48 protein-coding genes and 8 pseudogenes are annotated in these 57,671 nt (G+C 57.9%); 19 read left to right on the top strand and 37 right to left on the bottom strand.

The features are described from left to right. Positions 1 to 102: 102 nt before the first annotated feature. The 4 genes from J7U39_RS31975 to J7U39_RS27265 form a co-directional block, all read right to left on the bottom strand. Positions 103 to 357 carry a CrpP-related protein gene (locus tag J7U39_RS31975; protein ID WP_131702558.1) on the bottom strand — a complete coding sequence of 85 codons (255 nt, stop codon included), beginning with the start codon at positions 355 to 357 and terminating at the stop codon, positions 103 to 105. A gap of 329 nt (positions 358 to 686) precedes the next feature. Continuing rightward, complete coding sequence (locus J7U39_RS27275; protein ID WP_259669244.1) at positions 687 to 1,094, bottom strand: hypothetical protein; 408 nt, start codon at positions 1,092 to 1,094, stop codon at positions 687 to 689. A 425-nt stretch (positions 1,095 to 1,519) separates the two neighbouring features. Continuing rightward, entirely contained in the window at positions 1,520 to 2,722 is a 1,203-nt protein-coding gene (locus J7U39_RS27270) for a cytochrome P450 (RefSeq protein ID WP_210633169.1), read from the bottom strand. A gap of 464 nt (positions 2,723 to 3,186) precedes the next feature. After that, positions 3,187 to 4,293: a redoxin family protein gene (locus tag J7U39_RS27265; protein ID WP_210633168.1), complete on the bottom strand. Its 1,107-nt coding sequence runs from the start codon at positions 4,291 to 4,293 to the stop codon at positions 3,187 to 3,189. 2,055 nt (positions 4,294 to 6,348) lie between these two features. On the opposite strand from J7U39_RS27265, the pseudogene J7U39_RS31970 reads away from it, so the two are divergent. Together J7U39_RS31970 and J7U39_RS27255 are read left to right on the top strand one after the other, a co-directional pair. After that, a pseudogene (locus J7U39_RS31970) lies at positions 6,349 to 6,493 on the top strand (transposase); the annotation flags it as partial. A 79-nt stretch (positions 6,494 to 6,572) separates the two neighbouring features. Further along, positions 6,573 to 6,692, top strand: a pseudogene (locus tag J7U39_RS27255) (transposase); the annotation flags it as partial. A 14-nt stretch (positions 6,693 to 6,706) separates the two neighbouring features. Here J7U39_RS27255 and J7U39_RS27250 read toward each other — a convergent pair. The 3 genes from J7U39_RS27250 to J7U39_RS27240 all read right to left on the bottom strand — a co-directional run bounded on the left by J7U39_RS27250 (position 6,707) and on the right by J7U39_RS27240 (position 8,633). After that, on the bottom strand, positions 6,707 to 6,949 hold the full coding sequence (locus tag J7U39_RS27250) for a hypothetical protein (RefSeq protein WP_210633166.1): 243 nt from the start codon (positions 6,947 to 6,949) through the stop codon (positions 6,707 to 6,709). 240 nt (positions 6,950 to 7,189) lie between these two features. Next, positions 7,190 to 7,885 carry a response regulator transcription factor gene (locus J7U39_RS27245; RefSeq protein WP_210633165.1) on the bottom strand — a complete coding sequence of 232 codons (696 nt, stop codon included), beginning with the start codon at positions 7,883 to 7,885 and terminating at the stop codon, positions 7,190 to 7,192. A gap of 277 nt (positions 7,886 to 8,162) precedes the next feature. Continuing rightward, a complete protein-coding gene (locus tag J7U39_RS27240) occupies positions 8,163 to 8,633 on the bottom strand; it encodes a TlpA disulfide reductase family protein (RefSeq protein ID WP_210633164.1) in 471 nt (156 codons plus the stop codon). Positions 8,634 to 9,724: 1,091 nt separating this feature from the next. Between J7U39_RS27240 and vapB the strand changes: the two genes are divergently transcribed. After that, entirely contained in the window at positions 9,725 to 9,961 is a 237-nt protein-coding gene (gene vapB / locus J7U39_RS27235) for a type II toxin-antitoxin system VapB family antitoxin (RefSeq protein WP_127431704.1), read from the top strand. Continuing rightward, positions 9,961 to 10,380, top strand: a complete 420-nt coding sequence (locus J7U39_RS27230) for a type II toxin-antitoxin system VapC family toxin (RefSeq protein WP_018496488.1) — start codon at positions 9,961 to 9,963, stop codon at positions 10,378 to 10,380. The genes vapB and J7U39_RS27230 overlap by 1 nt, the downstream gene beginning before the upstream one ends. A 148-nt stretch (positions 10,381 to 10,528) precedes the next feature. On the opposite strand, the pseudogene J7U39_RS27225 reads toward J7U39_RS27230, so the two are convergent. Next, positions 10,529 to 10,854, bottom strand: a pseudogene (locus J7U39_RS27225) (DDE-type integrase/transposase/recombinase); the annotation flags it as partial. A gap of 24 nt (positions 10,855 to 10,878) precedes the next feature. On the opposite strand from J7U39_RS27225, the pseudogene J7U39_RS31965 reads away from it, so the two are divergent. Together J7U39_RS31965 and J7U39_RS32290 are read left to right on the top strand one after the other, a co-directional pair. Further along, positions 10,879 to 11,347: pseudogene (locus tag J7U39_RS31965) on the top strand (ABC transporter permease subunit); the annotation flags it as partial. Positions 11,348 to 11,625: 278 nt separating this feature from the next. Next, positions 11,626 to 11,727, top strand: a pseudogene (locus tag J7U39_RS32290) (hypothetical protein); the annotation flags it as partial. Between the two features lie 32 nt (positions 11,728 to 11,759). Here J7U39_RS32290 and J7U39_RS27215 read toward each other — a convergent pair. Continuing rightward, positions 11,760 to 12,037: pseudogene (locus tag J7U39_RS27215) on the bottom strand (substrate-binding domain-containing protein); the annotation flags it as partial. A gap of 272 nt (positions 12,038 to 12,309) precedes the next feature. Between J7U39_RS27215 and repA the strand changes: the two are divergent. The 7 genes and pseudogenes from repA to J7U39_RS27180 all read left to right on the top strand — a co-directional run. Further along, positions 12,310 to 13,575: a plasmid partitioning protein RepA gene (gene repA, locus J7U39_RS27210; protein WP_210633163.1), complete on the top strand. Its 1,266-nt coding sequence runs from the start codon at positions 12,310 to 12,312 to the stop codon at positions 13,573 to 13,575. A 250-nt stretch (positions 13,576 to 13,825) separates the two neighbouring features. Beyond that, complete coding sequence (locus J7U39_RS31955) at positions 13,826 to 14,122, top strand: iron-containing alcohol dehydrogenase (protein ID WP_247241811.1); 297 nt, start codon at positions 13,826 to 13,828, stop codon at positions 14,120 to 14,122. A gap of 740 nt (positions 14,123 to 14,862) precedes the next feature. Then, positions 14,863 to 16,083 (top strand): hypothetical protein, encoded by a 1,221-nt coding sequence (locus J7U39_RS27200; protein WP_210633162.1) that lies wholly within the window; start codon positions 14,863 to 14,865, stop codon positions 16,081 to 16,083. Positions 16,084 to 16,116: 33 nt separating this feature from the next. Further along, on the top strand, positions 16,117 to 19,530 hold the full coding sequence (locus tag J7U39_RS27195; protein WP_210633161.1) for a TIM-barrel domain-containing protein: 3,414 nt from the start codon (positions 16,117 to 16,119) through the stop codon (positions 19,528 to 19,530). A 243-nt stretch (positions 19,531 to 19,773) separates the two neighbouring features. After that, entirely contained in the window at positions 19,774 to 20,040 is a 267-nt protein-coding gene (locus J7U39_RS27190) for a hypothetical protein (protein WP_131702546.1), read from the top strand. Positions 20,041 to 20,082: 42 nt separating this feature from the next. Continuing rightward, positions 20,083 to 20,868 carry a hypothetical protein gene (locus J7U39_RS27185; RefSeq protein WP_210633160.1) on the top strand — a complete coding sequence of 262 codons (786 nt, stop codon included), beginning with the start codon at positions 20,083 to 20,085 and terminating at the stop codon, positions 20,866 to 20,868. Positions 20,869 to 21,359: 491 nt separating this feature from the next. Continuing rightward, positions 21,360 to 21,881: pseudogene (locus J7U39_RS27180) on the top strand (ATP-binding protein); the annotation flags it as partial. A 218-nt stretch (positions 21,882 to 22,099) separates the two neighbouring features. On the opposite strand, the gene J7U39_RS27175 reads toward J7U39_RS27180, so the two are convergent. Next, positions 22,100 to 22,909 carry a hypothetical protein gene (locus J7U39_RS27175; RefSeq protein ID WP_210633159.1) on the bottom strand — a complete coding sequence of 270 codons (810 nt, stop codon included), beginning with the start codon at positions 22,907 to 22,909 and terminating at the stop codon, positions 22,100 to 22,102. 236 nt (positions 22,910 to 23,145) lie between these two features. Between J7U39_RS27175 and J7U39_RS27170 the strand changes: the two genes are divergently transcribed. Continuing rightward, the gene (locus J7U39_RS27170) at positions 23,146 to 23,364 is read left to right on the top strand and encodes a hypothetical protein (RefSeq protein ID WP_210633158.1); all 219 of its coding nucleotides are present in this window, start codon (positions 23,146 to 23,148) and stop codon (positions 23,362 to 23,364) included. A gap of 65 nt (positions 23,365 to 23,429) precedes the next feature. Here the strand turns inward: J7U39_RS27170 and J7U39_RS27165 are convergent, their stop codons facing one another. The 15 genes from J7U39_RS27165 to J7U39_RS27095 all read right to left on the bottom strand — a co-directional run bounded on the left by J7U39_RS27165 (position 23,430) and on the right by J7U39_RS27095 (position 39,309). After that, positions 23,430 to 24,062: a TetR family transcriptional regulator gene (locus J7U39_RS27165; RefSeq protein WP_247241810.1), complete on the bottom strand. Its 633-nt coding sequence runs from the start codon at positions 24,060 to 24,062 to the stop codon at positions 23,430 to 23,432. Positions 24,063 to 24,082: 20 nt separating this feature from the next. Further along, positions 24,083 to 25,747, bottom strand: a complete 1,665-nt coding sequence (locus tag J7U39_RS27160; RefSeq protein ID WP_210633157.1) for an electron transfer flavoprotein-ubiquinone oxidoreductase — start codon at positions 25,745 to 25,747, stop codon at positions 24,083 to 24,085. Beyond that, entirely contained in the window at positions 25,747 to 26,676 is a 930-nt protein-coding gene (locus J7U39_RS27155) for an electron transfer flavoprotein subunit alpha/FixB family protein (RefSeq protein WP_210633156.1), read from the bottom strand. Before J7U39_RS27155 ends, J7U39_RS27160 begins: the two co-directional genes overlap by 1 nt. Before the next feature lie 25 nt (positions 26,677 to 26,701). After that, entirely contained in the window at positions 26,702 to 27,451 is a 750-nt protein-coding gene (locus tag J7U39_RS27150) for an electron transfer flavoprotein subunit beta/FixA family protein (RefSeq protein WP_210633155.1), read from the bottom strand. 15 nt (positions 27,452 to 27,466) lie between these two features. After that, positions 27,467 to 28,327 (bottom strand): sugar phosphate isomerase/epimerase family protein, encoded by an 861-nt coding sequence (locus tag J7U39_RS27145; RefSeq protein WP_210633154.1) that lies wholly within the window; start codon positions 28,325 to 28,327, stop codon positions 27,467 to 27,469. Beyond that, complete coding sequence (locus J7U39_RS27140; protein WP_210633153.1) at positions 28,320 to 29,480, bottom strand: dihydrodipicolinate synthase family protein; 1,161 nt, start codon at positions 29,478 to 29,480, stop codon at positions 28,320 to 28,322. The genes J7U39_RS27145 and J7U39_RS27140 overlap by 8 nt, the downstream gene beginning before the upstream one ends. Positions 29,481 to 29,491: 11 nt before the next feature. Further along, positions 29,492 to 30,268, bottom strand: a complete 777-nt coding sequence (locus J7U39_RS27135) for a 3-ketoacyl-ACP reductase (protein ID WP_210633152.1) — start codon at positions 30,266 to 30,268, stop codon at positions 29,492 to 29,494. Further along, complete coding sequence (locus J7U39_RS27130; protein ID WP_210633151.1) at positions 30,268 to 31,410, bottom strand: acyl-CoA dehydrogenase family protein; 1,143 nt, start codon at positions 31,408 to 31,410, stop codon at positions 30,268 to 30,270. Before J7U39_RS27130 ends, J7U39_RS27135 begins: the two co-directional genes overlap by 1 nt. Before the next feature lie 97 nt (positions 31,411 to 31,507). Next, positions 31,508 to 32,497 (bottom strand): zinc-binding alcohol dehydrogenase, encoded by a 990-nt coding sequence (locus J7U39_RS27125; RefSeq protein WP_210633150.1) that lies wholly within the window; start codon positions 32,495 to 32,497, stop codon positions 31,508 to 31,510. Further along, positions 32,490 to 33,596, bottom strand: coding sequence for a sn-glycerol-3-phosphate ABC transporter ATP-binding protein UgpC (ugpC, locus tag J7U39_RS27120; RefSeq protein ID WP_210633149.1), 1,107 nt, complete (start codon positions 33,594 to 33,596; stop codon positions 32,490 to 32,492). The genes J7U39_RS27125 and ugpC overlap by 8 nt, the downstream gene beginning before the upstream one ends. A gap of 20 nt (positions 33,597 to 33,616) precedes the next feature. After that, positions 33,617 to 34,441, bottom strand: a complete 825-nt coding sequence (locus J7U39_RS27115; protein WP_210633148.1) for a carbohydrate ABC transporter permease — start codon at positions 34,439 to 34,441, stop codon at positions 33,617 to 33,619. 17 nt (positions 34,442 to 34,458) lie between these two features. Then, a complete protein-coding gene (locus tag J7U39_RS27110; protein WP_210633147.1) occupies positions 34,459 to 35,346 on the bottom strand; it encodes a sugar ABC transporter permease in 888 nt (295 codons plus the stop codon). A 60-nt stretch (positions 35,347 to 35,406) separates the two neighbouring features. Continuing rightward, positions 35,407 to 36,789 (bottom strand): extracellular solute-binding protein, encoded by a 1,383-nt coding sequence (locus J7U39_RS27105; protein WP_131702664.1) that lies wholly within the window; start codon positions 36,787 to 36,789, stop codon positions 35,407 to 35,409. Between the two features lie 120 nt (positions 36,790 to 36,909). After that, positions 36,910 to 37,419, bottom strand: coding sequence for a VOC family protein (locus J7U39_RS27100; RefSeq protein ID WP_210633146.1), 510 nt, complete (start codon positions 37,417 to 37,419; stop codon positions 36,910 to 36,912). Between the two features lie 237 nt (positions 37,420 to 37,656). Continuing rightward, positions 37,657 to 39,309 carry a GMC family oxidoreductase N-terminal domain-containing protein gene (locus J7U39_RS27095; protein ID WP_131702530.1) on the bottom strand — a complete coding sequence of 551 codons (1,653 nt, stop codon included), beginning with the start codon at positions 39,307 to 39,309 and terminating at the stop codon, positions 37,657 to 37,659. Positions 39,310 to 39,394: 85 nt separating this feature from the next. Between J7U39_RS27095 and J7U39_RS27090 the strand changes: the two genes are divergently transcribed. Together J7U39_RS27090 and J7U39_RS27085 are read left to right on the top strand one after the other, a co-directional pair. Next, on the top strand, positions 39,395 to 40,414 hold the full coding sequence (locus tag J7U39_RS27090) for an aldo/keto reductase (protein WP_131702529.1): 1,020 nt from the start codon (positions 39,395 to 39,397) through the stop codon (positions 40,412 to 40,414). 98 nt (positions 40,415 to 40,512) lie between these two features. Continuing rightward, complete coding sequence (locus J7U39_RS27085) at positions 40,513 to 41,883, top strand: IS1182 family transposase (protein ID WP_183906619.1); 1,371 nt, start codon at positions 40,513 to 40,515, stop codon at positions 41,881 to 41,883. Between the two features lie 136 nt (positions 41,884 to 42,019). Here J7U39_RS27085 and J7U39_RS27080 read toward each other — a convergent pair whose 3' ends face one another. From J7U39_RS27080 to J7U39_RS27070, 3 genes are read right to left on the bottom strand one after another with little or no spacing between them, the layout of a single operon-like run. Continuing rightward, on the bottom strand, positions 42,020 to 43,282 hold the full coding sequence (locus J7U39_RS27080; protein WP_210633145.1) for a glycerate kinase: 1,263 nt from the start codon (positions 43,280 to 43,282) through the stop codon (positions 42,020 to 42,022). 1 nt (position 43,283) lies between these two features. Further along, positions 43,284 to 44,069: an enoyl-CoA hydratase/isomerase family protein gene (locus J7U39_RS27075; protein WP_210633144.1), complete on the bottom strand. Its 786-nt coding sequence runs from the start codon at positions 44,067 to 44,069 to the stop codon at positions 43,284 to 43,286. Further along, the gene (locus J7U39_RS27070) at positions 44,066 to 45,655 is read right to left on the bottom strand and encodes an acyl CoA:acetate/3-ketoacid CoA transferase (protein ID WP_210633143.1); all 1,590 of its coding nucleotides are present in this window, start codon (positions 45,653 to 45,655) and stop codon (positions 44,066 to 44,068) included. Before J7U39_RS27070 ends, J7U39_RS27075 begins: the two co-directional genes overlap by 4 nt. A 152-nt stretch (positions 45,656 to 45,807) precedes the next feature. Between J7U39_RS27070 and J7U39_RS27065 the strand changes: the two genes are divergently transcribed. Continuing rightward, positions 45,808 to 46,641 carry an aldo/keto reductase gene (locus J7U39_RS27065; RefSeq protein WP_131702525.1) on the top strand — a complete coding sequence of 278 codons (834 nt, stop codon included), beginning with the start codon at positions 45,808 to 45,810 and terminating at the stop codon, positions 46,639 to 46,641. Between the two features lie 356 nt (positions 46,642 to 46,997). On the opposite strand, the gene J7U39_RS27060 is transcribed toward J7U39_RS27065, so the two are convergent. The 7 genes from J7U39_RS27060 to J7U39_RS27030 all read right to left on the bottom strand — a co-directional run bounded on the left by J7U39_RS27060 (position 46,998) and on the right by J7U39_RS27030 (position 55,799). After that, entirely contained in the window at positions 46,998 to 48,593 is a 1,596-nt protein-coding gene (locus tag J7U39_RS27060) for a GMC family oxidoreductase N-terminal domain-containing protein (RefSeq protein ID WP_210633142.1), read from the bottom strand. Continuing rightward, entirely contained in the window at positions 48,593 to 50,089 is a 1,497-nt protein-coding gene (locus J7U39_RS27055) for an aldehyde dehydrogenase family protein (RefSeq protein ID WP_210633141.1), read from the bottom strand. Before J7U39_RS27055 ends, J7U39_RS27060 begins: the two co-directional genes overlap by 1 nt. Positions 50,090 to 50,146: 57 nt before the next feature. Then, positions 50,147 to 51,187, bottom strand: coding sequence for an alcohol dehydrogenase catalytic domain-containing protein (locus J7U39_RS27050; protein WP_247241809.1), 1,041 nt, complete (start codon positions 51,185 to 51,187; stop codon positions 50,147 to 50,149). A 1-nt stretch (position 51,188) separates the two neighbouring features. Further along, entirely contained in the window at positions 51,189 to 52,130 is a 942-nt protein-coding gene (locus tag J7U39_RS27045; RefSeq protein WP_210633140.1) for an ABC transporter permease, read from the bottom strand. Between the two features lie 7 nt (positions 52,131 to 52,137). After that, on the bottom strand, positions 52,138 to 53,643 hold the full coding sequence (locus J7U39_RS27040; protein ID WP_210633139.1) for a sugar ABC transporter ATP-binding protein: 1,506 nt from the start codon (positions 53,641 to 53,643) through the stop codon (positions 52,138 to 52,140). A gap of 8 nt (positions 53,644 to 53,651) precedes the next feature. Further along, complete coding sequence (locus J7U39_RS27035; RefSeq protein WP_210633138.1) at positions 53,652 to 54,614, bottom strand: ABC transporter permease; 963 nt, start codon at positions 54,612 to 54,614, stop codon at positions 53,652 to 53,654. A gap of 75 nt (positions 54,615 to 54,689) precedes the next feature. Continuing rightward, positions 54,690 to 55,799 (bottom strand): sugar ABC transporter substrate-binding protein, encoded by a 1,110-nt coding sequence (locus tag J7U39_RS27030; RefSeq protein ID WP_210633137.1) that lies wholly within the window; start codon positions 55,797 to 55,799, stop codon positions 54,690 to 54,692. A 224-nt stretch (positions 55,800 to 56,023) separates the two neighbouring features. Here J7U39_RS27030 and J7U39_RS27025 point away from each other — a divergent pair, with 224 nt between their 5' ends. Continuing rightward, complete coding sequence (locus tag J7U39_RS27025) at positions 56,024 to 56,674, top strand: TetR/AcrR family transcriptional regulator (RefSeq protein ID WP_210633136.1); 651 nt, start codon at positions 56,024 to 56,026, stop codon at positions 56,672 to 56,674. 128 nt (positions 56,675 to 56,802) lie between these two features. Next, positions 56,803 to 56,980: pseudogene (locus tag J7U39_RS31950) on the top strand (IS6 family transposase); the annotation flags it as partial. 129 nt (positions 56,981 to 57,109) lie between these two features. On the opposite strand, the gene J7U39_RS27020 reads toward J7U39_RS31950, so the two are convergent. After that, positions 57,110 to 57,406 carry a hypothetical protein gene (locus tag J7U39_RS27020; RefSeq protein ID WP_210629338.1) on the bottom strand — a complete coding sequence of 99 codons (297 nt, stop codon included), beginning with the start codon at positions 57,404 to 57,406 and terminating at the stop codon, positions 57,110 to 57,112. Continuing rightward, on the bottom strand, positions 57,406 to 57,540 hold the full coding sequence (locus tag J7U39_RS27015) for a transposase domain-containing protein (protein WP_210633135.1): 135 nt from the start codon (positions 57,538 to 57,540) through the stop codon (positions 57,406 to 57,408). Before J7U39_RS27015 ends, J7U39_RS27020 begins: the two co-directional genes overlap by 1 nt. Between the last annotated feature and the right edge of the window lie 131 nt (positions 57,541 to 57,671).

Genomic DNA, 57,671 nt, shown 5'->3' with positions numbered 1-57,671 from the left:
CGCAGTTGGGCAGCTGGCGGCGACCCGATGGTGAAAAGATGCCGATCCTTTGCCGCGACGGGCCTGAAAACTTCTCGTCGCTAGCGAACCACCACAATAACGTTACGCATCATGCGAACGCCGTTTGGCAGAGGCCAATTCCTGGAAGTGCGAAACAACCCTTCCTTCGCGGCTAGCATCCTCCGCTTCCCAACCGAACTTCCACGCGTCGTGCCGCGCAAGCCGATCTCCGAGAGCGCTGCCATCACCAGTAGGCGTCCTGTGGGCGGCGAGGTATGGGTTCTCGTGAGCCTTCAGGCCGAGCACCCGCGCTCTTGAACCTGCTTCCTGTATATCGATCAGCTCTTCAATTGTCATACGCGATCCCCCCAGGTTGTCGGCGAACGGTATCATCGCAGTCTGCGCATGCAAGCGAATGCTAAATAGTGCGGCAATTCGGGACAGTTGTTCGTGGAGAGTGCCTCCGGTCGGATGCTGGCTTGCGGCGTGACCGATGAGGTCCGTCTGGCGCTGGTTCGTGGCCGTAGATCGCGCACGCACCTCACAGATATGGGCGGCACCGCATCGTTACATCGACTCGGCTCTTCGGACTTTCCCGCATATTTCGTGAAGCGGGCTCGCGGCTTTCCGAATTCACCAGTGGGGTCGGTATCTTGTTGCCGATCGCACTATGTGGCCAAAAATCCTCATACGCTTGAACCACCATCCCGCCTTGCATCTCTGCGCCGATGGCGGAGCCGACGCTGTCGAACACCGTGATCTGGTCGGCGCTTCCACGGCCGTCCACTCGACCAGTCATCAAAGTTCGATAGAGGATGCTGGACCGGCAACTGCTGGATCTGGCCTTCGATGCGGGTCTGTGGCGGATACTCCAAAAAGATGTCCGAGCGCAGGAGGATATCCTTGCTAAGTTCCGTCTCGCCAGGCATCCCCACCACCGCGTTCATGTGGATGCCAGGCTGACATGGTTGTCCGACAGGATGGTCGCGCACTGTTGCCGTTACCGTGGTGACGATATCAGCTTCCTCAACGGCTCCGTTGACCGACGAGCACTGCTCGATCGTGAAGCCGAGACCAGCGAGATGCGGATGCATTTCCGCGTCGCCGAGGCGTCGATATCTTAAAGCCGGAGCTTATCTGTCATAAAAATGGAACAACGCGCTGCTAAGGGCTGCGGGAGAGGGCGTGAACAAGGTCCGAAGCTGCGACTTGCGCTGTCGACCGGCTGCCACTCTCTTTGAACGTTACGGACAAAATATCCGGAACCCTCACTCCCTGGCGTAACGTGGCTGCGGCATGTGTCTTGTTCGGAACCTTGGCTTCTCGCGTTACCTCGTGATGATGCAACTCGATTTTGGTGCGGCTAAGCCTTCGAGATTGCACATGTTTCGTTGTCGCTATGTTTTGTAGGGTTGCCGACATGTCTTGCAATCCGCCCCGATCACCACCGCTAATGGAGGGCGGTCTCGATAGCTCCTGCGCATTTCAAGAAGGTTGCGATCCCGCTGGTGTCCATGAATCACCAGAGCACCGGAAACTCCTCGAACCCACCAGTGATAATCTCTTTGCGCAACTTTAGTTCTTCGGGCGCCACGGCCAGGCGTAGAGCAGGAAAGCGCTGGAAGATCGAACCTAACACCACTTTGAGTTCCACTCTGGCCAGCCCCACGCCGATGCAGTAGTGCGGCCCGTATGAGAAAGCCAAGTGCGGCTTTCTGTCGCGTCCGATGTCGAAGATTTCTGGGTCGTCGAAATGGCGTGGGTCGAATGACGTCGCCGGCAAGCCGACCAGCACCTTGCTCTCCGCGGGAATATGCACGCCCGCGATCGTCACGTCGGTCCTCGGATAACGCATGATGCCGTCCCAGCCCGAGCCCGGCGGGTACATTCGCAGGATTTCCTCCACCGCCTTGTCAACCAGGGATGGATCGCCGCCGAGACGTTCGCGCTGTTGCGGATGGCGGAACATGGCCAGCAGGCCGAATTCGATCTGCGCGACGGTTGTCTCGTGCCCGGCCACCAGCATGCCGGCCGCCAGGCCGACCGCCTCTTCCTCGCTCGCCTTGCCCTGGTCAACCGCTGTGAGCAGATCCGTCAGTAGGTTGTCACCCGGATCCTGACGCTTGTCTCGTATCTTGCCGCGAATGTAGCTGCGCAATTCTTCCCAGGCCGAGCGCGCCGCGTTACGCGGGCCGCTTTCATGTTGGTGCGTCATCACCTCGTCGGACAGCCTGGCGAAAAAGGCGTGATCCTCATAGGGCACGCCCATCAGCGCGCTGATGACCATGGCCGGAAGCGGAAACGAGAGATGACGGCGCAGGTCGGCGGGCTGGGGCTGGGCCGCCAGCGTCTCGAACAACTGTGCGGCGATCGCCTCGACCTGCTGCGCGAGCAGCTTCAGCCTTCCGCTGCTGAAGGCCGGCGCCACGATCGTGCGTAAGCGGGCATGCTCGATGCCCTCGTGCGAGCCCAGCCACCCAGGGGAACCGAGAATAACCGTGGCCGGGGTGAATGCCGCCGGAGGCATTCCCGAGGGCCGAAAGGCCGCATCGGACAGGACCGCCTTAGCCTCGTCGTAGCCTGTTACCCACCAGCCTTCGTGCCCCGAGGGGAAGCGCACGCGGTGGATCGGACCGTTGGCGCATAGCGTCAACATTTCGGGTGAGGGCTCGATGTTATCGACGCGCCACATCGGCAGCGTCGGCAATGATTGTCCAGACATGATGACACTTCTATGCGGTGAAAGGGCGAAAGGTGACCGGCGGGCGCTGCCGGCAGCGAATGACTTAAGAGGCATGTAGAAGACGTCTCAGCGGCGATTGTCAGCCCGCAATACTTTACCGCACGAACAGCGGGGGAAGGTGCCGGCATGAAGCACTGGACGTCTTGCAAGCGTCAGCAGCAACGGGAATCGTTGATCTATCGAAGCGTATAGGAGCGTCGCCCTGCGGTCAGGCCGTCCGCATCTGACATTTTGGCTAACAGTCCCACGACCTTCAGGGCGCACTCCAATAATGGCTAGGTTCTCTCGCGAAGACTTGGGACCGGTCCACAGCCACGACCCATTGCGGAAGCTCGCGCAAGAAGCGAGCGATCAGGTTGGATCTGCATGCGTTTTGCTCCAATGTTCGTCAGAATTCCTGTTGGAGCTGCCTGAGCAGCGCCAACAGGTTGCTATTTTCAAGGCTACTTCGGCGGAGGCATGCATATTCCCCCGTAAAAAGCCGCCTCGCCCTTGTATTCCGTCAGGACTCGCAGCAAATGCGCCAGCCATTCCTGCTTATCTTCGTCTGGAAGTGGCCCTCCGTCTACCAAATTCAAAGCAAGCTCGATCAACCCCACCGCCAGGCCGTAATCGCCGCTCTCATTGTAGTGTTGAGCAATCGTTTCGTAAGACTCAGCCCGTGAGAGGGCATCTTGCTGTGCACACAGTATCAGGCAACGTTCGGAGAGCTCCTTGCCCAGCGACAAGCGTTCTGCAAATGGAAGCTCCGAGTAATCATAGTGTGGACCGAAGAGTTCTTCCATCGCCGCGAAACGCCAATCTTCAGAGTTTCGTTCAATTGCATCGCGAGCGAATTGCGCTAATGCTATCCAGCCCGCCTCCATGTCGCGCATTTCTCCGATCAACATCGAGACTTGCGACTGGCGCAAAGAGATCCTGTCCGGGAAAAGGTTGATGCCCTCTTCAATTACCGAGAGCGCCGACTTCCAATCCTCAATGTCTGTCGCCGCCCGAATTCGACGACGCAACGCGTTCTCCGTTGCATCGATCTCGCCTTCAGCAATCCGCTCCTTTTCGGCATTTTTTGCTTCCGCGCTGGCGCGCCAGCTTCCGTCAGTCACTTTTGGCAAAACGTCCTCGAGCGAGTCCGGGTGGCCGATAAACGCGATGCTGCCGTCTTGGTCGACAACGAACGCCCGTGGAACGGCGAAAGATAGACTGGCTTTGAGCCAATCCTCATCCATTTCGCCTGAGTAGTCGAACGCGATCCGTATGTTCGCATTCGGGAGCCATTTGGTCACCCATGCGTCCACCTCAGCTAGGGCCTCGTCAACCGTTGCAGTCCGCTTATTTGCTACAATGCCGATGACCTCAATTCCGATGTACCGGTATTGCTCTTGCAACTGAGCCAGGCGGACCAGCGCCGGCCCGCAACCACTGCAGGTAATCGAAACGAACACAGGGATGTATATTTTGCCCAGCTTGAAGTTGGAAAGCGGATCGCCGCGCACCCAGTGCTGCACTTTGATAGACGGGGCTGGAGAGCCGCTATTTAAACTAGAAGTCATTTCTTGTTCTCCACAGTCTTTCAGCCAGCGCTCCGTGCTCGAGGAATGAGCCCTTCCTGCCAAGTATCTGCTCGAGTTGCTCCGATATCGAAAGGCGGCGCTCGTTCCATCGGTTGGACAACAAACGCTGGTGATCTCGTCTTCTGAAGAAGTCTCTGCGGTACGGGCTGCCATTGCGACGTGTCCATTTTGACGGATGATTATCGCAATGACGGTGTAATGCCGTCATGTGGAGCTCATATCGACTATTTTATGCAATGTCGAGGTCCAATATGGTGCCGCGGCTAACATCGGCTCATTTTCACTCCGCGAGGGCGCAGCGAGCTCGACGATCCGCTCCGGTCAGGTGTAGACCCGTCTTCGGCCAGGAGGAACGATCCCCCATGTCGGTGTGGCCTCGCACGGGAAGAAGCAATCGACAACGCGCCACGACCTTCGCCATTGGCTCGTATGCTCGAGGCCCTAAGGATCAGCTCAAGCGGTCCGCAAGGCGACTGAGTTGCCGGAAAGGGTATGCTAGCCTCCGGGATCTCGATGGTACCGTCGCTCCTGCAGACAAAGGGACATCGTCGGTGAAAGCCTTGTCCTCGGCGATTGTCAGGATCTGCGCCGTCGCGCCGTCCACACGCAAGTTCCGACGCGCAATTAGCCGAAGCGATCCGGCAACTCCCGAAATCGATACCAAAGGCTTCGACGGACAGACCGAAGATCTCGTTTATCCCACATTCAACGATTGGCATTAAAGGCAGGGAGCACTGTCTCCCACAGAGCACGGCATCACAACCGAACCTCCTAGTGCGCACGAGAAGGCTGACGTGCCTGTGGGCGACGTTATCGCTAGCTCTTCGCGACCTGGATCTGTGCGCTGCTGCGCTGCGGTCATCGACCGCCCGGAAGCCGGCGGGTCACCGCACCTGACATCTGCTAAAGCGGCGATGTGCTGTTGCCGTGACCTAACGCGCGGCGGAACTTGATGCGCTCGCCCTTTAGGCCGCGCGTCCATGATCGCTCCATCGAACCTCCACGCGACTTGAACTTACTAAGCTCATACAGACGGCAACAAGGAGACACCGATGATGACTATCATGGCCTTTTGCTGCCGAGACCAACTAAAGGGACGTTCCGCAATGATTGATCAGTGAACAGAAAAAATTCGATTGCAGTCGCCCGCGGTGCACTCATGTGTCACCGAATCCACTCTCCCCCAAGATGAGTTTTTCTGATGCTTAACGGAAAACGGGAAGCAAATGCCTGTCCTCCCCATATAACTGGGTTAAAGAAGCCACTTGGAGTGATAGGAGGAATGGAAAGCCTAGCAACTGCCAAATTTCTGCAGGCTTTGGCTCACAAGAGTGGCGGGGAGACAGATCGAGAGCACGTCCCATTTATTGCTCTATCACTTCCCAACATTTCTGATCGATCACACGCAATATCTATCGCCAGCGACACGCCTTTGCGGCAAATCCTGGAACGCGCGCAATGGCTCGAGAAAGTTGGATGTGGAGCTATAGCCATTCCCTGCAATACGGCACATTTTTGGTCGTCCGATATTGCAAATGCTCTAACAATAAATTTCATTAGTATGGTTGAGGTTACCCGCGACTTTATACATCAGCATAACGACACGGATATGGATAACCTGCGAACAATTGTCTTAGGAATGGAAGCAAATATTCAACGCAAATTATATGGATATTCAGCTGCAGGCTGGGGGGGCGCCGTCCCTGACGTCGACTCAATCCAACAAGACGCAACAAGGGTCATTGATGACGTCAAGAGCGGAAATATAAGTCGCGCCAGATTTAAAATGGCATTACTGGTAGCGCGAACACGAAGCCTCAAGCCTGACGCTATTATACTTGGATGCAGTGAGCTGTCTAGCGCGTCGCGAGACATATTCAAAGGTACTGATGTTATAGATCCGGTAGATGTTCTTGTAGACGCGTGTATTTCGTGGTTTCGCAATTCATAAACGTCATGATCTTAAGATCAAAATGGTAGAAAATCTCGAAACTTGTACGTGGAAATGTTGAGGCTGACCAATTCGCATACTCCAGCGGTGTGGTGCATACCGATGGCTATGGGGGTTACAAGAAGCTCTACGGCAATCAGATTTTGAGGCCGCCTGCATAGCGCAAGTGCGCCACTGTTCCACAATGTGATCAAGCTCAAACTATCACCGACCGCTGACGAAGTTCTGATCTGAACCCTTCAAACTAGACCAGTTTTGGTTAGAGTTTTCCGGTGCATTTTCCTCGCAGGGAAAGGAAGGGAAGACGATGAAGGCATCGCAATTTTCGGACGCGCAGAAGGCGTTCATTCTGAAGCAAGGTGATGAAGGTGTCTTGGTTGCTGAGATCTGCCGCAAGGAGGGCATCAGCCAGGCCACCTATTTCAATTAGAAGAAGATTCTCTAAATCGTGATGATAGAATCAAGATAGTCGAGATAGGGAATCATGCGAGCGATTACACCGGTCGAAAGACCACGCAGATTGCCTAATAGCACGGTCGAGGACGTTCGGACTTCATGCGCAATCGCTGAGTTCCAGTATCTGAGGTCTGCTTTAAACTCCTCCAGGCGCTCGGCCATCGCGTTAATATTGGCGGTAAAAGCATAGGCATCCTCGAACGGGTTCGGGGGCGGTGTGACACGCACGGAATAATCACCGGCGGCTATCGAATGGGTGGCAGAGCACTCACGATGTCTTGGGCTAGGCCGACGGCCGACAACGGCGGCGGGAATAAGACCGATTATTGCTATTAAACTGAGTGCGGCGACAACAGTCCAGGACGACTCGGAGGCGTCCGGAGACAGTTCATCCAGTATCGTGATGAAGATTGTAGCTTTTGCACACGAGCGCGAACGATCATTGTTTGCAAATTTTCTAGCTTTAATTTAACCATCTGTATTGTCCATTCGGTATCCAATGCCCCTGACGGAGACCAGCATGCCGCGCACGCCTGCGGCACCGAGTTTGTATCTCAGATTGCACATATGAGTATCTATGGTCCGGTCGAGCGGTACATTGTCTGGAAAACATTCGTCAATCAGTTCACCACGCTCGAACACGCGGCCGGGGGAACGAGCCAGACGAGCGATAAGCTTGAACTCCGTTTGGGTCAGCTGCAGGTCTTTTCGTCCGGTCGGTTGATCTACCCATGCGGCGCGTGCTGACTGGTCGACAGTCAGTTTTCCAAGGCGGATTGGCAGATTGGCGATGCGACCACCGGCCCTCCGTAGCACCGCTGTGGTACGGGCTACCACTACGTCCGGTTCGAACGGTTTGACAATGTAATCATCTGCTCCGCATCGATAGCCCTGCAGTTCGTCAATAGGCTTGTCCCGGCACGTCACCACAATCACCAACGTGTCGCCGCGACGCCTTATTTCAGCCAATACCTCAAAGCCGTTCCGGCGGGGTAACGAGACTTCGAGCATGACGAGATCGGGTTTCAGCTTCATATGGTGCGCAAGGCCTATTTCTCCATCGGAAGCCTCCACTGTTCGATAACCTTCTCTCTCAAGGTAAAATTTTAGTAGAGCACGCGTTTCCCGATCGTCATCGATGATGAGGATCAATTCATTACACATGGCGTGCCTCCTAAAAGCAGTGGATTCCAGAGAGGCATCGCCACCCGTCGCGTCAGCATCGCTGCACCTTTGTTGAGCATGTAGCTTTTGTGCCCGCCCACAAAGTGGACACCAACCCAGGGAAGAAGGTCAGCGGCGACAACATCGCCTTCCGGCAAATGTACTTTGCGAGAAGCGATCGCTAATATTTGGGAATGTCTGTTACATTGATCATTAACTCGGCTGGGTCATTGGCATCAACTACCAGCCGGTCGCTTCATGGCGAGTTAACCTGACATCACCCCTGCTCACCCTTATACTCCGCCAGGGTCTGCAGCACGGGCATGTCCGGATCACCGATGAAGGCGATGCTGCCGTCTCGGCCAACAATGAACGCCTGTGGAAGATGGAAAGACAGGCTGGCTAACAGCCAATGCTTAGCCATTTCGCCTGAGTGGTCGAACCCGATCCGAATTTTCGTATTCGGGAGCCATTTGGTTACCCATTTGTCCACCTGAGCTAGGGCCTCGTTAGCCGTTTCAGCTTCCTCATTTGCTGCGACCCCGATGAGTTCAACTCCCATGTCGCTGAATTCCTCCTGCATCTGCGCCAAGTGGGACAGCACCGGCGCGCAATATCCGCAGGTAGTCGAAAAGAAATCGAGGATGTAGATCTTGCCGAGCTGGAAGTTGGAAAGCGGATCGCCGCGGAGCCAGTGCTGCACGTTGATCGACGGGGCTGGCGAGCCAATACTTATATTAGAGGTCATGTTTTATTCTCCAAGGTTCAGGAATGAGTGTGTTCAGGAATGAGTGTGTTGAGGATCAGCTCGAGTTGCTTCGAGTCCAAAACGTGGCGCGCGTTCCATCTGTGGGACAATAAACGCCGGTGATCTCGTCTTCTGAAATGGCTTCTGCGGGTACGGACCATCGTGACAGTATCCTTCTTTTGAGAGAGTGCCGGTGTCCTCATCGTGACAGGAAGGCGCCGACTTGATGCAGATGGAGCAGGAGCGACGACGTCGAGGGCTTCCTCGCCGGGGACGCCAAAGATGTACTCGACCCCCTCATTCAATCGCCGAGACAAGGGAGTTGGACCCCTTGAAGCGCGGATTCTCGAAATGAGCAACATTAGAATCCTGACGGATTTATATATGTATTTTGTTTTTAATCCGTCGGAACGATATAGAATCGTTATATGCTCGTCAACAGCCAAAAAGCTGCCGCGCCAGCAAACTTCCGGCTCCATCGAAAGGCCTTTCTAATTGAATTTTCTCTTAGTGAGGGCACAGCGAGACAATTTCCGCAGCGAGCTCCGCGGTCCGGCGTGGGCTCGCCTTCGGCCGGGAGGAACGATCGCCAGGATGTCGGTTGCGGAGATCCGCCGCAAAGCGGAGATCAGCCATACATCTGCAATACACCGCCCATTTGTCACGGTCGACGACGTAGGTGCCCGTCCAATCGCAATCTAGATACAACACAGATCGGCGGCGAACATTTCACCGCCTTTCGCACTACGCCGTCGAAGTCGCGGCTGCCGGCGACATTGGCGCAAGTACCGGCCTATCGTAAGAGCGGCATGTCACGGGTGAGACGCGCATACGCCTTCTACGGATGCTCCTTGCAAATGTGAGCGCGGCATCGCGCTCTCAATCGTCTGTCTAGATTGGGACGGGGCAGGAACGAACTGTTGCCCGAATGGGCCAATACCCGCTGGCGGGTGGACCAGCACACGATTCGGCACGAGCGACCGCAACCTGTTGCGAGATGCGCCCGTCCAAGCGCTAAACGTACACACTAAGTATGTACAAGTTGGAAAGCCTAGGATATAGTACATCCACGTACACACAAGGTTGATGACATGCACACCACTAAAGCTTTCAAGAATGGAAATTCCCAGGCGGTTCGCATACCGGCGGAACTGGCGTTTGAGCGAACCGATGTTGAGTTGGAAATCGAGCGCATCGGCGACGAGCTTCGCATCCGTCCTGTGCATCGCTCCCTGGCCGGCGTTCTGGATGTATTCGCCCGCTTCTCTCCGGATTTCATGCGCGACGGAAGAGAGTCCCATGAGCAAGAGGAGCGGGATAAGATCTGATGGCGCGTTACATGCTCGATACGAACATGTGTATCTACCTGATGAAAAACCAGCCGGAGCAGGTCGCTCGCCGCTTTGCCAGTTGCTATGTGGGGGACGTGGTGATGTCCGCCATCACCTTCGCGGAACTCGAGTACGGTGTTTCCGCATCCGATGATCCGGCACGAGAACTTGATAATCTCACCGCCCTGGCCGAGCTGATCACGGTAGAGCCGTTTGGGATCGCAGCAGCGCGTGCCTACGGTCCGGTTCGAATGGCGACGAGAGACCGGAAGAAAGATCATCTCGACAAACTGATCGCATCGCATGCGATCGCTCTGGACACGGTATTGGTGACCAACAACACGCGGGACTTCCTGGCGTATCCCGGACTGAAGCTCGAAAACTGGCTGGACGCGGAACGCAGAGAAACCAATTAAACCCGTCCCAGCGGCTATGCCGTGAGAGGCGGGCAGGGAGTGGACCTTGACGGGGGTCGTGCTAAGAGTGCCAACGACCAAGGTGCGATCGGCGAAAAGGGCGGTGTCAAATTAACTTCTCTAGGTGCGTTTGCGGTATGATGCGGGCTCAGGCCGTCACTGCAGTAGCCATTTTCCGTTGGGCGAACGCATCGAGACGATGCAGGTGAACCGCGATGGCGGAACGCGTTGAGTGTGAAGGGACGACGAGATTTCGCACGGCCGAGAAGATGTTGGTGAAGCGTTGCAACGCACCCGTTGAGCGAAATCGTTGCATCATCCGCTGACGTTTTCGCAGCGGCAAATGCGAATTCTCGGCACGATTGTTCGGGCCCCTTGTGCGATCGATGGTCGAGTAGGCACGACCTGCCGCAGTGCCGCTCCATAGGAGCGGAGCTTGTCGGTGACGATGCGCTTCGGCAGGTATCCTTGCTTCCAGCAGGCGTTTGGCCGCCTTGGTCTTGCGTAATTCTGACCTACGCTGTTCCGTCCTATTCCCTTCGTTGGTTTGAGGAACTGCTTCCGGCGGACACGTGGCGGCGATCGATCGTCAACAGCCTGATGATTGGTGGCGGGACTACGTTGTTAGCCACCTTACTTGAAATGGCGGCTTCTTTGGGCCTTCGAGCTCGAACCCTTTTGTTGCGCGGAACAACACACTTTTCCGTCTGCCAATGGTGGTGCCTGCGGTGGTGCTTGGTGTTCGGATGCAGGTGCTTCTCGCTCGACTCGGCCTGACGAATACCTACTTAAGGTCATCATCGCTCATACAGTTGTTGCCGTTCCATTCGTTGTCATCAGTATTGGCGGAGCACTTTCCGGAATCGACGGCAAACGGAGCTTGCATCGCAAAGCCTCGGCGCCTCGCCGTGGATTGTTTTTCGCCGCGTAACGTTTGCCACTTGCAATGCCGGGAATTCTATCCGGTGCTGCGAAGCCGAAATGGCTCCGCACCGCAACCCGCCGCTACCGAACCAACAACAGCAACCAAAAACCGCTGGAGCGAACTCAAAACTGGGTAAAACTTGGGGGCAAGGTCAAAACCTGTAATCACAGCTTCAGGCACTTGTCGAAGTCCTTCGCAAAGCAAGCTTTGAGCGACGGAATCGATCCAACATCGACAATCTGCCTTATGTCAGTTAAGGAAATCTCATTTGTTCGCTCCCGGTTTCCGTCCTACACAATGACCGACCATCTTAAGACACGATGATTATCGACAGCGGGACCGCTAAAATGACTACTGTGTTGCGAGACAAGTTCGAGATGCTGTCGAATATGAAGCCCTCGCTCGAAGACGGCGAGTATGTGTTCTGCTCGTTACCCAATGAAGGGAGCAAAGTGCCGCCGCGAATGCGGCAGATTTCCTTGGTTTCCAGCGTGCCGGATTCCAGCTCGTTGGAAGCACGTAAACCAGCGAAATGCCGGCATCGGCCGCGAGCTTCGACATCGCCGTGGTCGCATCGGTATCGACAGGGTTGACGATGATTGCATCGACCTTGGAGGCGATGAAATTCTGGATCTGGCTCTGCTGCTTAGAAACGTCGTTCTGCGCGTCTTCGATCTGTAGCGTCACGCCGCTCAGTCTCTTTGCATAATAGGTCATGCCGTTGCGCAGAACCGCCAGCGCGCTGGATCGATTGCTTCACCTGCAAAGGCCCCCGCGATGGAGGAACATACTTCCGCTCGAAGACTGACCCACGCCCGAGCCCGAAGCGGGTCGCCGAGGAAATGCTTCGCTGCGCTCTCACGAAGAGGAGCAATACAACTACATCAGATGAGGCTGACGAAAGGCCGTCTCGATAGAGCGATGAGGCGAAGCATATTGACTGCTGCCTACCTAATATCGTAATAGAACCGTCATTCATTACAAAACCCGTCACGAGGTTATTTATGCCACAATCCGAGAAACCAGACGATGAAGAGCGTATAGTGGATCGCGTTCGGCGCCATAGCGATAGTATTTGGGCTTCCATAAAGGCGCAGGGCGTGGCCGCCAGAGCACCACTTCCAGACCTCAGGACGTTGCGCTCGTTCTCGTTGGGCGAGGTCGCTGAGATTCTCGGTGTGTCGGGTAGCTATCTGCGCCAGTTGTCAATTGATGGGCAAGGCCCGACACCCGAGCTTGGGACCGCAGGACGACGCTCCTATACACTTGAACAGATCAACGAACTCCGTAATCATCTCGCTTCAGCCCGTCCAAAAGAGGCTTTGAAGTTTCGCCCGCGGCGACGCGAGGGTGATAAGCTGCAGATCATCTCGGTAGTCGCCGGTCCCGCAAGCACCACCACATCGTTTTATCTGGCTCAAGGCCTTGCACTTCAAGGTTTCCGCGTCCTCGCTATAGATCTCGATTCGCACGGCTCGTTATCTAAGATGTTCGGTTTTTACTACTTTGGTTATCCAGTCCACAATGCGAGCATCTATGCGGCGATACGCTTTGACGAGCATCAGGAAAGTATGCGGTCAGCAATCCAACCCACCCTTTTTGATGGTCTTGATCTCGTTCCGGGCTCTGCCGAACTCTCTTTTTTTGAAGAGGAGTGTGGCCGGCGCTTCCGTAGCGAGAAATTGAGGTACCCGGACGCTAGCGCCAGGATGGTGTCTGCGCTTAAGGAAGTTGAGGCGGATTATGATGTGATCGTTCTCGCCTGCGGAGATGGAGACTTTCTGACCGCGGGTGCATATGAAGCAGCAACCGGCGTTCTTGTGACGGTCCGCCCTGAGATGCCTGAGATCGTGTCAATGACCTCGTCCCTCTACTCTTTCACGCATTCCGTCGCACTGATCGAAAGGGCTGGGAGGACCGTAAATCATGATTTCTTCAAATATCTGGTGACAAGGCACGATCCGCGTGACGTCTCACAGCAGAAGTCAATCGCAATGTTGCGCGAATCCCTGGGGGATGATCTGTTGACAGCAACCGTCTGGGAGTCGGACGCGATCCGGCAAGCGCGGGACAAAGGCCGATCATTGTATGAGCTCTCAAGCGGAGCGGTAGGCCGATCGTCGTACGAGCAAGCGATGAAATCGCTGAATTGCGCCAATGCAGAGATAATGGACATCATGTTCGAGGTTTGGGGCCGCGCCCCGTTCTATGTCTCGCTGGCTTCGCGCTCGACGACTGCAGGAAAGGCGAGTTCCGAATCCAGAGGCTAAGCAAGTGAACTCACGTATTTTGCGCATCCACGTGCGCTCGACGGATAAGGACCTCAGCAAGAAGATCACATCGGCAGAGGAAAACTAGCAAATGAGGTGTTGCAAGAACATCCCGCATTTGCGTGAGGTTGAACCGCACCGGATTTACTCGGGACGATTTCGTTCAAGTTATGCGGCCATGGCTGCTTCCGCTTAATACCGCTCTTCAGCATTGGTTGATGGTATATTCCCGCGGGATATCGCGCTTACCGTGTTCGACGGCCTGGTCACCTACCCGCCATCGCATGTCATCGGAGCGGCGGCTGAACTTTCCCGCCAGCGCGGCATCGAAGCTGTCCTATCGATCGGCGGCGGCAGCGCGCCGCATACGGCAAAGCTCGTCGTCTATCTCTCGAAATCCCCGGGTTGGCTTGATGATATCTATGGTATCTACCTTGCCACCGGCGAGCGGCTGCCGCTTTTGCGGGTGCCGGCCACGGCGGCCACCGGATCGCAAGTGAAGCCTGTCGCCATCGTAGCGACACTATCGCCGAAAAGAAAGTCGTGATCTCGCCGCCCCTCATTCAGGAGTAGGCGATCCTCGATTCCGAACTAACGCTCAGCATGCCGCCGCACCTCGCCGCCCACGGCATTGACGCTATGGTGCATGCAATCCAAGCCTACTCCGGTCGGCTACGGCGCGTCGCTGCTTGGTCTGCGCTTGCCACTCGACCGGCAGGAGGTCTCTGTGGGATGGAGGAACGTTCGTCCCGCTCGAGGAGTGGCCCGCGCCCCGGCGCGAGTCGCCGAGGAATTCCTCGCTGCCACTAGATGAGTGAAAACGCAATCAGGCTAACGAAATGCCTCCTCCATGGAGTGGCGAGTTATGTTGTCGCGGCAATATACGCGCACTGATGACCTATGACGTTGACACTTGCGTCATGACGGTTTAGACCCGCAATGAATCTTATATCTCGTCACGGAGACTCTAATGGCACATTTCGGCAGCGAACGGTTTGAAAAGAAGGCAACGTGCATTCGTCGCGATCCCGGGGACGGCTTGCAAGCGGATCGGGTTTGGGTAGCCCCCCAGTTGGAGGTGGCACATCCCGATCCGTCGCGGGGCCGCCGACACGCCGCAGCCGAAACAACTGCGGGATCAATCAAACTTACAAATCATGTGAGAGACCGCAGACCCCGGGGAGCTACGTTGATCAGTCACATTTCTTTTGATGTCTGGCACACTCTCGTAACAGCGAACCCAAGTTATGCGCCGATGAGAACGGGTTACTGCGGAGGACGACACTCATGAAAACGTTCATCCCGAATGGCGGGCAACTGGAAGATCATAAATCTGTAGATGAAAGCCGTCTTTCGCGGCGCAAACTTCTGCTGGGTGGCGGAGGAATCGCAGGAGGTTTGATGCTGGCGCGACGAGCGGATGCAGCCCCAGACCCGGTACGTGAGACCATAAACGATGATTCGAACAGACGCCCGCCACGGCTTCTCGTTGCCGATCTTCGCGGCCCCCAAGGTCCAGATATGCGAAGGGGGCCTGGTGCCAACCCCGCGGCACCGCAATCCATCGTGGTGCAACCAGGGTCGGGCGAGAATGTTGCGACGCCGTATCCCTTCAACGGCAAACACTTGAGCGGCTTTCTCGTCAGCAATCTTTACAGTTTCGACACAGGAACGCTCTTTTCTGCGCGTGACATCAGCAGTATCATTTTGACCAACCTTGGTTCGCAGCCCGTCTTTGTGTCGGCAGACGCGGATGACGATAAGTCGCCGGCCGTTGCTTCTCCCCTCAAGCATACTGTACAGCCGCTGCAAAGCGCAATCGTCCGTTCGGGTGTCCAGATCTCGACCGCGTACGCATCAGCCGACGGTCTTGTGTCGCTTGTTCACGTCCGCGAGCCAAAAAATCACACGTCGGACGTTTTCGCTGAGGCGGATTCCTGGACGCGCTACCAATACCCGGAGGGATTTCCGTCCCTTCCGCTGTGGATTTCAAGTCAATTGCAGCTCGACCACCTCGTCAAGATCGACCCTTGGAAAATGGCAGGCCAGTCATCTCCTCCTGGAAGTGAGCCTCTCGGTTACAACGTTTACGCCAATCTTTGGTGGTTGCCGGCCGGGTCCGATGCAGGTGTCCACGACGTCCATTACCACAATTTTTTGGAGATCCACACACAACTCGTGGGGTTTGGTCGCATGCAAAAATTCAGGGACCTGAAAACTGCGCAACAGGCAGTGAACATAGAGCCCGCAAACGTGGCCTTGAGCGACTATTCTTTTCCGTTCGATGCATCGGCGTCCTTCGCGGGTCTTTATGAGGAGCATCGGCTTGCTCCCGGTGCGACACATTCACCGATGCCTATCGTCACAACTTACAACGCCTGGGGTGGGCATTCCGATGTCGCGCGTTCAGCAAGCGCCGAAAATCCGTGCTTCTATTACCCGCCCCATCAATATTATTCCGATACAGATTGCATCTGGATCGCCTTCGAGTTCCACCGTGCTTCCTAAGCGCCCTATCCAGTTTATTGAGAGGCATGAACAATGTCTGACAGAAAGCTACCGGCTTCTTGGAAGCCGTACAATACCTATGATTATGTTCCCGCGGACGAATGGACCGTCGGCGACGATGTCGTTCTCTATTCCGTTTTTTGGGACGGAGCACCCAGATCGACAGGGGGATTCGACCAAGATTGGACAATTCACATTGACGCCCAGGCAAAGAGCGATTCCGAAAGCGAAGACGCACATGCGATCACGATAGTCTTGCAGGTTACGTCATGTCAGAAAAACGCCTTTAGGATTCGGTTTGCACCATATGCGAACTCACTTTCAGCCTTTCCCGAGAAGGTCTATGGCCCTATTGTTTCATCCAGGCTGAGACAAATCAGGCAGCATGAAACAACGCTGGGGTACTCCCCTGTTCTGAGCTGGAATAGCAATGGTGCCTCTATCTTGCTTCGCTCAGTCAGCATCGAATTCATCCGAGCTGAGAGTGGTCTCCTGTCGATTCAGCTCCGGAGGCTGAGTGACGGAGGTATTATCGACGTGTCCTCCGGCCCGCTAATGCATGCGGGAAAAGACACTGGTACCGTTGCCAATATGGTGCGTAGAGCAACGGAAGCCACCCACTACTTCGGCCTTGGCGGAATACTCGACTACAATCTCACGTCGAATGCCGATCCGGACGAAGGAGCAAGCGGTTATTCCCATAGTGGACGCTCCGGTCTGGATCGCAACGGGCAGGAAATTACTTGCTACAATTACGATAACCTCTGGTACAATCAACCGGAGGTCTTCCCCAACAGCGTGTCGTACAAGGATACGTTCAAGGCGAACTATTACGTCCCACAATACCTGAACGCGCCCTTTTACATCGAGCGATCCGTCATCAATGAAAAGCCAGCTTTTCTCGGCGCCTTTCTTGATAATACCGGCCAAACATTTTTTTCGCTCAAAGGTGTGGCTCGCGACTCGCAGACTGTTATCGCCGGCGCGCAGCATGGCGAATTTGACTGCCATTACATGTTCGGCGAAACCGCAAGCAATATCTTGGACACATATACCTATCTGATGGGACGAGGGACTCTTTCTCCTGATGCGCCCGCCGGGCTCCTGAATCGACGCGCAGTCATGCCGCCTAAGTATATCTTCGGCTATTATCAGGCCAAATACGGTTGCCTTGGCCTGCTTCGTCCGCAAGGCGATACCGATCAGATACATGTCTATGTTGAGGATATCGTTGAGGGATATCGCGGTTTCGGTGTGCCGATTGAGGGTCTCGGTATCGATATAGACGTCCAGGAAGACAAAAAGGTGTTCTCGATTAAGAGCAGCTTCTGGTCCGGGGGCGCTGTCGGAATCGGCAAATCGGTATTTGACTGGGCGGCAGATTACGGTCTGCAATGCCAGACAAACATCACTCCATTCATTCGCGCTGACAAGATTGCGTACGATCCAAACGATCTTGCAAAGACCCAGTATGAGACCGCCAAGGGTTTGATCGAAAACTCTTACTACGTACGAAATGAGGGCGAAGGCAACATCACAAAATTCCGCGGTCCGCGAAGCGAAGCAGCCTATCCAGGTCTCACCTACACCCCGCTGGCGGGCGTCCGCTACCCCGATCAGAACGTTTTGGTGCTGGATTATGGCGTAAACGCCCAGACCGGAGAACGGGATACCATCGGCGCGGTGGTGACTGACTACGGCAGAACCGAAGCTGCGCGTTTTTGGGGAAAACAATATGCCAACCTCCTGCGAAACGGGCTAGGCTTCGTCTGGCAGGACATGGCAGTCCCCGACCCTATGCCACATGTGGAGGATGGCAAGAATTTTGCTGACACATCTTCTCCTCGCAATCAGTTCGGCTGGTCGCTTACTGGCGAGTCTCCTACGGATGATCACCGTCGATCCAATATGTTCAATTGGCGCAGTTATCACGGACAGTTGCTGTTGACTGATCCACGCTTCGGCGATGGCCGTAAAACTCCGTTCGTGGAGCTGCGGAATTTGCATGCATATATGGTGGCGCGCTCCACATACGAATTTGGTCTCGAGGCTCACGCGGATTTGCTGAAGGACTTCAAGCGCAGCTACGTGATTTGCCGAAGCGGTTACCCCGGCCTGCAACATTATTCCGGACATTGGACCGGTGACAACGCATCCACTTGGCATCACTTGCAGGTGTGTATACCGCAGATTCTCAATCTCGGGATGTCCGGCTTTCCTATCGTAGGGGCAGATCTGGGAGGCTTCGCGCCGGGTGAAGATCCGACAAACCCAGCTAATACATTTTATGGTGAGCAAAAAAATCGCAGCCACAATCCTGCAGTCTACGATCGCCTCGTGCTTGGTCCGGAAGATATCGACATCGGCGCCATCAGCGAACCTGAACTAATCACGCGCTGGACACAGGCTGCCGCACTACAGCCATGGGTCCGCAATCACTATGACGCCATGAAACAATATCAGGAAGTCTACAACTACACTGACCCTGCGACGGCCGATGGATCGAAGAACTTCGGTCAGATCATGGCGGAATTCGTGTGCTTCAGAGTCCGCTGGCATCATCTGCTGTACGATGCAATGTATGAAAACACGCAAACGGGCGCGCCGATTAACAGGGCCATGTGCCTTTGGGACGGTGACGCGGGAATCTTCACTGAAGAAAATCGGGATATTCTGGGAACGCAATTCTTCCTTGCCAAATCGGTCCTTGTCGCACCAATTTTAACGAAGAGCGCCGCTGGCCAAGCCGGATCGTATTTGGCTGAAACCGAGGTCTACTTTCCTCGCACCGGCGAGGGGCGGTCTACGAAGTGGTTCCAGTACGACGTCGTACGTGATTTGATCGATGGCACGAATCCAATTACCGGCGGGCAGCGTCTTTCGATGGCCGCGGAGATCGATTCTCTTCCGATATTCGTGAGGGAAGGAGCGATTATCCCAGAGCGTCATCATGTTTCAAACCTGGATGTTCCTTTCAAGAATATCCAGGCTCTAGACAAATACGATCAGCCTCTCGTGCTGTCGCTTTATCCCCCCGTGCCTGGGGAAGACAACGATGAGCAGTACTCGTACGACCTCTATTGGGATGACGGCGGCGTAAGTCGTGACGCGGAGTTAAAGGGCAGATTCTCGGTCATCGAAGTCAAGCAATCAGGACAATGGGATGCGAATAGCTCACTTGAGAGAACAATACTTCTCACGCCAAAACGATACGAATATGCGCTACCGCAATTCCTATATCTTCGACTGCGGTCGCATGACCTCCGTGAGCGGGTAGCAGTTGTATCCGGTCGGTCAGTGAAGGACGTGCTGTCATCGCGAGATGAGCTTTTCGAATATGCTGGAGAGGGGATGCTCATTGAGCAACAGACAAAGAGTGTTTGGTTCAAAGTGAGCACCTCTGATTTGAACGGGGAAAAAAATGTCACCATCAAAATTAACGAATGATACTTCAGCGGGCTCCTGCGCAGGCGGCCTCAATTGGGAATTCTTTCACGCACACCAGTTTAGCCTGGTGTCAGCCAGAAAGATCGTTCAACAGGATCATCGGCGCGCCGGCCGACATCGATAATGCAGGGCGAAGTTTCTTCGTCCATGTCATACGCAAACAAGTACGGGCGCCCGATTTATTTCAATCGTCGGGCCACCGTCCTTCCGCCAGAGAATGTTAATCCGACGAAAGGAAGTCGAATGTCAGGGCAAACTACCCTCAAACCGGGCAGAAGCAAGGTCTACAGCACGCGCCCGGTCGGCCTTGGAACCACCCTGTTCGCGCAGTGCAGCGATAGGGGCGATTCAGTTCTGGGCTGGCACATCGAGCTTTGCTGCAAGCCTCTCAACAAGCAGCCGCTTGAGGCCGGCCAACCGTGGCAGACATCGATCAGTGAAGGTCGTGGCGCGCTGGTTACAGTCAGCAACCAAGGCTTCAACGACATCAAGGTTTGGACCGATTACTGATCCGCATCGCAACTAACGCGTCAAGAACTGAAGGAACTCGCCATGAACGATCCGTTGGACGACCTCCTTGAAGAACATCCCGCAGTGACTGCCGCGGCTGCCTGGGCGCAGGGCGAGCGCGCGGCCGACTGGAAGACGGTGGCGCGCTGCGGCGATGCCGTGGTTCACGGCATGCTGAAGTTGAACGTTCCGCGTCGCCATGCGATCCGCTCCAACCTGCTCACTGCAGCAGGGCGCGCGGCACCCGCTGCCCTCCAATCCGATGACGAAACGGCGCCCACGGTGCTTGCGGCTGGCTTGGTGCAGGACATCCGCAATGTGTTCGAAGCTGCTGGCAAATTGTCGCCAGCGGTCCACGCTTTTCTTGCTAACCTCACCGCAGACGCGGACGGCGTGGCCGCGTTTCGTGCGTGGGGGCAGGGGATTGGCTTCTCGGGTGCGGAGATCACGTGGCTACTCAAAGAAGTCGCGAAGCTCGATCACGAGCCGATTAACGTGATCAATGTAGCCGGTGGTCTCGAGCTGCTCCTTGCGCATGCCCACACTGGTGCCGATCATTCCCGGATGGGCTTTCTAAAGGTCGATGGACCGCAGATCCCACCGGAAGTGCAGGAGCTCGTCCATGCCTTCGCACGCCGCAGTGTAACGCCGTCTATCTTCCTGCTGCTACCAGCGGTCGCCGGACTGACATGGTTGGCCGGCACCACGGAAGGCGCCGCGCCGGAAAACGAGGTCCACGTGGCAACCCTCGAAACGATGATCGGCGCAAAAAAAGACCGGGCACGCCATCGAATAGGACCGTCCAGGCTTCCTGAGGCAAAGCCATAGCTGGTTGGACGGCCAGATCAACCTCGAATCCAAACACCTCGTGTCGTTACCGGATCAATGTTCCCCAAATATGCCGTTTGAATCTTCCCCAGTTTGGGTGTGCCGCCGGTCTTCCGGGGTGCGCCTCCTCGATACTCCTTCCGATGTCCGGAAGGAAGGAGGGAATTGGTGATCAAGCTGAGGGAGACGATAATGATTCTGGATTTGCATCGGCAGTGCCTGTCAGTATCGGCGATCGCCAGGCAGGTTGGCATTCGCGAACGGTACCTTGGTCGCCCTTCATCCGATCCCCGGGGGGCCAAAGCAGCGACGCGTGCATCGCGACCATCGACGAAGCATGACGTCTCATCGCTCATGGCCGAAGGCAGGCGACCGCGGCGTCACCCTTCAGAATGCCGGCGCCAAGGTCCTTCAACGATCCCTTGCTTTCTACGACCCCGTCGGTCAGGCCATGGCACAGGAGGACCGCCCATGAGCGCCATCCTCGGGCCATGCCGTCCATGATCGATCGCATCCGTCATGATCTCGTCGGGCTGAAGATGCCGCGTGCACTCGAAGCGCTCGACTATGTCGTCCGCCGCCTTGAACAAGGAGAATTGTCGACGCTGGATGCGATCGACATCCTGCTGTCGGAAGAGCTGACGCTGCACGAGAACAGCGATATCAAGCCCGCGCTGAAGATGGGCAGCCTGGCTACCATCATGACGCTCGCGGGTTTCGACTTCGCCTTCCAGCCGTCCCTCGGCAGGGATCGTATCTTCACGCTGGCCCAGCTCGGGTTCGTCCAGCGGTGCGAATCCGTCCACTTCCTTGGACCGCCTGGAACCGGCAAGAGCCATCTGGCAACCGCCCTCGGTGCTGAAGCCGTCAAAGCGGGCAGAGGCGTCTACTTCTGCACCCTGGCTGGCCTGATCGCCGTGCTCGCACGCGCCGAACGTGAAGGCAAGCTACAGGAGCGCATCCGCTTCTTCTGCACGCCCAGCCTGCAAATCGTCGACGAGATCGGGTACCTGCAGCGCCGGGCGTGGTGAACTGGATTCCGTAGCATGGGGAAGCTTGCTCTGCCGTGGCCGACGGCGCGCGAAGCCTTGCGTAGCGTAGCGTGCCGTCATGGTGGTCATGGCCGCCAACGCTGCAATCCGCGATAGCTTTCGCGCCCATGATCGCACGGTCCAGCCCTGCCTCGACGGCGTCGGGTGGGTGGTTTGCGGTCCGAAAAGCAAGTACAATTTTAATTCGCGCGTGCACTGGCATCGTTGTTTGGCGCCGTGCTTGGCCCCATCTCAAAAGGCTGCACGTAAGGCGTGCCGATGCGCGACACGACCCTGTTCATGAACGCGCCGGACGCGATCACTTCACTGTCAGCCTGCTGCTGTGTGACCCGATAGAGTAAAACGTCGTTGCAGATTTGCCAGTAAAGATACTGCGTATCCGCTTCGAACGTCGTCTCTGTTGATTGTATTTCTGTCTCGTGGTACGTCACTTCGTCACTTTTCGTAAACTCGAGCGTGCGTGAAAAATCATAACTGAATCTCGCGCTCATACTCGAATCGCTCAACGGATTCGCGCCACTTCCGCCAGCGAGGAGAAGCGCACCAAAAATGTTAGCATCAAGATTAAGACCGAGATCAACCCCGAAGCGGGATGTCGTTGATTGATGCTGCGCTTCTTTATGGGAATAAGTTGTACCCCGTTCATAGGAGACCTTAGCGACCGTCTTCGCTCCATACATGCGCCGGTCGAATAGCGCCCAGTACTGATTCCGGATCACCAAGTAGTGATCAACTTCGCGCTTCTGCGCCGCCTGCAGATCTTTCCTGCGCTGCCATTGGCTCGGTGAATCGTGCCGCATTTCGGGCCACGGGTATTGCTGATCATGAACGCCGAAGAAGTCCTTCTGCTGGATCCTGAAAGGTTGGCCGATCCGAGCCGACGCACTACGCTCCGGAGGGAAAACGTCCGGGTTGGTCATAAATGGAGGATGTGCTTTGTTGAAGGCTGGATAGGATCCAGCCCCTTTTTCCCCGGTGATCGTGTTCACCGTCGTTTCCGTTGGGTGCTTCATGATATCGTCCCCAATGCGCCGACGACCGTGTTGCAGCCGTCTTTCGCGCAATGACTGTCATGAAGCCGCGAACTGCTCCATGATCTACATCAACGAGAGGACAGCAAAAGGGGGCGAACCGCCGTGGTTACAAACCTTCACGGTCAGCAATGTCCGATCATTCCGCTGTGATGTAAGCGTTCCAGTGCGCCCCTGACAGCGAGGACAGGACGATGCTGATGCAGAAAAACCACGTGTTCGAACATGCCGAAATGACGAACGAGGCCGCAGCACCCAAGGTCATCATCCCGCGTGATCCAATCAACGACAAACATCACAACCGCATCGGAACGTGCGTCAATCGCGCGAAACACTTTCGACGCTTTAACACCCGCTACAAGCGTGGAACTATTCGCTTCACAGGACCCATCCATCATGATCTGGATACATGAATTTCGATCGGCCGTAGTGGTGAACAGTCCGGGCTCGGAAACGAATTCCTGACGTTATCTAAAACTCAGCAAAGCGATTGGAGTACGACATGCACAATATGGTCCTCCCAATGCGCGAGCGTGCCAGCGTCCTCGAGGTCTTTGTCGAAGATCGTCGAGAGCGTGTATCGATTGGATAGATAGAAGAAACACAGCGAGAAAATTGTCAGAAAGACATATAGCGAACTGACATCAGCGGGAAACCGAGCCTCGCTCCTGCCACGCTCGATTAATTTGCTCAGCTTCTCGATAAGCTGATGATTTACCAGGTGCCCGTTCGCCGATGCACGAAGGTACCTTGCCCTTTGCAGGTTTTCTGTTTCGAGTAGACTAATAATCTCCGGGTTTTGGAGGAAGTAACGCCAGACGAAATGAACGATGACCTTGACGCCCTCAACGGGAGAACAATCGTCCAACCGAAGAGCTCCTTCCGCTAATCGCATCTTGTCGAGAGCGTGATCCAGTACCTCGACGTACAAGCCTTCCTTGTCGCCAAAATAATGATAGATCATTCGCTTGTTCGAACCCGAGCGTTCGGCAATCTTGTCAATCCGCGCGCCTCCAAGGCCGTGAGCGACAATCTCTCCCATGGCGGCCTGCAGGATGGCCTCCCTTGTCCGTTCCGGGTCTCTCCGCACGCCGGTTAAATCATCATTCACATGTATAGGCTCCCGCCCCCTCACATATTCGGATAGACCGGCCCCTCGCCGCCCTGCGGCGGCACCCAGTTGATGTTCTGGTTGGGGTCCTTGATGTCGCAGGTCTTGCAGTGCACGCAGTTCTGGGCGTTGATGACGAAGACCTCTTCGCCGTCCTTTTCCACCCATTCGTAGACGCCGGCCGGACAGTAACGTGTCGACGGACCGGCATAGATGTCGTGTTCCGAACGCTTCTGCAGCGTCATGTCCTTGACCTGCAGATGCACCGGCTGGTCCTCCTCGTGATTGGTGTTCGACAGGAACACCGAGGAGAGGCGATCGAAGGTCAAGATGCCATCGGGTTTGGGATAGGCGATCGGCTTGTGCTGCGACGCCGGCTCCAGGCTCTCAGCATCGGTCTTGCCATGCTTCAGCGTGCCGAAGACGGAGAAGCCGAACAGCTGGTTGGTCCACATGTCGAAGCCGCCGAGCGCCACGCCGAGTGCGGTGCCGAACTTCGACCATAGCGGCTTGACGTTGCGCACCCGCTTCAAATCTTTGCCGATGTCGCCCTTGCGCCATTCATTCTCGATCTCGGCCACCTCGTCATGGCTGCGGCCGGTCGCGATCGCGGCGACGATCTTCTCGGCGGCCAGCATGCCCGACAGCACCGCATTGTGGCTGCCCTTGATGCGCGGCACGTTGACGAGACCGGCCGAACAGCCGATCAGCGCCCCGCCGGGAAAGGCCAGCTTCGGCACCGACTGATAGCCGCCCTCGGTGATGGCGCGGGCGCCATAGGACAGGCGCTTGCCGCCCTCGAACGTGGTGCGGATGGCCGGATGCGTCTTGAAGCGCTGGAATTCCTCGAAGGGATAGAGATAGGGGTTCTTGTAATTGAGGTGGACGACGAAGCCGACGGCCACCAGATTGTCTTCCAGGTGATAGAGGAAGGAGCCGCCGCCGGTCTTCATGCCGAGCGGCCAGCCGAAGGAGTGCTGCACCAAACCCGGCCTGTGGTTTTCCGGCTTGACCTGCCAGAGTTCCTTGAGGCCGATGCCGAATTTCTGCGGTTCACGATCCTTCTGCAGATCGAACTTGGCGATCAACTGCTTGGCGAGCGAGCCACGCACGCCCTCGCCGATCAGGGTATATTTGCCGAGCAGTTCCATGCCGCGGGTATAGTTCGGGCCAGGCTCGCCATTCTTCTCGATGCCCATATCGCCGGTGGCGACCCCGATGACCGCACCCTGGTCATTGTAGAGCACTTCGGTGGCGGCAAAGCCCGGATAGATCTCGACGCCGAGCTCTTCGGCCTTGGTCGCCAGCCAGCGACAGACGTTTCCGAGCGAGACGATGTAGTTGCCGTGATTGTTCATCAATGGCGGCATCAGCACATTCGGCAGGCGAATGGAGCCGGCCGGACCGAGCAGCAGGAAGTGATCGGCCGTGACCTTAGTCTTGAACGGTTGGTCGGCCTCGTCGCGCCAGCCGGGCAGCAGCCGGTCGATGCCGATCGGATCGACCACGGCGCCCGACAGAATATGCGCGCCAACTTCCGCGCCCTTCTCCAGCACGACGACGGAGAGTTCCGGATTGACTTGTTTCAGACGGATCGCCGCCGCAAGACCAGCCGGACCGGCGCCGACGATCACAACGTCGAATTCCATGCTTTCGCGTTCGGGCAGCTCAGTCGTCTCGGTCATCAAACCAACTTTTGCAATTCCGGCAGGGCGTCGAAGAGATCGGCGACCAATCCGTAGTCGGCGACCTGGAAGATCGGCGCCTCCTCGTCCTTGTTGATGGCGACGATGACCTTCGAATCCTTCATGCCGGCCAGATGCTGGATGGCACCCGATATGCCGCAGGCAATGTAGAGCTGCGGCGCAACCACCTTGCCGGTCTGGCCGACCTGCCAGTCGTTCGGCGCATAACCGGCATCGACGGCGGCTCTAGATGCGCCGACGGCGGCACCCAGCTTGTCGGCGAGCGGCAGGATGACTTCCTTGAACTTCTCGGCTGAACCGAGTGCCCGGCCGCCGGAGATGATGATCTTGGCAGACGTCAGTTCCGGCCGGTCGGAGGCCGACAGCGCATCGCCGACGAAGGTCGAAAGCCCCGGATCGGAAACCGCCGGAATTGCCTCGACGGTGGCCGAACCACCCTCCGGTGCAGAGGCGAAGGATGCGGTGCGCACGGTGATGACCTTCTTGGCATCGCTCGCCTGCACCGTCTGGATGGCATTGCCGGCATAGATCGGCCGCTTGAAGGTGTCGGACGAGATCACCTCGATGATCTCCGAGACCTGGGCGACATCGAGAAGAGCTGCGACGCGCGGCAGAACGTTCTTACCAACCGAGGTGGCGGCAGAGATGATCGTGTCGTAGCTGGCGGAGAGCGACACGATCAGGTCGGCCAACGGTTCGGCCAGATTGTTGGCGAGTTCGTCGCTTTCGGCCAGCAGAACCTTGGAGACGCCGGCAAGTTTTGCCGCTTGTTCGGCAGCAGGCTTTGCGCCTTTGCCGGCGACGAGGATATGAATATCGCCGCCGATCTTTGCGGCTGCCGTCAGCGCCTTGGCGGTCTGGTCGGACAGGCTGGCATTGTCGTGGTCAGCCAGAAGAAGAATGGTCATGATGATGGCTCCTGTTCCAAGCTGATTACAGCACGCCGGCTTCGTTTTTGAGCTTGTCGATCAGTTCGGCGACCGACTTGACCTTGACGCCGGCCTTGCGGCCGGACGGCTCCTCGGTCTTCAACACCTTGAGACGTGGCGTGGTCGAGATGCCGAAGTCGCTCGGCGCCTTCTTGTCGAGCGGCTTCTTCTTCGCCTTCATGATATTCGGCAGCGAGGCATAACGCGGTTCGTTCAAGCGCAGATCCGTGGTGACGACCGCCGGCAGCTTGATCTCGATCGTCTGCAGGCCGCCATCGACTTCTCGGGTGACGGTTGCTTTGCCATCGCCGATCTCGATCTTCGAGGCGAAGGTCGCCTGGGCAACTCCCATCAGCGCCGCCAGCATCTGGCCGGTCTGGTTGCTATCGTCATCGATCGCCTGCTTGCCAACGATGATCAGCCCCGGCTGTTCGGCATCGGCGACAGCCTTCAAGATCTTGGCGACAATGAGCGGCTCGATCTGATCGTCGGTCTCGACCAGGATCGCCCGGTCGGCACCCATGGCAAGGGCGGTCCTCAGCGTCTCCTCGGCCTTGGCCGGGCCGATCGAGACGACCACCACTTCCTCGCACTTGCCGGCTTCCTTCAGCCGCAGCGCCTCTTCCACCGAGATCTCGTCGAACGGGTTCATCGACATCTTCACATTGGCAAGCTCGACACCCGTGCCATCCGGCTTCACCCGGATCTTCACGTTGTAGTCGACAACCCGTTTGACTGGCACGAGTATCTTCATGGGTGTGCTCCTAAACTAGCAAACGCTGCGGAAGCGTTCGACAAGGACGTCTAGGACCTCGTTAGGGTCTCGCTTCCACCAGTTGTCTTTAGAAAAGATTTCGACTTCGCAGACGCCGTCGTAGCCCGAGTTCTCGACAGCCTTTCTGATGCCGCGAATGTCTGCGACGCCGTCGCCCATCATACCACGGTCGAGAAGGACGTCCTTCGTGTCGGCAAGCCAGTCGCAGAGGTGAAAGCCGTAGATCCTTCGGGCTCCAGCACGGCTTAACTGCGCTGGCAGGTCCGTATCCCACCAGACGTGATAGACATCGACTGCGATCCCGAGGTTGTCCGCTCCGATCGTGTCGCAAAGATCGACAGCGTCACGTACCGTAACGAGGCATGAGCGGTCGCCGCCGTAGACGGGATTCAGAGGCTCCAGCGCGAGCTTCACTCCTGCCCGCGCGGCATATTCGCACGCTACGGACACCCGGTCGGCAACGATCTTCAGGCTTTCCGACATCCCCTTCGTCCCGGGCTCCACCCCTCCCACGACGATCGTGAGGACGGGCGCGGTCAGCGCCGCAGCCATGTCAATCGACGACCGGAACTCGTCGAGGACCGCTTCCCTGCCCCTGGGTGACAGGGGGCCGACGAGAAATGGTGATCGGCACAATCCGGCGATCTTCAAACCAGCGGACCTTGCCCATTGGCCGATTGCGGCGGCATTCGCACCGATCTCTCTGCGCCAGAATACGACACCGCCGTATCCCCGCGCCGCGCATCCATCGATCACCTGCTCGGCCGACCATCCTGCCCCGAACCCGTCGACATTGTGACCCAACGTCGCGGTGTTGAGGGCGAGCGCGGAGTGGTCTCTGGAGAAATCACGCACTGCCGTCGACCCCGTAGACGGCAAGAAGGCGCTTGAAGCGATCCACAGCAAGTTCGGGATCGCGAAGAATGCCGCACTGGTCGGCGAGGCGGAAGACCTCCGAGAAGTAAGGGAGCGGTCTCATCCCTTGGTGACCGTTCAACATAACGAAGTGATCCTGAAAGCCGTTGAGCCACGCGAGGAACACGACGCCGGTTTTGTAGTACTGCGTCGGACTACGGAAAATCGTCCGGGCAAGCGGAACGGTTGGATCGAGAACCCGATGGAACCCTTCCGTGTCGCCACTTGCCAGGCGGGACATCGCAAAAGCCGCCGCACCTGCAAGTGGATCAAAGATGCCTAGCAATGCGTGCGAAAAGCCGACGTCGTCGCCCGCTATAAGTTCGGGATAATTGAAGTCGTCGCCAGTGTACATTTTCACGCCCGACGGCAGACGTCGTCGCATGCGGATCTCCTTCTCCTTGTCCAGAAGTGAGATCTTGATGCCGTCGACCTTGCTCTCGTTCTCGGAGATGATCTCAAGGCAAGTCTGCATCGCCGTGTCGAAGTCTCGTCCGCCCCAGTATCCGGCAAGCGCGGGATCGAACATGTCTCCCAGCCAGTGGAGAATGACCGGACCGTCGCAGAGCGCCAAGGCCTTGCGATACGCCGAAACATAGTCCTCCGGAGACTTGGCGACGGCGGAAAGAGCGCGGCTGGCCATGAGAATGACATCACTGCCGGTCCCCTGCACTGCCTCGAGCTGGCTTGCATAGGCGCGATCAACGTCGTCGAGTGAACGTGTATCCTTCGGATCCAGATGATCGGTTCCGGCGCCGCTGAAGACAAGGGCGTCTGGCAGTTCAGCCTTCGTCCGTCGTACAAGTTCATGCGCACCCTTCCAGTCGAGCCCCATTCCTCGCTGCGCTGTATCCATCGCCTCAGCGATGCCGAGGCCAAGGCCGTGCAGGTGCCGACGGAACGCGAGCGTGGCGTCCCAATCCACCGCAGCCGCCCTGCCCGGGTTCGCATCGGCGAAAGGATCTGCAACTACGTGCGCTGCGGAGAAGACGCGACGATTGAATGAGCGCGGGAAGCTGCCTTCTGACAAAGGCTTGGCGACGAGATCGTAAGTCTCTGTGCGACCGGATTCGCTTGGTATGGCGATGCGCATTGACGAACCTTTCAAAATCTCGGGACGAGCATGCCGGCGTCCGCCGACAGGACTTGGCCCGTCATGTATGGAAGTGCCCCCGTGACGAGTGCACGCACGATCGTGCCGATCTCGTCAGGTTGGCCGAGACGTGGGAACAGTGTAAGGCCCTCCTCCGCGCGACGCTGATAAATATCCTTCACCGCTGCCGTCATCTCCGTCTCAATAAGGCCCGGCTGCACGTCGAAGACAGCTATTCCTTCCCCGCCGAGCCTCGCGGCAAAGACCTTTGAAATCATCGCCGCCGCGGCCTTGGAAGCGCAGTACTCGCCCCTGTTGACGGACACGGCGACAGCGTTCGAGGATGTCACGTTCACGATCGAATAGAAGAGTCCGGGCAGCCGCGCGGCACCAATGACACGCTTCGCGAAGCACTGCGTGAGGAAGAAGTGGGCTTTGGTGTTCACGGCCATGCAGCGGTCGTAGCTTTCCTCCGTGGCCTCAAGGAGATCGCCCCGCGACAACACTCCGACGCCCGCGTTGTTCACGAGTGTTGTGAGCGGTCCAAGAGCATCCTCGGCCGAACGCAGCAAATCCGCGTGGCCCTTCAGATCCGAGACGTCGCCCGGCACGGCAACGGCTCGGACACCCTCGCCCCGGAGCGCGTCGACGGCTTCCGCAAGCCCGCCGTCGCGCCCCAGATCGTTGAGGGCGACGGAAAATCCAGCCCCACCGAGCGACTTGGCGATCGCCAGTCCAATCCCTCTGCCCGCTCCTGTGACGAGCGCGACCTGCCCGGAGCCGTCCATCACTGCGCGCCGTTCTTGATAAGCTGGCGTGCGATGATCATGCGCTGGATCTGGTTCGTACCCTCGTAGATCTGGGTGATCTTCGCGTCGCGATACAGGCGTTCAACTTCGAACCCGCGGATGTACCCGCTGCCCCCGAAGATCTGCACGGCGTCGGCCGTCCTCGCCACCGCCATGTCGCCCGCAAAGCATTTCGCCATTGAGCAGGCTTTGGTGGCGTCCTCGCCGAGATCGATCTTGCTTGCCGCGCTGCGGACCAGGAGACGTGCGGCTTCGACGTCTTTCGCTATGTCCGCGAGAAGCCACTGGACGCCCTGGAACTCGGCGATAGCGGAGTTGAACTGTTTGCGCTGAACAGCGTAGTCGAGCGCCGCCTCGAGGCCTGCCTGCCCGATACCGACTGCGAGGGATCCGATGCCGACACGGCCCTTGTCGAGAACGCTCATCATCATGTGAAAGCCGCGGCCTTCCTCGCCGAGCAGGGCGTCGGCCGGAAGCGATACATTGTCGAACGTAAGCGCCCCCACCTGACTCGCACGCTGCCCCATCTTGTGTTCCTTCGGGCCACGCTCGACGCCCTTCTGTTTCAGGTCAACGATGAAAATGCTCATGCCGCGATGTCCGGCGTTTTTGTCCGTGCGGGCGAGGACGAAGCCGATATCTGCGACCGGAGCATTGTGGATCCAGATCTTCCCGCCGTTCAGCCTCCAGCCGGTACCGTCGCGCTCCGCAGATGTCCGCAAGCCCGACAGGTCGCTTCCCGCTTCCGGCTCTGTCAGGCAGTAGGCAACCTTGGTCCGCATCGTCATGACATCGGCAAGTAGCCACTCGCGCTGCTCTTTCGTGCCGTGACGGACAAGCAAGGTGGTGATGAGTTCTACCAGACCACACTGGTCAGCGATCGAGGCATAGCCGCGGGAAAGCTCTTCCATGACGACCGAATACGCCAGCGTGTCGAATCCGGGACCACCCATTTCCTCCGGCACGCCGATTCCAAACAAGCCCAGTTGGCCCATCTGTTCGTAAATCTCCGCAGGAAACCTCTCCTCCTCGTCCAACTTGTGGGCGACCGGTCGAATGACATCGTCGGCGAACTGGCGAGCGGTCTCGCGAACCTGTTCATGGATCTCGGTGAGCAGCATATTTACACCTATAATTATGTAACTGGTTAGTTACCGCATAACAAAGAAAGCAAATTCCGTCAACAGCTTGTCAGACGCAGGTCGTGAATTTCGATCCCTAGTGCCAGGCGAAGACGACGAATGGCTCATCAAATTTACGAGCCTTCAAGTCCCCGTAGACAACCCCCGGATCATCAGGGGATACGGTCCGGACGAGGTCGTTGGTAACGATACGACCGTCGGCCATCCACTTCAGGATCTTCGTAAATCCGGAGAATACGCTCTGGGCCTGGTTGTTGTAGCCTTCAAGCAGTTCCTCCCACTTGAAGTTTCGCGAAAGGATCGGCACCTCCCACTCCCAACCACTTCGAAGGTGGACAAAATTATTGAACACGGCGTGGAGTACGTCGTAGGCATGAATTTCGGTGAGGCGCCGCCATGGCACCCCTACCAACACAACCTCGCCATGCGGCCGCGCCATGCGGCAGCCGTCGAGGACGGCACCCTCGTGACCGGAGCAGTCAACGACGAGAGCGGCGTTCCCTGCCAGACGCCGATCGTCGAAAGGCATCGATGCGTAGACGTGCTCGACCCCTACTGAACTGACCTGACCACGACGGACAGGATCGGGATCCACTACCGAGACGTCGTATCCGGCGAGGCGGAATAGCTGTGCGGCAAGCAAGCCAACGGGACCGGCTCCGGTTATGACGACGACATCGCCGGGCCTGGCCCTGGTCGTCATCAAGGTGGTCATGGAAACGCCCGCAAGACGCGCCAGCACAGCGGTGGTGCTCTGCAGAGTGTCGGGAACGTGCAGCACATATTTTTGATCGATCTGCTGCTCACTCCTATGCGGGCCCATGCAAAACAGGCGTTCGCCAAGGGATATGCCGACCACCCCGGCGCCGATTTCCTCTGCCTCGAAGACCGCCGCATAGCCGGGTCGGAGAGGGAAGGAATCCCCCGAAAGCCACGCGAACTCGGTTCCGGGGCTGACAAGCGTTGCGAGTGTCCGCCCCCTGATTTCAGTCGCGCCGAGCGGCGGCAGTTCGACATCCTCCAGATCTGCTTTGTTCTTCGCTGAAAACACGATGCCCTTAGCCATTGGCATGCTCCTTGTTCGCATTGAGCGAGTTGCCCGTTTCAGTGTCGAAGAGATGCAGGCCGGGATTTTCGAAGGTCAATCCGATCGAGCTGTCGACGGCAGGTCTCATGCCAGCCGGGATCTGTGCGATGAATTCCTGAGGTCCGCATCGCAAGTCGATCAGCGCCTCGACGCCGAGATACTCGACCACCTCAACCTTCGCATTGATCAGCGGCTGCTCACCGGCAGCAACCAGCCGGATGTCGCTCGGCCGCACACCGAGGGTAACCGCCTGCCCCTCCCGGACGAGACCTTCGAACCTCGCGGGAAGCGGGACAGAGAAATCCTGGCATACGATCGCCGACCCGCCCGGAGCGACCTTCGCTGTCATCTTGAAGAGATTCATTGACGGAGTACCAATGAAGGTCGCGACAAAAAGGTTGCGCGGCCCCAGGAAGACTTCTTCGGGCTTGCCGATCTGTTCGATGCGTCCGTCCCGCATGATAACGATCTTATCTGCGAGCGTCATCGCTTCGACCTGATCATGGGTGACGTAAATCACGGTAGTGCCCAGCTGCTTGTGAAGCTTGGCGATCTCCATGCGCACCTGCGTCCTGAGTTTCGCGTCCAGGTTCGAAAGCGGCTCGTCGAACAGGAACACCTCCGGTGTCCGCACCATTGCACGACCCATTGCGACGCGCTGCCTCTGTCCGCCAGACAACTGCGCTGGGCGGCGAGCAAGAAGCGGATCGAGGCCGAGCATCCCGGAGATCTTCGCTATCTTCGCTTCGGCCTCGGGCTTGGGCAGTTTCTGCGGACGAAGCGCGAACTCCATGTTCTGTCGGACGGTCATGTGCGGGTAGAGCGCGTAATTCTGGAAGACCATCGCGATCTTGCGGTCTTTCGGCGGCTTGTCGCTGACGATCTGCCCGCCGATGCTGATGGCACCGCCGGAGATATCCTCCAGCCCGGCGACCATTCGCAGCGTCGTGGTCTTTCCACAACCGGAGGGGCCGAGAAGAACGACGAACTCGCCGTCATCGATGTCGAGATCGACTCCGTGGACGACCGTCAGAGACCCATAGGACTTGACGACGTTGGAGATGCTTACGGATGCCATGGTGTTCCTCCCCGGCCTGCTTACTTGACGGATCCGAGAGTCAGTCCCTTCACCAGCCAGCGTTGGCAGGTGAGAACAAAGACGACGCCTGGAATGAGAATTATGAAGGAGCCAGCCATGATACGCCCCCACTGGACGGCGTCGCTGCTCCAGAACGACATCACGGCGACCGTAGCGGTCTGGGTGTTGGATCCAGTCAGCATCAAAGCGAACAGGAACTCATTCCACGAGAAGATGAAGCAGAAGACCGCGCTCACGGCGAGGCCGGGCGCGGCCAGCGGCAGCGTGATGCGCCAGAAGATCTCGGCCACGCCGTAGCCATCTACCTGTGCCGCCTCTTCGAGCGCTTCCGGAATTTCGTCGAAGAACCCCTTCATGAGCCAGACGGTCAGGGGGACGTTCGCCGTAGAATAGACGACGATCAACGCCAGCGGGGTGTCGAGCAGACCGAGCGCCTTGAAGATGATGTAATAGGGCACCACCACCGCGATTGGCGGAAACATGCGCATAGACAGGATCCAGAAGGCGACGTCCGCGATCCGAGGATGTCGAATTCTCGCAAGGGCGTACGCGCCGAGAGTGCCGAAGAAGACGCTGAAGGCCGTCGAACCAAGCGTCACGATCAGGCTGTTTATCAAGTTGCGGTGGAACGGCCTCAAGGTGAAAAGGTCCACGTAGTGCTGCAGCGTGGGCGTGAAGAAGATCGCCGGTGGCCTCGAGAACATCTCGGCGGCAGGCTTCAATGAGGATGCCACGATGAGGTAGATCGGGATCATGAAGATCACCAGCAAGATGCCGATCAGGAGATAGGTCACCACGGACTGGCGGAGGGAGAGCTTCGTCATTTTGAAAGGCTCCGGTTCTATCGGCTTGCCGCGCTCTTCTGCATCGAGCGGAAGAACAGGGTGATCAGCACGGATATGACGATGAGTGAGACGAAGGAGGCCGCCGCACCGACGCCCATGCGCCAGAAGGTGAAGCTCTGCCTGTAGATGTAGAGAGCGATGGTCTCCGTGGCGTCCGCCGGGCCGCCCTTGGTCAGGACGAAGATGATGTCATAGATCTTGAAGGCGTCGATCGCACGTAGGAACATCAGGCTGATGAGCACGGGTTTCAGCTGGGGAAGCGTGACGTGGAGAAACACGTCGATGGTGGAGTTCCCGTCAATGCGGGCCGCTTCGTAGGGCTCCGGCGAAAGGCTCTGAAGCGCCGCGGCGGTTCCCATCATGATGAAGGGCGTCCATTGCCAGATGTCGGCGATCGCGATTGCAGTCAGCGCCCATTGCGTGCTCGTGATCCACGGTATCGGATTGAGGCCAACCATGGACAGGAAGTAGTTGAGGTAGCCAAGCTCCGGAAAGTAGAGGAACAGCCATACGAGGCCGACGATCACCGGGGAGATCATCATCGGGATCAGCAGCAGCGTGCGTATGAAGACCATGCCCGGCAGCCGCTGGGTGACAAGTATCGCCATTCCGACGCCGAGGACGAACTGGACGTTCAGGGTCACCGCCATGAGCTTGAACGTGACGACGAGCGAATGAAGGAACGCGTCCGAAGTCAGGACCTCGCGATAGTTCTTCAGCCCGACGAAAATACGAGGGATGAAGGGCTTGGCCAGATCGTAGTTGCGTAGGCTCAGCCAGAGCGCATACAGCATTGGATAAATCGTCGTCAGGAACAGGACGGCCGCCGTGGGCAGCAGAAATGTGCCTGCGAGCCGACGATTGCGGCTTCGAACGTAGGTCATCGAATTTTCCGGTGGGTTGGTTGATGCCGGTCCGTCCATTCGACGGACCGGCAGGAGCAATCACTTCGCGAGGACTGCGACAGGTTCGTCGTTAATCCACCGCAGACGCGTTTCCAGCGGAATGGATTCGAGCTGTTCGTTGACGGCGTCGCAGGCGGTCTTCAATGCCTCCTCGGCTGTCTGGGTCTCACCAGCCATGTACTTGCTCAGTTCGACACCAAAATTCTCTTCCACGTTGGCGTAGAAGGGATGGAAGATGCGCCTGCGCGCATTGTTCTGGGTGTCGAGAAGCACCTTGTAGTAGGGATACTTCGCCTGCAGCGCAGGGTCAGAGAGAATCGACTTGCGAAACTGGCTGATGCCCCAGCCCTCGTCGGCAAGACGGCGCATGATTTTCTCGCTGGTTCCCCACTTGATGAACGCCCAGGCGGCCTCCTTCTCCTTGTCCGGGATCTTTGAGTTGATCGCGAAGGAGAGCGAACCGGTATAGGTCGGTTCTGGCTTTCCATCGACGGTTGGGCTTGCGGAGAAGCCAGCCTTGCCGATAGTCGGCAGTTTAGCTTCGGCAGGATTTGTCAGGCGTACGGTTCGAACACTCCAGTAGCCTGCGATTGCTGTCTCGCCGCGCTCCATATATCCAGATTGGATGTCCCACATCAAACCCAAGTAATCCGGTGGATTGAATGGAACGAGGGACTTCATGAACTCCGCGGCCTTGACGTGCGGCTCGCCAGTCATCGTGCACAGGCCGGTCTTCGGATCCCAGTAATCGCCGCCAAAGGCACGCATGATTGGAAAATAGTCATGCGTGATCGCGCCCTGGACACGGCTGTAGGACTGCGCTGTTCCATAGAAGTCGGAAGCAAGCACCTTGCCTGCAAGCTTTTCGCCCTTCTTACGCGTGAAGAACTCCGCGATGTCGTGGTACTGCGCGAACGTCGTTGGCGGCGCGAGATCGTAATTGTACTTCGCCTTGAACGCGGTCTTCTCGTCTTGGTTTTCGAAGAGATCCTGACGGTAGTTCACGTGCCAGATCATCCCCGAAGCGGGGAATGCAAGCAGCCGGCCCTGCCAGCTGTTCTCCTGAAGCTGGACCGGGATTATGTCGTCGAGGCCAATCTCCTTGGCGTCGCGCTTGGCGAAATCCGTCAGATCCTGCAGAGAACCCGCCTCGCCGAGGACGCCGATCCAAGGGCTGTCGACCCACAGCAACTGATAGGTGGGATTGTCGGAACTGGTTTCGATGGTGATCTTATCTATGAGCCCCGGATATGGAAGCATGTCGATCTGCACCTTCGCTCCCGTCATCTCCTCAAACTCGCCGGTGATCTTCGCAAGCCGCGTCACCGAGGTGTCGCCGATCCCAAGCATCTTCAGCGTGATTCCGCTGAAGGGCTTGTCCTGTGCGATCGCGCCGGTGGCCGCGCTCAGCGCGAGCACCATGCCCAATACATGTCTTCTCCATCCACTCATTGAATGCCTCCTCACATCCGGTTGAAAGTGTACTCTCGGCCAGAACGGCCTATTCAGCGGCTCGGCTATTCACCGGAGCCGCGGACCTGCTTAGTCCAGCGGCGACCAGAGCCTGGGGCCGCCGTCCTTGGCGTAACCTATTGGTCCATCCATGCTGACAATCTCAAGGAACTGCCCCCACGGGGCGCGCAGGTAGAGCCAGGTCAGCCCAGCCATGGGACCGCTCTCGACAAAGGTGGGTCCGTCGAGGACGTCAATGCCCCTCGAGCGCAACCTGCCCGCCGCCGCATTCGCATCATCGACTTGGAACGCCATATGGAAGCCGCCCGGCTGGCTGTTGCGCTTCAACACAGCGTCACCGTCATCGCCGGAATACTCGAAAATCTCCAGATTGCTGCCGTTGCCAACCCGGAGGACTTTGATGTTCTCGATCCTGCAATGACCCGGGACTCCCAGGCGGCGCTTCATGTATTCGTCGTCGGCATCGACTCTCCCAGTTTCCAGGGCAGTCACTGCGCCGAACACCGTTTCGAAGAACTCGACTGCCTCCTCGAGGTTGGGCACCGTGAAGCCGAAATGCTCCACTCCATAGACTTTCATAATTCCTCCCTCCCGACGCAACGCGTCGAAATCAATGGGTATTTTACAGATAATTATGTATCTAGTTAGTGCATTACATAGTGCTCATCCTGCAAATATGTCAACCCGAACAAATCGATCAAAGACACAAAAACGTTGTTTTTTCAATTGGTTACAAGATAACGTGAGGCGCGCGGAACCGCTGGCCGTCCGTTGCCGCGACGCCCGCTAAAGACCATCAATTTCGGTCCGGAAAGGCTATCGTGCCATTCGCGCCCGTTCGTTTCGTTCATGCTCGAAGACTGCCGGCGGCAGAGAGGCCAGCCCGCGAACGAGATCGGAAGCCTTCTCACCGATCATGATCGACGGCGCATTGGTGTTCGATGAATTGATGAGCGGCATCACGGACGAGTCGCAGACGCGCAGTCCTTCGATCCCGTGAACCTTTAGTTCCGGAGAAACCACGGCCATCGCGTCATTGCCCATCTTGCAGGCGCCGACAGGGTGATGGTCGGTTTTTGCGACCCTGCACGCGAAGTCGAAAAGCCCGCGGTCGTCCGTGACCGAAGGACCCGGGAGCGCCTCGCGCAACAGGAAAGGCTTCAATGCCGGAGCTTTCATGATTTCACGCGCCATCTCGAGGCCTCGGAGAGACATCTCCCGGTCATATGGATCGGACCAGTAATTGGGGTCTATCAGCGGTGCGGCGCGCAGGTTTGCGTTCGCGAGGCGAACCGTTCCACGCGAACGCGGTCTCATGAACGCGGAGTTCAGTGTAACGCCCGGATTGTCGAGCTTGGAGATACCCTTTTCAATACCGGACCCCTGCCCGAAGTGGAACTGGATATCCGGCGACCTAGCAGTGCTGTCCGCGTACCAGAAACCTCCGGTCTCGAAAAGCGACGAAGCGACTGGACCGGACTTGAACAGGAGATACTGGATGCCCGCCACGATCGTTCGATCGATGCGCTGGACCCTGTCATAGCTGTGGTCGCCCGAGCACTCGCTGATCACGCTCAGGTCGAGGTGGTCTTGGAGATTCTCGCCGACACCCCTGAGATCGTGTACAACATCGACGCCTACGGAACGAAGATGATCGGCAGGTCCGATACCGGAAAGCAGCAGAAGCCTCGGAGATCCAATTCCGCCTGACGTCACAAGAACCTCGCGCTCCGCATAGGTCAGCGATCTCTCACCGCCCGAGCGTTCGACGATCTCCACGCCCACCGCCTCGCCCCTCTCGACTAGGATCCGGGACACTTCCGATCCCGTCCGTACCGTCAGGTTCGAGCGCGTCATCGCCGGGCGGAGAAATGCCGTCGCCGCAGAGGAGCGTGCGACATTTTTCTGCGTCAGCTGATAGAAGCCGACACCGTCCTGGGATCGCCCGTTGAAGTCGTGATTGTAAGGTATCCCGCACTGCTGCGCCGCTCTGAGGAAGGCGTCGCAGATTGGCAGCGTCGCCCTCGGCATCGAGACGCCGAGCGGCCCTTCACTCCCATGGTAGTCGTCATGGAAGCGCTCATTGCCTTCGGCGCGCCTGAAGTAGGGCAGCACCTCGCGATAGCTCCATCCCTTGCACCCTGCCTCAGTCCTCCATGCGTCGTAGTCGAGCGCATTGCCGCGCGTGTAGATCTGCGCGTTGATGGTGGATCCGCCCCCGATCACCTTTGCCTGCGTGTACCAGAGAACGCGGTCGTTCATGTGTCTTTGCGGAACCGTCGACCAGCCCCAGCTCGCTATGCCTTTTGTCATTTTCGCAAAGCCAGCGGGCATCCGGAAAAACGGATGGGAATCGCGCCCCCCGGCCTCGACAAGGAGCACCCTTACCGCAGGATCCTCCGTCAATCGGCTCGCAAGCACGCATCCTGCAGGCCCAGCTCCGGTGATTATGTAGTCGTATGTTTGCAAGAACACCCCTCCCAAAGGTCTTGTCACCCGTCATCAGATCTGTAATGTAACTAACTACATGGTGCATTAGCAAGGGAGGAAGCTTATGAATCCATCGACAAGGACAAAGTTCGGCAGAACAAACCTCGAAGTCACCGCACTCGCGTTTGGCGCGGCACCGATCGGGAATTTCTCGCGGCCGATCGACGAGGAGACGTCGGACGGAATGGCGCAGCTCGCGTGGGACGCCGGCGTCCGCTACTACGACACGGCGCCGATGTACGGCCACGGGCTGTCGGAACTTCGGTGCGGCCACTCGTTACGCTGGAAGAACCGTGAGGAATTCGTCCTGTCGACCAAGGTCGGACGGCTTCTAAAACCCAAGAGACGCGGCGAAATAGACTTCTCACCTTGGAACAATGCCGCCGCCAACGCGATGGTGTTCGACTATAGCTACGATGGAGCAATGCGCTCGTTCGAGGATTCGCTCCAGCGCCTCGCGCTCGAAAAAATCGACATCTGCTTCATCCACGACATCGATGTCTTCACCCGGGGAGCCGAACAGCCGGAAGTGTTCAAGGCCGCCATGGACGGAACTTGGAAGGCATTGTCGAAGCTGCGGGACGAAGGCGTTGTCGGGGCGATCGGTGTCGGCGTGAACGAATGGGAGGTCTGCTACGAAGCGCTGAAGCAGAGAGACTTTGACTGCTTCCTATTGGCGGGACGCTACACGCTGCTCGAGCAGGAATCCCTCGACAAATTCCTGCCTCTCTGCGAAAAGCGCGGCGCCGCGGTAGTCATCGGCGGCGGCTTCAATTCGGGCATTTTGGCGACCGGGGCCGTCGCAGGCGCGAAGTACAATTACGTCCCAGCGCCGCCGGAAATACTCGATAAGGTCGGCCGTATCGAGAAGGTCTGCGAGGAGTTTGCCGTGCCGCTGCCTGCAGCCGCAATGCAGTTCGTGGTTTCCCATCCTGCCATTGCGTCGTTCATCGCTGGCACCCGGACCGTTGAGCAGCTCCAAAAGAACCTCGACTGGTTCAGCCACTCCATCCCCGAAGACTTCTGGAAGGAGTTGAAGCGGCAGCGGCTCATCCGCGAAGACGCCCCCGTCTCGGCCTCTTGACTTGACGACCGGTCGAAGACGATGAAGGCCGGGATGCTCCCGGCTCAGACTGCTGACAAACCCCTGGCACCGTCCAGGGGTTTATGATTCACTGGGACATGTTGAAGAAACCTGCCCCCACCCAGACCGCTCTTGAGATGGTGACGCTCGACAGTCTGGTGCCGAAGGATCACCTGCTTCGCAAGATCGACGCGGTGATCGACTTTTCCTTCATCCACGATCGTGTTGCGGGGCTTTATTGCGCCGACAACGGCCGCCCACCGCTCGATCCGACCTTGATGTTCAAGGCGCTGTTCATTGGCTACCTGTTCGGCATCCGCTCGGAGCGTCAGCTGGTGCGCGAGATCGAGGTCAACGTCGCCTATCGCTGGTTTCTGCAGATGAAGCTGACGGATGGTGTGTTTGACGCCTCGACGCTGTCGCAGAACCGCCGCCGGCGCTTCAACGACACGCGCGTGGCGCAGGACATTTTTGACCACATCGTCGAGCAGGCGATCCGTCATGGCCTGGTGGATGGCACGGTGCTTTATACGGATTCAACGCATCTGAAGGCGAATGCCAACAAGGGCAAGTATGATCTTGCGATGATCGAAAAGTCGCGCTCCGATTACTGGGCCGATCTCGACCGGGCGATTGAGGCTGAGCGAGCACTCCACGGCCAGAAGCCCTTGAAGGAAAAGGAGCGCGAGCCGCAGGTGAAGGAAACCAAGGTGTCGCGCACCGATCCCGACAGCGGCTACATGGTGCGCGACGGCAAGCCGAAGGGCTTCTTCTACCTCGATCACCGCACGGTGGATGGCAAACTTGCGATCATCACCGATACCCATGTCACGCCCGCCAATGTGCATGACAGTATCGTCTATCTCGAGCGGCTGGACCGCCAGCGTGAGCGGTTCGGCTTCGAGGTCGGTGCTGTCGGGCTGGATGCCGGCTATGCGACATCCGGCATCGCCAAGGGTCTTGAGGACCGCACCATCCTCGGTGTCACCGGCTATCGCAACCCGACCCCGCCCAGAGCCGGCATGATGCGCAAGTCGAAATTCGACTATGAGCCCGAGACAGGCGGTTACCGATGCCCCGAAGGCCAACTGCTCGCCTATGCCACCACCGACCGCAACGGTTATCGCCACTATCGTTCGGATCCTGCCATCTGCTGCGATTGTCCGTTGCTGGCCTCCTGCACCAACAACGCCACGGCGACACGCACCATAACCCGCCATATCTGGGCCGATGCCCGCCAGCGCACCGACGCCAACCGCCTGACCCCTTGGGGCAAGGCAATCTACAAGCGCCGCAAGGAGACGGTCGAGCGATCATTTGCCGATGCCAAGCAGCTTCACGGGCATCGCTATGCCCGCTTCCGAAGTCGCACCCGCGTCGCATGCCAGTGCCTGTTGGCTGCGGCCGCCCAAAACATCAAGAAGATCGCAATGGCCCTGACAAAAGCACCAAAACCGGCCACGGCGTAAGCCGAAACCTCCTTCTTCGCCCTCCGCCAACACGACCGGCAAAGAATCCAATCGCCAAAAAAGCAAAACCCGCCGAAAAAATCGACGGGTTTGTCAGCAGTCTGGGCCGGGATGCTCCCGGCTTTTTCCCTTCGCGCTACACTATGAGGATCGCCCGGAAATCGTTGACGTTCGTGCCCGTTGGTCCGGGAGAGAAGAGATCGTCAATCATCGCGAAAGCCGTCCAGGCATCATTGTTCGCCAGCAGCATATCCGGATCCTCGCCCATCGCTCGAATCCTTCCGGCAGTCGTTCCGTCCGCGAACGCCCCCGCGTTCTCTTCGCTGCCGTCGATTCCGTCGGTATCCGCGGCTATCGCTTGGACACCGTCGAGACCATCGAGGGCCAGAGCGGCTGACAACAGGAATTCAGTGTTGCGGCCACCCTTGCCGTTCCCGAACAGCGTGACAGTCGTCTCTCCTCCCGACAGCAGGACTACGGGCCGCTCGAAAGGTCGGCTTCGCGTCGCGATCTCCCGGGCGAGCGCTGCGTGGAATTTCCCAGCCTCCCTGGCCTCACCTTCCATAGCGTCGGAAAGGATGACCGCGCGAACTCCATGGCTATCGGCCACGCGCGCAGCGGCTTCAAGCGATCGTCTCGCCGACGCGATGACGTGAACTGTATTTCTGGAAAACGCGTTGTCGTCTGGACTCGGGGCCTTGGCCGCATCGCTCCGCAAGAAGTTCAGGATCCGAACGGGCAATTCGATGCGATGCCGCTTGATCGCGGCCAGAGCGTCCTGTTGCGTGGATGCATCCGGAATGGTCGGGCCCGAAGCTACGAACGCCGGGTTGTCGCCCGGGATGTCCGAAACCACGAGTGAGACGACCCTCGCAGGCCCCGCAGCAAAGGCCAGCCTCCCGCCCTTGATGCGAGACATATGCTTTCGTATCGAGTTCATCGCGCCGATCGGCGCGCCTGAAGCCAGAAGCGCCCGATTGAGCGCGATCTCGTCGTTGAGTGTAAGTCCACTCGGCGGAGCTGGCAGCAGCGCGGATCCGCCGCCGCACATGAGCGCAACCACCAGATCGTCCTCTGAAAGGCCGGACACGCTCCTCAGGATTTCTTCCGACGCTTCCAACCCCGCGGCGTCTGGGAACGGATGCGACGCCTCCAGAACTTTGATCCGTTCGCAAGACGCCCCGTAACCGTAGCGGGTCACCACCACGCCCTCGAGAGGTGCATCCCAATTTTTTTCAAAGGCGCTGGCAAGCTGCGCGGCGCCCTTCCCGGCTCCGACGACCACCGTCCTGCCCTTGGGTTTTTGCGGAAGGAAATCGAGTATGGCCTTCTCCGGATCGGCAGCTGCCACTGCGGCATCGAAGAGGGACGTCAGAAAGAAACGTTGATCGGGAGGCATGTCAGGAACCCTTGAAGTTCGGCTTTCGCTTCTTTCTGAAGGCCGCGACGCCTTCTGCGAGATCGTCTGTAAACGCGACGCTCATCGCTGCAACCGTGTCAAGGACGCGAGAACTCTCCTCTCCCTCCGCCACGTTGATGAGCATCTTGACGACTTCGGTGGCAAGCGGTGCACGGGACCGCAAGGTCGTGACGACCTCGCTCGCCTTCGATATTCCCTCACCTCTGGGAACGACGATATCGACGATGCCAGCCGCGAGAGCCTGATCGGCGTTCAGCACTTCGCCGAAAAGTGCCATGCGACGGATGACTGATGGCCCGAACCGACGCACCGCACGCTGCGTCCCGGACCAGCCTGGAATCACTCCGAGCCCGGCTTCCGGAAGCCCGAGCTTGATGTGCTGCTCGGCGATGCGAAGATCGGCCGCTGCGGCCAGTTCCAGACCTCCGCCAAACGTATGTCCATTCAGCACGGCGATTACCGGAACGCGCAGCCGAGCGACCGCGTCGAATGCATCGTGTCCCCGACGGATCCATTGGCGGCCGAAGGCCTGAGGCGTGAGGCCGCCCCACGCATTGATGTCGCCGCCAGCTGAAAACGTCTTTTCGCCATCACCAGTTATCACGAGTGCGCGGATGGGCTCGCGCGTTTCGATCACTCGGCACGCGTCATAGATTTGCTCGACTGCCTCGGCGTCGATGGCGTTGAGACTTTCCTTGTGCTGCAGCCTCATATGCGCGACGTCGCCGTCGAAAGTTAAGACAACCCTCGGCTCGTTTTCGCTCATGCGGCGTCTCGCTTCTGCTGCCCCTCGGATTCCGAGCCCGGCTGGAACAGCGCGCTGTCCATGACCTTGAGATCCGACGAGATGAGAAGTGGAGTCTGCGCCTGGTCGAGAATGTGGGCCTGCAGATCGACGCCCGGAGCTATCTCGGTCACCATGAGGCCCTCTGGCATAAGCTTCATCACGCACCGTTCGGTGACGTAGGTGACGTCCTGACCCTGCGCGACGGCACGTTTCCCGGAGAATGAGACCTGCTCGACCTTGTCGACGATCTTCGCGATCTTACCCTCGCGCTCAACAACGAGCTTGCCATCGGCGATGGACAGCTTCGCCGCAGCGTTGAAATACCCGGAAAAAACGATTTTACGTGCTCGTGAAGTAATGTCGACGAAGCCACCAGCTCCCGCGGTGACATGGGGACGAGCCGTAAGCTTGGAAACGTTGACAGAGCCGTCCTTATCGATTTGCAGGAACGAAAGCAGCGAGGCGTCGAACCCAGCAGCCTGAAAGTAGGCGAACTGGTGCGGTGAGGCGACGAAGGCTTCTGCGTTCGACGAGCAGCCGAACTTGAAATCAAGCAACGGTATCCCGCCCACGGCGCCCTGCTCGATGACCCAGGTGACGTCCCCGTGCCGCCCTTCTTCAAGCAGAATGCGCGGCACGTTGGCTGAAATGCCGAAGCCGATATTGACTGCCCAGCCGGGCTGCAGTTCGCGGGCGACACGGCGGGCAATCACCTTCGCTACGTCGAACTCAGGAAGACGGAAGCTGTCCAGGGGACGGAAGAGCTCGCCCGAAATTGCAGGATCGTAGGGTGTGGCAGTGGTCTGAAGTTGTTCCGGCGCCTCTACGATATAGTCCACAAGAATGCCTGGCACGCGAACGTCGTGGGGCTTGAGCGTCCCTGACTTCGCAATGCGCTTGACCTGCGCGATAACGATGCCGCCACTGTTGTGCCCAGCCAGCGCCAGTTCCATCGCGCCGAGGTACGCGCCTTCGTGCTCGAAGGTCAGGTTGCCGCGTTCATCGGCAGTGCTCGCGCGGATGATTGCCACGTCGGGCCGGATTGACGGGAAATAGAGCCAGTCCTCTCCGGCAAAATTCTGTCGAAACACGATCGGCTCGCCCTTCGCCGCGTCATTCATCGCGCAGCCTTCCTGTTCCGGATCTACGAATGTCTCCATCCCGACCTTGGTCAGCACGCCGGGACGCAGCGCGGCGCCCTCCCGCAGAATGTCGAACAGAACGCCGCTCGGGACGTTGTAGGCGGCAATTTCGTTGCGGCCGAGCATCTGCCAGATGAGTGGAGGTTCCGCCGAGGAAGGTCCGCACGGGTAGGAACCGCCGATGATCTTTCTGATGAGGCCAGGCTGGGCGAGATGATCGACACCCTTCGTCCCGAACATGTCGCCGGCGGCAATCGGGTGAATGGTCGTGAGACCACGCGGCGCGCCTTCGATCCGATAGCGCTGGCCGATGGCCGCCAGCACGGCATCCGGGCAGCAGAGCCCGCTCGACGAGTTCACGGCAACAATCGCCCCGTTTTTGATCAGGGTCGCGACCTCGGCGGCATTCTTCACTTTCGACATAGGCTTCCTCCCTGCCGTTGCAAGTAACTGGTTAGTGCGTTATAGGAGGTCGAGATTAGAAGAGCAAGCTTGAAAAATAACGTGTTCAGGCTGATTTCACGAACCCAGAAGTTCAGAAATTTTTTTCGAGTTTTCAAATGAGGGAAAGAGAGATGTCGATTTGTTTTCGGCCCGGATACGAGCGTGCGTTTGGAACCTACCCCTTAACCGGAGAGGATTTGAGGCGGGCTTTTGCCGTTGCATACCACGTCGGCTATCGATCCTTTGACACTGCCCAGATGTATGGCAACGAGGCTGACCTGGGCGAGGCAATCAGACATGCGAAGGTCGCCACGAGCGATCTCCTCGTTACAACGAAGGTACATCCCGACAACTACGGCGAGGACCGCTTCATACACTCCGTTGAGACTAGTCTGGAGGCTCTCGGGATGTCGCAGGTGAATCTACTGCTGCTTCATTGGCCAGATCCGTCCGGTGACAACAAGAACGCGCTGCGGCTCCTGCGGGACGCGAAGCGCAAGGGTCTGGCTTCCGAGATCGGCGTATCTAACTTCACGTCCGGCATGATGAAGGAGGCACAGTCCCTTCTCGAAGGCGAGGTCGCAATCAATCAGGTGGAGTTCCACCCCCTGCTCGACCAGTCGATCCTGCTTGAGGCGTCCTATCAGTGCGGAGTTCCGCTCTCGTCGTTCTGTTCAGTCGCAAGGGGCGAGGTGTTTCGCTACCCGGAGTTCGAACGGATCGGCAAATCTTACGGGAAGACAGCCGCACAGGTAGCGCTGCGCTGGATCCTTCAGAAGGGCGTTGCGATCAACACCATGTCTACAAAGCCGGAGAATATGCGCTCCAACTTTGACGTCATGGACTTCACTCTGACCAGTGTCGACATGCGTTTGATTGATGCCCTCAACAAGACCAATTTCCGATGCGTCGACAAGCAGAAGGTGCCGTGGGCGCCGCAGTGGGACGGCCCCTCTCCATCATAGCACTCGCCGGATTCACCATCTCACATCATTGGACCATTCAAATTTTGTTTTCAAATTGCGACTGTAGCCGGTCTTTCGCGGCGCAGGAACTGATCCCATGTGGCCGGCATTCGCCGGCGTAGAGAAATTGCGCGTTCTCTGCGACCTTTATCGCAACGAGGGTGCCGTACGAGAGCCGCGAGGCCCTGGCTCGCACTCGACTCCTGCGCGCGCTACGAAACCCGCAAAGGCCATGGGCCTGTTCGAGGGCCGCATCTAGACCACGTCTTCGACTTCGCGTTCGATTGATCGCAACCGAAAGGTAAATGGTCCCCTCCGGCCCGTCTCGGGTCGGAGGAAAGTTGAAGCAAGATCGACTAACGATTCCCCCTGATGAGATCTGAGGCATGCTCGGCAATCATGATCGTAGGCGCGTTAGTGTTGGATCCGACAAGCGACGGCATCGCCGAGCTGTCGCAGATGCGAATCCCTTCGAGGCCATGGATCCGAAGTCTCGGATCGACGACGGACATTGGATCGGTCCCCATCCTGCAGGTACAGGTCGGATGATAGGACGTCCTCCCAAATCGGCGGGCATAGTCCTCAAATTCGGACTGCGTCCTGACGTTCGCATCGGGGAAGTGCAAAGTCTTCACGTACTTCTGCAGCGACGGCTGACGCATGATCTCACAACTGATCTTGACGCCCTCGACCGCGATCCTCAAGTCATCGGGATCCGATAGGAAGTTTGGATCGACGAGGGGAATATCGCGAGGATCCGACGAGCGAAGTGTCACGCTACCGCGTGACTTCGGCCTGAGGACGTAGCTGTTCAGTGTAACTCCTGAAGAGCCCTTTGGAACCGATGGAACGCCGGCCTCCGCTCCGGCGCCTGCAAGGAAGTGGAACTGCAGGTCTGGTCGCGTTTCGGACTTGTCGCCGAACCAAAAGGCGCCGCCTTCAACGACGTTCGATGTTACCGGGCCCGAATTGAACAGGGCATATTGCAGCCCGGCCCAGGCCATCCAGCAGAAGTCATTGTACTTGTCCAGACTGTCGCGGCTCCTGATTTCGGCGACGATGTCGACGCCGAAGTGATCGGTTAGATTCTGGCCGACGCCACCGAGTTCCTGCACCACGTCGATGCCCACCGATCGAAGATGTTCAGCCGGACCGATGCCCGATTGGAGCAGGAGCTTTGGAGTCCCTATCGCCCCTGCAGTAACGATCACCTCGGCACTCGCTCTCGCCAGCATTTTCCGGCCGCCGACGACATACTCGATCCCGACGGCACGCCTGCCCTCGAACACGATCCGCAGCACTAACGCTCTCGTCACTAGCGTCAGGTTCGGACGGCGGAGCACGGGTTTGAGATATCCCACGGCCGCCGAGCAGCGGCGATTGTTCCGAGTCGTGATCTGGTAGATTCCCGCCCCTTCCTGCCGATCGCCGTTGAAGTCGGGATTGTAGGGCATCCCATATTCCTGGCAGCTTCGCGCAAAGGCCTTGGTCATGACATTGGGGTCGGGGATGTTGGAAACGGCGAGCGGACCGCCGGTGCCGTGCAGCGGACCGGAGTAGGCCGTGTTGCCTTCTGCTCTAAGGAAGTACTTTTGTATCTGGCTGAAGCCCCACCCTTCCGCCCCTTCCTGCTCCCAGCGGTCGTAGTCGCTCGGATGACCCCGCGTGTAGACTTCGGCGTTGATGGAAGACCCTCCGCCGAGAACTTTTGCCTGGGCGTAGGGAATAACACGGTTCATCGCGTGTTTCTGGGGCACCGTTTCAAGGCCCCAGGTAAGCGGGCCGGTTGTCATCTTGGCGAAGCCAACGGGCATATGGATGAGCGGGTTCTTATCCTGGTCGCCGGCTTCGATGACGCAGACCCTCGCGTCCGAATCCTCGGACAAACGGGCTGCGAGAACGCAGCCCGCCGAGCCGCCACCCACTACGATGTAATCGAAGGCTTCGGTCATCACGAGATCCAAGGCTGGCGCTTGGCGAGATCCACATGGACGGACTTGATCTGGGTGTATTCCTCGACACCGTACGCTCCAGCCTCGCGACCCCATCCGGATTGCTTGAAGCCTCCGAGCGGCATTTCCGGACCACCCGCCATGATCGTGTTCACCCAGAACCGCCCGGCGCGAACCCGGCGGGTCACAGAGAGTGCCTTGCTGACGTCTGAAGTCCACAGGCTGGCGGCAAGTCCGTACACCGTGTCGTTTGCAATCTGCACCGCCTCATCTGCGGTTTCGAACATGAAGCTGGAGAGCACCGGTCCGAAGATTTCGTCGGTTGCGATAGCCATGTTTCGGGTGACGCCCGTGAAGAGCGTCGGCTGGATGTACTGGCCGCCCTCGTGATCGAACTTCGCGCCGCCTACCAGAACTTTCGCGCCCGCCGATTTGCCCTTCTCAATGTAGTCCAGGATCGTCTTGTTCTGAGCCTCGGTGGTTATAGCACCAACCTGCGTAGTTGGATCAAGCGGATCGCCGACAACGATCTTCTGCATCTTCGCGGCGAGCAGCTTTTCGAACTCGTCAGCCACCTTGACTTCAACGATTAGCCGACTTGAGGAAACGCAGCACTGTCCCGTGTTGAAGGAGATCCCGAAAGCAGCCGCGTCCGCCGCAGAATCTAGATCCGCATCCGCGAAGACGATGATCGGGTTCTTTCCGCCAAGCTCGAGTCCGAGCTTCTTGAAGTTCGAATCCGCCGCAGCATGGACACAGGCCCGGCCGACCGCCGTCGACCCTGTGAAGGAAATCATGTCGATGTCCTGATGTTCGGTCATCGCTTGGCCGATCGTCCGACCTGACCCGGTCACCACGTTGTAGGCGCCTCGGGGAAGACCAGCTTCCTCCAGAATTTCGGCGAGCAGCAGTGTCGTCACGCTTGTCACCTCCGAGGGCTTGACGACGAGAGTGCACCCGGAAGCCAGAATGAAGGGGACGCGTTCACAAAGTATCAGGAACGGGAAATTCCAGGGCGTGATCAGACCCACGACGCCGATCGGCTCTCTCAGAACCATGCCGAACAGGTCTTTGCCGAGATTGTTGAAACTGTCCCCATGCAGGGCGCGTGCCGCTCCGGCGCCCGTCTCGAAGCATGCGATGCAATGATCGATCTCGCCCAGGGCCTGAGAGATAGGTTTGCCGTTTTCGAGGACTTCCCAATAGGCGACTTCCTCACGTCGGCGCTTCATGATCTCCGCTGTTCGGAGGAGTACGCCAGCGCGTTCCGCTCCTGAAATGTCCGCCCAGGACCCGTTTTCAAAGGCGCGGCGAGCAGCGGAGACCGCGTCGTTGAGATCATCCAACGTGCAGCGCACTGTGCGGGAGACCGCTACGCCATGTCCCGGCGACGCGCGTTCGAACCTGTCCTCGCGGCTCTTCCACTGGCCGTCGACGAAGTAGCCGAATTCCTTTGGCTGATCGGGAAGTCGGTGTTTTGGTGCAAGCTGATCCATGTGATGCTCCATCTTGAATGTTCTTGTCGTCAACGCAAGGAGCGCTGGTGACGGGTCTCACGACACCCGTAGCTGGGTTTTCAGGTCGTTTGGTCGGGAGGGTAGACTGTCGAATGCCTGCTGTATGTCCGAAAGTGGATAGACCGCTCCGGTGAAAGGCGTAACGTCAAACCTGCCGTGTACGAGAAGCCTTAGGGCCTGATGCATGTCTTCGCCCATGGCTGCGACCGATCCCTTCAGGCTGTTTTCCTGAAGGACGGTCTGCAGGATAGGGACGTCAAGCTTGTCCTGTGGTCCTGTGATGCCGAAGAAGGCGACATGTCCTCCTTTTCGGATAAGATCGAAGGCGGTCTCGTAGAGCTTGACCAGGCCGACACTCTCGATGACAAGATCTGCGCCGATCGCGTCTGTTGCGCGCATCACCACATCCTTGAGTCCAGCGGGGTCTGTGACCGCGATGTCGGCTCCGACGGCAAGGGCCGCCTGGCACCGAGCTGCGGACAGATCGAATACGATGATCGGAGCCGCGCCGACGAGGCGCATCATCTGGACATGCAGATTTCCGATTGGTCCTGCCCCCAGCACCACCACAGAATCCCCGATGCCGACCTGAGACTTTTTTGCGGCGCGAACGACGCATCCGACGGGTTCGGTCAGGGCCAGTGTTTCCACCGGTACGTCGTCGGGTGCGGGAATGACGAGTCGAGACGGCACTGCAACGAATTCCGCGAACGCGCCGTCCCGCCCAATACCGATCTGCGTGACCTCGGAGCAGTTGAGAACCTCATTGCGGCGGCACCAGTAGCAGGCTCCGCACCCGATGTTGATGTCTGAGACTACCCGCGTTCCGATCTTCACATTTTTCACGCCCTCGCCGACCGCTGCGACAACGCCGCAGAACTCATGGCCGGGTATGATCGGCAGTGCGTCGGCCGCATAGCGCCCGTGGAACATGTGTATGTCAGTTCCACAGATCCCGACCTGCGTCACCCGGACAAGGACGTCGTCGTGGCCAAGCTTGGGAACGGGAACGTCCCGGAACTCGAATTTTCCCGGTGCAACCAGCACCGCTGCTTTCATGTTTTCAGGAACGATCATGTTATTTCACCGTCTTAAGTTTGGAGCGGTCGATCGTCAGAGCGATGGCCCCGATCAGGACTAGACCGAACACCATCTGTTGCTGGGTCGCCTCAATTCCGAAATAGAGCATGGAGGAGCGAATGACGGCGACGATCATCGCCCCGATCGCGGTGTTTAGCACGCCGCCGACGCCGCCCGTGAGAGGGGTGCCACCCACCAGGACGGCAACGATCGCCGGCAGCAGAAAGCCGTTTGCGATCGTCGGCGCGCCACCCGACAGCTTGACTGCAAATAGCAACCCCGCAATCGCGGCCAAAGCCCCGGAAATCGCAAAGGCGAGGATCTTGTAGAACCCGACGTCCACTCCCGATGCCGCCGCCGCCGGCTCTCCCGCGCCGATAGCCTTGAAAACGCGCCCGAGCCGTGTGCGGCGTTCAATGAAAAGGCAGATCAAGAGAAGTCCTGCGGCAAGGAGAAGCTCATTTGGAATGATGCCGACGTGCCCGATCATCCATCCAAATACGTCGTCGCGCTGCGCGGCATTCATGTTGAGTGCACGCTGCCCCGACAGCCACTGCGCAACGGAAAACGCCAGCCCGCCGACAGCCAGCGTGGATATGAACGAGGGAACGAAGAGCTTCGTGGTCGCATAACCGGATACCATCCCAAGCAGAAACCCGCATGCGACACAGACGACAGCGACCCAAGGGCCTATGCTCGCCAGGTACACGGATGCGATTACCGTGACCATGTTGGCAATGGACTGGGCAGATAGGTCGATACCGCCGATATAGACAGCGAACGTGAGCCCGAGCGCCATGATGAACAGCGGGACAATATCGCCCGCGAGTTCAAGCAAGTTCGTTGGCCTGAGAAAGTCAGGGTTAGGGATCCCTACGATCGCCAGAAGCGCGAGCAGGGTGATCCAGGGAAGATGCGGCTTTAGCTTGTGAAAATCCATGGCACCCTCAGATCATGTAATGTAGGAGGTCGAAGAGAGACGGCTTTGCGCCCGGCGTATAATCGAATGACTTCGTGACCCTGCCGTCCTTGATTACGAGGATCGTGTGCGCCAATCCGATCGCTTCCTCCAGTGTGTCGGCGACCAGCACGATCCCGACGCCGGTCGCGGACATGTCGCGGATCATCTCGTAGACGTCTTCCTTGGCGCCAATATCCAGGCCGCGCGTCGGATGGTCGAGTAGCATGATGTCCGACCCGCCCGACCGCCATTTGGCCAGAACGACCTTCTGCTGGTTTCCACCTGATAGATTGCCGCAGTCGGCGAACTCGGAATGAGCCTTGATTGATAGCTTGCGGATCCAGTCGCGCGCCAGCGCCCGCTCCTCTCCAACCCGCATAACGCCCCCACACGACCGACGGCCAAGCTGGGAAAGAGTCATGTTCTCGTAGACGTTCATTCCAGCCACGATACCCTCGACCTTGCGCTCGCGCGGCACATAACCGAGCCCCATCGCGACAGCCCTCATGGGGTTGAAGCGCGTCGGTTTCCTGCCCTTGATCTTGATCGTGCCGCGGATGGGCGAGAGCATCCCGTAGATCGCCCGCATGATGCCTTCGCGACCGGAGCCTTCGGCACCGACTAGGCAGATAACCTCTCCCGCGTGAACCTTCAGCGAGACATCGTGGACCTTCCCTGGCAGAGAGACATTGTCGAGTTCGACAAGCGCCTTCGCAGCATCGTACGGCTGCTGCTTCGTCTCGCGATAGTATTCACGATCGATGTTGCGGCCGACCATCTTGCGCTGAATGCTTTCGATATCGGCTTCAACGCTCGCGACGACGTCGACCACCTGCCCGTCCTTCATCACGTAGACGCGGTTGCTGAGTTCCATCACCTCGTCCATACGGTGCGAGACGAAAATGAACGACGCGCGCGCCGTGAGTTCGCGGACAAGCTTAAACAGCAGCTTGACCTCCTCCTGACTGAGCACCGACGTCGGCTCGTCGAGGAGAATGATAAGGTCGCCCTTCACGCGTTCCTCAAGTGTAAGGACCTTGGCCAATTCGACCAGCTGGCGCTGCGCGAAGGAGAGCTTGGACGTTGTCAACACCGGATCGATATCGAGCTTCACCTTTGCAAGCTGGAAGCGTGCAGCCTCCGCCATCCTCCGCCAGTTTACCACTCCGGCTCTGGTGAACTGGGCTTCATAGCCAAGGAATATGTTCTCCATCACGCTGAGGTTGGTGATCAGAGACTGCTCCTGGAAGACCATCCCGATGCCATGCTCCATGGCCTGGCGGGGGCTTGAGAACCGCACGGACTTGCCGTTGATCGTGACTTGGCCCGAATCCGGCTGGTACGCGCCATATATTACCTTCATGAGGCTAGATTTGCCCGCCCCGTTCTCGCCCACCAGACCAACGATCTCGCCGCGCCCGATTTCGAAATTTACGGCCTTGAGCGCGTGCACGCCCGGGAAGCGCTTGTCGACTGCTTTCAATTGGAACATCGCGGTCCTCACTTTACGAACGCGGTCGAGAAGCGGTCGGTCGAAAGGACGACAGACAAAATGACGAGAGCGCCAAGGACGCCCTGCTGCATGAAGTCAGGCAGCCCGATGACAACCATGCCGTTATTGATCACTCCGACGATGAGGACACCGATCAAGGCGTTCCAGACGCCACCGATGCCGCCCCACAGCGCGACACCACCGACAACGACAGAAGTGATGGAGACAAACATGAAATTCGCGCCAGAAATGGATTCCGCCTGGCCAATCCTACCAACGACGAGAATCGCAGCGAGCGCGTAGAACGCGCCAGCAAGGCCAAAACCCAGGATCCGTACACGGGCCACGTTCACGCCAGAGGCGTGTGCAAGATCCTCGCCGCCGCCAACGGCATAGAAGTTGCGGCCGAGGATCGTGTAGCGCTGGATGAACCACGCTACCAGGAGCCCGAGGACTGCAACGTAGACCATCATGGGAAAGCCCAGAAATCGTAACGTCAGAAGACCGCGGAAAACGGGGTCTGACACTTTGACGATGTCGCCACCGGTCAGAAGAATTCCCGCGCCCGTGCCAATGAAGCCCATTGCCAAGCTTGCCATGAACGAAGGTATTCGGAGCTTGACGTGAACGAGCCCGTTGATGGCCCCAATGACCGCTCCGATCACTAGAGTGATTGGGATTGCGAGCGAGCCCAATCCGGCCAGCGTTCCGCCAAGTGCAACGAAGAGGTAGGCGAACAGAACGGCGGTGAGCGTCACGGTGCCTTCCATCGAGAGATCAATCGATCCCATCACAATGATGAAGGTGACGCCTATCGCCACCATAAGCGCAGGTGCGGAAGAGACGGCAATTCTTGAAAAATTCCGGACGGAGAAGAACGTCGGATTGATAGCGGTGAACAGGATCACCAAGGCCACGAGCACCAGCAACGGTGCCCATTTAATAAGATTCTCGCGCGATACCGACGCCATTCGGCCGCTCCTCCCAAGTCTATGCGATTTCTTGAACTGGCGCGCCCGCTTCTTGAACGCGCCAACCTCCTCTGCTTAGCCGCTGTACTTGATCTGCCCCCTTGTCGGCGACCAGAAGTCCTTCCAATCGTACTTCGGCGTTTCGTCCATGTATTTCGCCTTGAAGTCGGCGGCGTCCTTCTGAGAGATCAGGATCGTCGGGCCATAGAACTCGCGGTGCTCGTTCGGCTCTTCGGATGGCTTGAATGCGCCCGTTGCAGCATAGTAGGCGAGTGCCGCCGAGATGCCGCCGCCCCAATGTGGATTTGTGAAGACGGTCGCCAGGAGCTTCCCTTCCATGACGAGCTTCACGGCGTCGGGGTTGCCGTCGTACGCGACGATAGGCATGTCTTCGATGCCCTCGGCGCGCAGAGCTTCGATGACGCCATAAGCAATGTTGTCGTTGGCGCAGTGGACGCCCTTGATTTTGTCGCCATAGCGGGTCAGGAACGACGACATCAGGGCGGCGCCCTTCTGGGTGTCCCAGTCGGCAGGTTGAGCGTCGAGGATTTCGATCTTGGGATAGTCCTCTGCCGCCTTCTTCAGGCCGGCCAGGCGCTCGATCGCGGGATTGTTCGCCGCGATTCCACCGAGGTGCACGACGCCGCCTTCTCCGCCCATGGCTTCGAAGAGGATCTTCGCGGTCTGAGCGGCTGGCTCCACGTCAGACCAGGTCATGTGGCTGACGTAGTTATCGCCGAAGTCCCAAGGATGTAAATCGTCGGTCTTGTTCCAGATCGTCGACACATATGCTCCGGCGGTCTTGACCGCCTCGACGACCGGGCGCGCATTCGGGCTGTCGTTGCAGTCGGCGGCGATGGCGCAGTTGCCGTTGTTCTTGGCGATGAATGCCTTGATGTCGGCCAGAGACTTCTCGGACGATCCTTCATTGATAAGGCTGACGAGTTCGCCCTTCTGCTTGCCAATGGATTCGACGAAGGCTTCGCCACCAGACACGATGGAATTCCAGTATGCGGATGCGCGGTCACGATAGCTCCAGGCTATCGCCGGGTCCTTGAGCGCGGCCCTCGCGGAGCCGCCAAGACCAGGGATGAGCATCGCGCCCATTCCCACTGCTGATGTCAGGATGAAGTTGCGGCGCGAGATCGTTTCCCGCTCGATGAAATCCTTGATAAAGGTCGACATGACTCTCCTCCCGTCTAGCCAAAAAAACGCGCCTTGGGACCAGTCCGAACGCCTTGCCATCAAGGCCGTCGGAATTCTGCGCCTCCACAGAAACGCACTAACCAGTTACTTGGGAAAGGCGCCACTAGTCAAGTCCAAACTGTTGGCGGCTATCTGCTTTCATGCACCACCTGGTTGGTGTATAACCACAGAACGATTTGCGTGTATTCGCTTGGAGGCGAACGTTGAACTCGAATGCAAAGATCAAGAGAGCTGGCAAACCGCCACGGGATGCAGAGGCTACGAAGGCCCGGATTTTGGAGGCCGCCAAAAAGGAATTCGCGAAAAACGGTCTTGCAGGTGCTCGCGTCGACGTCATCGCGGAGAGGTCGCTCAACAACAAGCGGATGATGTACCACTATTTCGAGAGTAAGGATAAGCTCTTCCAGATGGTACTCGAGCAGGCCTACGTCGACATCCGCACGGCGGAGCACAAACTGAACCTGGAGAGCCTGGATCCGAAGGAGGCGCTCGAAACATTCGTCCGATTCACCTTCGCCTACTATCTGAAGCATCCAGAGTTTATAACCTTGGTAAACAGCGCCAACCTACATCGCGCCAAGCACCTCAAGGGATCCGAAGTCATCAGGACGACCAACCGCAAGCTCGTCAGCCTGGTCGGTGGCATATTAGCTAGGGGCGTTGAAGCCGGTGTATTTCGTGACGGAATCGACCCGGTCCAGCTGAACATCACGATCGCGGCAATCGGCTATTACTACCTGACAAACCGGTTCACGGGTTCCATTATTTACGAACGCGACCTAATGGATAAGGATGCGCTCGAGAACCGCGTGGCGTTCAACGTCGAAACGATCATGAGGATGGTCTGCGTCTAGGCACGCCTATTCCCCGGCAAATTCAGCTTTTCGTAGAGGCTGCTGCGCGCAGGCGACGTCTCCGAGGGGATTGTCACGTTAACTGGGCTTCGGTTGTGTGCCTGACGGGTTGGGCGTAAATTTCGGCTATGCAGACACGAGATATCAGCTTCAAACGTCACCGTTTTCCGCCACGGATCGTTTCTTACGGTCTGGCTTTATTTGCGGTTCAACCTTGGTCTGCGTGAAGTTGAGGAAATGCTGCTCGACCGTGGAATCGACGTGTCATACGAGACAGTCCGCCGCTGGATCGCCAAGTTCGGACCCAGATCGCACAACTTGCGGCGGCAGGTGCGCCCCAGCGATATTTGGTAAATGCGCCTTGGGACATCTCAGCGATACTCGGAATTTCCTTAAATACAATCAATTATCATATCAAAAGTAACCGCCCGATTGCTACCGCCGAGATTTTGCTTTGATGCGAGCGACGAGCAGCTCGTCGTCAACAAAGCTGTCGAGGAAGTCGTCCCATTCTTGGGGTGAGCGGCGGGCGTCTTTGAGCATCTGCTCCAATTCGTCCATGCCGTCGTCTGTCAGTGCGGTCACGGATTCGTCGTCTCCGGTGTACACGGAGATGATGCTGCCGTAGCTCAGATTATCATCGTTGGAGACGATTGCCTGAAGAAGCTCCGGGTCCTCTTCGAGAATTTCGGCAACAAATTTGATCGTACGGACGTAGGTGACTGCCGCCATCAGGCTGCCTTTGCGTCGACTGTGGTGATCGCCGACCAGTTCCACGGAAGCAGTTCGTCTAACCGATTGATCTTGTGATCGTGGATGCGATCGAGCACGTCAGCCAGATAGGCCTGCGGATCAAGTCCATTCATCTTTGCCGTTTATGCCGACCGTCGAACTATGCCGAACGAGCAGGTTTATGCCAACGTTTTTCGTGACAAAGCAGTAGCCGGATCGGCATAGCTTAGGCTCTCTCCGTCGCAGTTGACGCAAAGGAGAGCCC

The organism is Rhizobium sp. NLR16a, from assembly GCF_017948245.1.
Classification (GTDB): Bacteria; Pseudomonadota; Alphaproteobacteria; order Rhizobiales; family Rhizobiaceae; genus Rhizobium.
The sequence above is the reverse complement of the archived record's forward strand: the minus strand, read 5'-3'. Positions and strand labels throughout refer to the sequence as shown.

Excerpts from the sequence above, each read along its gene's own strand:
- J7U39_RS31975 (WP_131702558.1), bottom strand. The coding sequence starts at position 357 with ATGACAATTGAAGAGCTGATCGATATACAGGAAGCAGGTTCAAGAGCG.
- J7U39_RS27275 (WP_259669244.1), bottom strand. The coding sequence starts at position 1,094 with ATGCATCCGCATCTCGCTGGTCTCGGCTTCACGATCGAGCAGTGCTCG.
- J7U39_RS27270 (WP_210633169.1), bottom strand. The coding sequence starts at position 2,722 with ATGTCTGGACAATCATTGCCGACGCTGCCGATGTGGCGCGTCGATAAC.
- J7U39_RS27265 (WP_210633168.1), bottom strand. The coding sequence starts at position 4,293 with ATGACTTCTAGTTTAAATAGCGGCTCTCCAGCCCCGTCTATCAAAGTG.
- J7U39_RS27245 (WP_210633165.1), bottom strand. The coding sequence starts at position 7,885 with ATGTGTAATGAATTGATCCTCATCATCGATGACGATCGGGAAACGCGT.
- J7U39_RS27240 (WP_210633164.1), bottom strand. The coding sequence starts at position 8,633 with ATGACCTCTAATATAAGTATTGGCTCGCCAGCCCCGTCGATCAACGTG.
- vapB (WP_127431704.1), top strand. The coding sequence starts at position 9,725 with ATGCACACCACTAAAGCTTTCAAGAATGGAAATTCCCAGGCGGTTCGC.
- J7U39_RS27230 (WP_018496488.1), top strand. The coding sequence starts at position 9,961 with ATGGCGCGTTACATGCTCGATACGAACATGTGTATCTACCTGATGAAA.
- repA (WP_210633163.1), top strand. The coding sequence starts at position 12,310 with ATGCCACAATCCGAGAAACCAGACGATGAAGAGCGTATAGTGGATCGC.
- J7U39_RS27200 (WP_210633162.1), top strand. The coding sequence starts at position 14,863 with ATGAAAACGTTCATCCCGAATGGCGGGCAACTGGAAGATCATAAATCT.
- J7U39_RS27195 (WP_210633161.1), top strand. The coding sequence starts at position 16,117 with ATGTCTGACAGAAAGCTACCGGCTTCTTGGAAGCCGTACAATACCTAT.
- J7U39_RS27190 (WP_131702546.1), top strand. The coding sequence starts at position 19,774 with ATGTCAGGGCAAACTACCCTCAAACCGGGCAGAAGCAAGGTCTACAGC.
- J7U39_RS27185 (WP_210633160.1), top strand. The coding sequence starts at position 20,083 with ATGAACGATCCGTTGGACGACCTCCTTGAAGAACATCCCGCAGTGACT.
- J7U39_RS27170 (WP_210633158.1), top strand. The coding sequence starts at position 23,146 with ATGCTGATGCAGAAAAACCACGTGTTCGAACATGCCGAAATGACGAAC.
- J7U39_RS27160 (WP_210633157.1), bottom strand. The coding sequence starts at position 25,747 with ATGACCGAGACGACTGAGCTGCCCGAACGCGAAAGCATGGAATTCGAC.
- J7U39_RS27155 (WP_210633156.1), bottom strand. The coding sequence starts at position 26,676 with ATGACCATTCTTCTTCTGGCTGACCACGACAATGCCAGCCTGTCCGAC.
- J7U39_RS27150 (WP_210633155.1), bottom strand. The coding sequence starts at position 27,451 with ATGAAGATACTCGTGCCAGTCAAACGGGTTGTCGACTACAACGTGAAG.
- J7U39_RS27140 (WP_210633153.1), bottom strand. The coding sequence starts at position 29,480 with ATGCGCATCGCCATACCAAGCGAATCCGGTCGCACAGAGACTTACGAT.
- J7U39_RS27135 (WP_210633152.1), bottom strand. The coding sequence starts at position 30,268 with ATGGACGGCTCCGGGCAGGTCGCGCTCGTCACAGGAGCGGGCAGAGGG.
- J7U39_RS27130 (WP_210633151.1), bottom strand. The coding sequence starts at position 31,410 with ATGCTGCTCACCGAGATCCATGAACAGGTTCGCGAGACCGCTCGCCAG.
- J7U39_RS27125 (WP_210633150.1), bottom strand. The coding sequence starts at position 32,497 with ATGGCTAAGGGCATCGTGTTTTCAGCGAAGAACAAAGCAGATCTGGAG.
- ugpC (WP_210633149.1), bottom strand. The coding sequence starts at position 33,596 with ATGGCATCCGTAAGCATCTCCAACGTCGTCAAGTCCTATGGGTCTCTG.
- J7U39_RS27115 (WP_210633148.1), bottom strand. The coding sequence starts at position 34,441 with ATGACGAAGCTCTCCCTCCGCCAGTCCGTGGTGACCTATCTCCTGATC.
- J7U39_RS27110 (WP_210633147.1), bottom strand. The coding sequence starts at position 35,346 with ATGACCTACGTTCGAAGCCGCAATCGTCGGCTCGCAGGCACATTTCTG.
- J7U39_RS27105 (WP_131702664.1), bottom strand. The coding sequence starts at position 36,789 with ATGGTGCTCGCGCTGAGCGCGGCCACCGGCGCGATCGCACAGGACAAG.
- J7U39_RS27100 (WP_210633146.1), bottom strand. The coding sequence starts at position 37,419 with ATGAAAGTCTATGGAGTGGAGCATTTCGGCTTCACGGTGCCCAACCTC.
- J7U39_RS27090 (WP_131702529.1), top strand. The coding sequence starts at position 39,395 with ATGAATCCATCGACAAGGACAAAGTTCGGCAGAACAAACCTCGAAGTC.
- J7U39_RS27085 (WP_183906619.1), top strand. The coding sequence starts at position 40,513 with ATGTTGAAGAAACCTGCCCCCACCCAGACCGCTCTTGAGATGGTGACG.
- J7U39_RS27080 (WP_210633145.1), bottom strand. The coding sequence starts at position 43,282 with ATGCCTCCCGATCAACGTTTCTTTCTGACGTCCCTCTTCGATGCCGCA.
- J7U39_RS27075 (WP_210633144.1), bottom strand. The coding sequence starts at position 44,069 with ATGAGCGAAAACGAGCCGAGGGTTGTCTTAACTTTCGACGGCGACGTC.
- J7U39_RS27070 (WP_210633143.1), bottom strand. The coding sequence starts at position 45,655 with ATGTCGAAAGTGAAGAATGCCGCCGAGGTCGCGACCCTGATCAAAAAC.
- J7U39_RS27065 (WP_131702525.1), top strand. The coding sequence starts at position 45,808 with ATGTCGATTTGTTTTCGGCCCGGATACGAGCGTGCGTTTGGAACCTAC.
- J7U39_RS27060 (WP_210633142.1), bottom strand. The coding sequence starts at position 48,593 with ATGACCGAAGCCTTCGATTACATCGTAGTGGGTGGCGGCTCGGCGGGC.
- J7U39_RS27055 (WP_210633141.1), bottom strand. The coding sequence starts at position 50,089 with ATGGATCAGCTTGCACCAAAACACCGACTTCCCGATCAGCCAAAGGAA.
- J7U39_RS27050 (WP_247241809.1), bottom strand. The coding sequence starts at position 51,187 with ATGATCGTTCCTGAAAACATGAAAGCAGCGGTGCTGGTTGCACCGGGA.
- J7U39_RS27045 (WP_210633140.1), bottom strand. The coding sequence starts at position 52,130 with ATGGATTTTCACAAGCTAAAGCCGCATCTTCCCTGGATCACCCTGCTC.
- J7U39_RS27040 (WP_210633139.1), bottom strand. The coding sequence starts at position 53,643 with ATGTTCCAATTGAAAGCAGTCGACAAGCGCTTCCCGGGCGTGCACGCG.
- J7U39_RS27035 (WP_210633138.1), bottom strand. The coding sequence starts at position 54,614 with ATGGCGTCGGTATCGCGCGAGAATCTTATTAAATGGGCACCGTTGCTG.
- J7U39_RS27030 (WP_210633137.1), bottom strand. The coding sequence starts at position 55,799 with ATGTCGACCTTTATCAAGGATTTCATCGAGCGGGAAACGATCTCGCGC.
- J7U39_RS27020 (WP_210629338.1), bottom strand. The coding sequence starts at position 57,406 with ATGGCGGCAGTCACCTACGTCCGTACGATCAAATTTGTTGCCGAAATT.
- J7U39_RS27015 (WP_210633135.1), bottom strand. The coding sequence starts at position 57,540 with ATGAATGGACTTGATCCGCAGGCCTATCTGGCTGACGTGCTCGATCGC.